57 protein-coding genes and 3 pseudogenes are annotated in these 55,696 nt (G+C 68.3%); 34 read left to right on the top strand and 26 right to left on the bottom strand.

What is annotated here, in order from left to right; translation table 11 throughout:
• Positions 1-154: 154 nt before the first annotated feature.
• From IRT45_RS25280 to IRT45_RS25270, 3 genes are read left to right on the top strand one after another with little or no spacing between them, the layout of a single operon-like run.
• A complete protein-coding gene (locus IRT45_RS25280) occupies positions 155-1,039 on the top strand; it encodes a helix-turn-helix transcriptional regulator (protein ID WP_194808365.1) in 885 nt (294 codons plus the stop codon).
• Positions 1,036-1,254 (top strand): DUF397 domain-containing protein, encoded by a 219-nt coding sequence (locus IRT45_RS25275; RefSeq protein WP_194808364.1) that lies wholly within the window; start codon positions 1,036-1,038, stop codon positions 1,252-1,254. The genes IRT45_RS25280 and IRT45_RS25275 overlap by 4 nt, the downstream gene beginning before the upstream one ends.
• Positions 1,255-1,288: 34 nt before the next feature.
• Positions 1,289-1,507, top strand: a complete 219-nt coding sequence (locus tag IRT45_RS25270) for a DUF397 domain-containing protein (protein ID WP_194808363.1) — start codon at positions 1,289-1,291, stop codon at positions 1,505-1,507.
• 322 nt (positions 1,508-1,829) lie between these two features.
• Here IRT45_RS25270 and IRT45_RS25265 read toward each other — a convergent pair whose 3' ends face one another.
• Positions 1,830-2,678, bottom strand: coding sequence for an oxygenase MpaB family protein (locus tag IRT45_RS25265; protein ID WP_194808378.1), 849 nt, complete (start codon positions 2,676-2,678; stop codon positions 1,830-1,832).
• Between the two features lie 163 nt (positions 2,679-2,841).
• On the opposite strand from IRT45_RS25265, the gene IRT45_RS25260 reads away from it, so the two are divergent.
• Both IRT45_RS25260 and IRT45_RS25255 read left to right on the top strand, forming a co-directional pair.
• Positions 2,842-4,266 carry an acyl-CoA synthetase gene (locus tag IRT45_RS25260; RefSeq protein ID WP_194808362.1) on the top strand — a complete coding sequence of 475 codons (1,425 nt, stop codon included), beginning with the start codon at positions 2,842-2,844 and terminating at the stop codon, positions 4,264-4,266.
• Between the two features lie 68 nt (positions 4,267-4,334).
• Positions 4,335-4,706: a PPOX class F420-dependent oxidoreductase gene (locus IRT45_RS25255; RefSeq protein WP_194808361.1), complete on the top strand. Its 372-nt coding sequence runs from the start codon at positions 4,335-4,337 to the stop codon at positions 4,704-4,706.
• 60 nt (positions 4,707-4,766) lie between these two features.
• Here IRT45_RS25255 and IRT45_RS25250 read toward each other — a convergent pair whose 3' ends face one another.
• The 4 genes from IRT45_RS25250 to IRT45_RS25235 all read right to left on the bottom strand — a co-directional run bounded on the left by IRT45_RS25250 (position 4,767) and on the right by IRT45_RS25235 (position 6,772).
• Entirely contained in the window at positions 4,767-5,006 is a 240-nt protein-coding gene (locus IRT45_RS25250) for a hypothetical protein (protein WP_194808360.1), read from the bottom strand.
• 3 nt (positions 5,007-5,009) lie between these two features.
• Entirely contained in the window at positions 5,010-5,315 is a 306-nt protein-coding gene (locus IRT45_RS25245) for a hypothetical protein (RefSeq protein WP_194808359.1), read from the bottom strand.
• Positions 5,316-5,539: 224 nt separating this feature from the next.
• Positions 5,540-5,869: a hypothetical protein gene (locus IRT45_RS25240; protein WP_194808358.1), complete on the bottom strand. Its 330-nt coding sequence runs from the start codon at positions 5,867-5,869 to the stop codon at positions 5,540-5,542.
• A gap of 510 nt (positions 5,870-6,379) precedes the next feature.
• A complete protein-coding gene (locus IRT45_RS25235) occupies positions 6,380-6,772 on the bottom strand; it encodes a hypothetical protein (protein WP_194808357.1) in 393 nt (130 codons plus the stop codon).
• Here IRT45_RS25235 and IRT45_RS25230 point away from each other — a divergent pair.
• The gene (locus tag IRT45_RS25230; protein WP_375540152.1) at positions 6,707-7,228 is read left to right on the top strand and encodes a DUF6879 family protein; all 522 of its coding nucleotides are present in this window, start codon (positions 6,707-6,709) and stop codon (positions 7,226-7,228) included. The genes IRT45_RS25235 and IRT45_RS25230 overlap by 66 nt on opposite strands.
• A gap of 2 nt (positions 7,229-7,230) precedes the next feature.
• Positions 7,231-8,052 carry a helix-turn-helix transcriptional regulator gene (locus IRT45_RS25225; RefSeq protein WP_228535011.1) on the top strand — a complete coding sequence of 274 codons (822 nt, stop codon included), beginning with the start codon at positions 7,231-7,233 and terminating at the stop codon, positions 8,050-8,052.
• Positions 8,053-8,189: 137 nt separating this feature from the next.
• Here the strand turns inward: IRT45_RS25225 and dapD are convergent, their stop codons facing one another.
• On the bottom strand, positions 8,190-9,143 hold the full coding sequence (dapD, locus tag IRT45_RS25220) for a 2,3,4,5-tetrahydropyridine-2,6-dicarboxylate N-succinyltransferase (protein ID WP_036504809.1): 954 nt from the start codon (positions 9,141-9,143) through the stop codon (positions 8,190-8,192).
• A 110-nt stretch (positions 9,144-9,253) separates the two neighbouring features.
• On the opposite strand from dapD, the gene dapE reads away from it, so the two are divergent.
• The 6 genes from dapE (at position 9,254) to IRT45_RS25190 (ending at position 15,402) form a co-directional block, all read left to right on the top strand.
• Positions 9,254-10,354, top strand: a complete 1,101-nt coding sequence (dapE, locus tag IRT45_RS25215; RefSeq protein ID WP_194808354.1) for a succinyl-diaminopimelate desuccinylase — start codon at positions 9,254-9,256, stop codon at positions 10,352-10,354.
• 99 nt (positions 10,355-10,453) lie between these two features.
• Positions 10,454-11,188 (top strand): TIGR00730 family Rossman fold protein, encoded by a 735-nt coding sequence (locus IRT45_RS25210; RefSeq protein ID WP_228535032.1) that lies wholly within the window; start codon positions 10,454-10,456, stop codon positions 11,186-11,188.
• Positions 11,185-11,748: a TIGR00730 family Rossman fold protein gene (locus tag IRT45_RS25205; protein WP_157104275.1), complete on the top strand. Its 564-nt coding sequence runs from the start codon at positions 11,185-11,187 to the stop codon at positions 11,746-11,748. The genes IRT45_RS25210 and IRT45_RS25205 overlap by 4 nt, the downstream gene beginning before the upstream one ends.
• A gap of 40 nt (positions 11,749-11,788) precedes the next feature.
• Positions 11,789-13,558, top strand: a complete 1,770-nt coding sequence (locus IRT45_RS25200) for a long-chain-acyl-CoA synthetase (protein ID WP_194808352.1) — start codon at positions 11,789-11,791, stop codon at positions 13,556-13,558.
• 45 nt (positions 13,559-13,603) lie between these two features.
• The gene (gene folP, locus IRT45_RS25195; RefSeq protein ID WP_194808351.1) at positions 13,604-14,482 is read left to right on the top strand and encodes a dihydropteroate synthase; all 879 of its coding nucleotides are present in this window, start codon (positions 13,604-13,606) and stop codon (positions 14,480-14,482) included.
• Positions 14,479-15,402, top strand: a complete 924-nt coding sequence (locus IRT45_RS25190; protein WP_194808350.1) for a glucosyl-3-phosphoglycerate synthase — start codon at positions 14,479-14,481, stop codon at positions 15,400-15,402. Before folP ends, IRT45_RS25190 begins: the two co-directional genes overlap by 4 nt.
• A gap of 66 nt (positions 15,403-15,468) precedes the next feature.
• Here IRT45_RS25190 and IRT45_RS25185 read toward each other — a convergent pair whose 3' ends face one another.
• The 5 genes from IRT45_RS25185 to sigE all read right to left on the bottom strand — a co-directional run bounded on the left by IRT45_RS25185 (position 15,469) and on the right by sigE (position 19,570).
• Positions 15,469-16,305 carry a hypothetical protein gene (locus IRT45_RS25185; protein ID WP_063065228.1) on the bottom strand — a complete coding sequence of 279 codons (837 nt, stop codon included), beginning with the start codon at positions 16,303-16,305 and terminating at the stop codon, positions 15,469-15,471.
• A 138-nt stretch (positions 16,306-16,443) separates the two neighbouring features.
• Entirely contained in the window at positions 16,444-16,908 is a 465-nt protein-coding gene (tatB, locus tag IRT45_RS25180; protein WP_194808349.1) for a Sec-independent protein translocase protein TatB, read from the bottom strand.
• Positions 16,909-16,917: 9 nt separating this feature from the next.
• On the bottom strand, positions 16,918-18,492 hold the full coding sequence (locus tag IRT45_RS25175; protein WP_194808348.1) for a trypsin-like peptidase domain-containing protein: 1,575 nt from the start codon (positions 18,490-18,492) through the stop codon (positions 16,918-16,920).
• The gene (locus IRT45_RS25170; RefSeq protein WP_036504793.1) at positions 18,477-18,866 is read right to left on the bottom strand and encodes a hypothetical protein; all 390 of its coding nucleotides are present in this window, start codon (positions 18,864-18,866) and stop codon (positions 18,477-18,479) included. The genes IRT45_RS25175 and IRT45_RS25170 overlap by 16 nt, the downstream gene beginning before the upstream one ends.
• A 65-nt stretch (positions 18,867-18,931) precedes the next feature.
• Positions 18,932-19,570, bottom strand: coding sequence for an RNA polymerase sigma factor SigE (gene sigE / locus IRT45_RS25165; RefSeq protein ID WP_194808377.1), 639 nt, complete (start codon positions 19,568-19,570; stop codon positions 18,932-18,934).
• A gap of 383 nt (positions 19,571-19,953) precedes the next feature.
• Between sigE and IRT45_RS25160 the strand changes: the two genes are divergently transcribed.
• The 5 genes from IRT45_RS25160 to IRT45_RS25140 all read left to right on the top strand — a co-directional run bounded on the left by IRT45_RS25160 (position 19,954) and on the right by IRT45_RS25140 (position 24,412).
• Positions 19,954-20,592 carry an O-methyltransferase gene (locus tag IRT45_RS25160; protein WP_086006960.1) on the top strand — a complete coding sequence of 213 codons (639 nt, stop codon included), beginning with the start codon at positions 19,954-19,956 and terminating at the stop codon, positions 20,590-20,592.
• A 146-nt stretch (positions 20,593-20,738) separates the two neighbouring features.
• On the top strand, positions 20,739-21,392 hold the full coding sequence (locus IRT45_RS25155; protein WP_194808347.1) for a TetR family transcriptional regulator: 654 nt from the start codon (positions 20,739-20,741) through the stop codon (positions 21,390-21,392).
• Between the two features lie 24 nt (positions 21,393-21,416).
• Positions 21,417-22,379: an ABC transporter ATP-binding protein gene (locus IRT45_RS25150; protein ID WP_194808346.1), complete on the top strand. Its 963-nt coding sequence runs from the start codon at positions 21,417-21,419 to the stop codon at positions 22,377-22,379.
• A complete protein-coding gene (locus tag IRT45_RS25145) occupies positions 22,376-24,034 on the top strand; it encodes an ABC transporter permease (RefSeq protein ID WP_194808345.1) in 1,659 nt (552 codons plus the stop codon). The genes IRT45_RS25150 and IRT45_RS25145 overlap by 4 nt, the downstream gene beginning before the upstream one ends.
• A gap of 129 nt (positions 24,035-24,163) precedes the next feature.
• A complete protein-coding gene (locus tag IRT45_RS25140; protein WP_036504790.1) occupies positions 24,164-24,412 on the top strand; it encodes a hypothetical protein in 249 nt (82 codons plus the stop codon).
• A 29-nt stretch (positions 24,413-24,441) separates the two neighbouring features.
• Here IRT45_RS25140 and glgC read toward each other — a convergent pair whose 3' ends face one another.
• Positions 24,442-25,656, bottom strand: a complete 1,215-nt coding sequence (gene glgC / locus IRT45_RS25135) for a glucose-1-phosphate adenylyltransferase (RefSeq protein WP_106957030.1) — start codon at positions 25,654-25,656, stop codon at positions 24,442-24,444.
• Between the two features lie 171 nt (positions 25,657-25,827).
• Here glgC and glgA point away from each other — a divergent pair, with 171 nt between their 5' ends.
• Positions 25,828-26,985, top strand: a complete 1,158-nt coding sequence (gene glgA / locus IRT45_RS25130; protein WP_194808376.1) for a glycogen synthase — start codon at positions 25,828-25,830, stop codon at positions 26,983-26,985.
• Here the strand turns inward: glgA and IRT45_RS25125 are convergent.
• On the bottom strand, positions 26,961-27,449 hold the full coding sequence (locus tag IRT45_RS25125; protein ID WP_194808344.1) for a DoxX family protein: 489 nt from the start codon (positions 27,447-27,449) through the stop codon (positions 26,961-26,963). The genes glgA and IRT45_RS25125 overlap by 25 nt on opposite strands.
• Before the next feature lie 103 nt (positions 27,450-27,552).
• Between IRT45_RS25125 and IRT45_RS25120 the strand changes: the two genes are divergently transcribed.
• On the top strand, positions 27,553-28,410 hold the full coding sequence (locus IRT45_RS25120; RefSeq protein ID WP_194808343.1) for a sigma-70 family RNA polymerase sigma factor: 858 nt from the start codon (positions 27,553-27,555) through the stop codon (positions 28,408-28,410).
• Positions 28,411-28,659: 249 nt separating this feature from the next.
• On the opposite strand, the gene IRT45_RS25115 is transcribed toward IRT45_RS25120, so the two are convergent.
• The 9 genes and pseudogenes from IRT45_RS25115 to IRT45_RS25075 all read right to left on the bottom strand — a co-directional run.
• Complete coding sequence (locus IRT45_RS25115; protein WP_194808342.1) at positions 28,660-29,565, bottom strand: putative RNA methyltransferase; 906 nt, start codon at positions 29,563-29,565, stop codon at positions 28,660-28,662.
• A gap of 138 nt (positions 29,566-29,703) precedes the next feature.
• A complete protein-coding gene (locus IRT45_RS25110; protein WP_064902036.1) occupies positions 29,704-29,871 on the bottom strand; it encodes a DUF3117 domain-containing protein in 168 nt (55 codons plus the stop codon).
• Positions 29,872-30,050: 179 nt separating this feature from the next.
• Positions 30,051-30,623 (bottom strand): DNA-3-methyladenine glycosylase I, encoded by a 573-nt coding sequence (locus tag IRT45_RS25105; RefSeq protein WP_305082322.1) that lies wholly within the window; start codon positions 30,621-30,623, stop codon positions 30,051-30,053.
• Positions 30,624-31,588: 965 nt separating this feature from the next.
• Positions 31,589-31,927, bottom strand: a pseudogene (locus IRT45_RS25100) (DivIVA domain-containing protein); the annotation flags it as partial.
• A 315-nt stretch (positions 31,928-32,242) separates the two neighbouring features.
• The gene (locus tag IRT45_RS25095; protein ID WP_194808341.1) at positions 32,243-33,379 is read right to left on the bottom strand and encodes an Mrp/NBP35 family ATP-binding protein; all 1,137 of its coding nucleotides are present in this window, start codon (positions 33,377-33,379) and stop codon (positions 32,243-32,245) included.
• A 66-nt stretch (positions 33,380-33,445) separates the two neighbouring features.
• Positions 33,446-34,282: a lytic murein transglycosylase gene (locus IRT45_RS25090; protein WP_194808340.1), complete on the bottom strand. Its 837-nt coding sequence runs from the start codon at positions 34,280-34,282 to the stop codon at positions 33,446-33,448.
• A 163-nt stretch (positions 34,283-34,445) separates the two neighbouring features.
• A complete protein-coding gene (locus IRT45_RS25085; RefSeq protein ID WP_228535007.1) occupies positions 34,446-35,891 on the bottom strand; it encodes a lytic transglycosylase domain-containing protein in 1,446 nt (481 codons plus the stop codon).
• A 163-nt stretch (positions 35,892-36,054) separates the two neighbouring features.
• Positions 36,055-36,663: a DUF1003 domain-containing protein gene (locus IRT45_RS25080; RefSeq protein ID WP_194808338.1), complete on the bottom strand. Its 609-nt coding sequence runs from the start codon at positions 36,661-36,663 to the stop codon at positions 36,055-36,057.
• A gap of 119 nt (positions 36,664-36,782) precedes the next feature.
• Positions 36,783-38,042: pseudogene (locus tag IRT45_RS25075) on the bottom strand (magnesium transporter MgtE N-terminal domain-containing protein); the annotation flags it as partial.
• 50 nt (positions 38,043-38,092) lie between these two features.
• Between IRT45_RS25075 and IRT45_RS25070 the strand changes: the two are divergent.
• The 5 genes and pseudogenes from IRT45_RS25070 (at position 38,093) to IRT45_RS25050 (ending at position 41,501) form a co-directional block, all read left to right on the top strand.
• Positions 38,093-39,040, top strand: a complete 948-nt coding sequence (locus IRT45_RS25070; protein ID WP_194808336.1) for a CoA ester lyase — start codon at positions 38,093-38,095, stop codon at positions 39,038-39,040.
• A gap of 162 nt (positions 39,041-39,202) precedes the next feature.
• Positions 39,203-39,704: pseudogene (locus tag IRT45_RS37145) on the top strand (MaoC family dehydratase N-terminal domain-containing protein); the annotation flags it as partial.
• 173 nt (positions 39,705-39,877) lie between these two features.
• Positions 39,878-40,273: a DUF3224 domain-containing protein gene (locus tag IRT45_RS25060; protein ID WP_194808335.1), complete on the top strand. Its 396-nt coding sequence runs from the start codon at positions 39,878-39,880 to the stop codon at positions 40,271-40,273.
• A 114-nt stretch (positions 40,274-40,387) separates the two neighbouring features.
• A complete protein-coding gene (locus IRT45_RS25055; protein ID WP_030514914.1) occupies positions 40,388-40,879 on the top strand; it encodes a general stress protein in 492 nt (163 codons plus the stop codon).
• 22 nt (positions 40,880-40,901) lie between these two features.
• Complete coding sequence (locus tag IRT45_RS25050) at positions 40,902-41,501, top strand: suppressor of fused domain protein (RefSeq protein ID WP_194808334.1); 600 nt, start codon at positions 40,902-40,904, stop codon at positions 41,499-41,501.
• A 3-nt stretch (positions 41,502-41,504) separates the two neighbouring features.
• On the opposite strand, the gene IRT45_RS25045 is transcribed toward IRT45_RS25050, so the two are convergent.
• Positions 41,505-42,587: a magnesium and cobalt transport protein CorA gene (locus tag IRT45_RS25045; protein WP_194808333.1), complete on the bottom strand. Its 1,083-nt coding sequence runs from the start codon at positions 42,585-42,587 to the stop codon at positions 41,505-41,507.
• A 32-nt stretch (positions 42,588-42,619) separates the two neighbouring features.
• Here IRT45_RS25045 and IRT45_RS25040 point away from each other — a divergent pair, with 32 nt between their 5' ends.
• From IRT45_RS25040 to IRT45_RS25025, 4 genes are all read left to right on the top strand, one after another.
• A complete protein-coding gene (locus tag IRT45_RS25040) occupies positions 42,620-43,474 on the top strand; it encodes a PHP domain-containing protein (RefSeq protein ID WP_194808332.1) in 855 nt (284 codons plus the stop codon).
• 26 nt (positions 43,475-43,500) lie between these two features.
• Complete coding sequence (locus tag IRT45_RS25035; RefSeq protein ID WP_309241146.1) at positions 43,501-43,737, top strand: hypothetical protein; 237 nt, start codon at positions 43,501-43,503, stop codon at positions 43,735-43,737.
• 51 nt (positions 43,738-43,788) lie between these two features.
• Entirely contained in the window at positions 43,789-45,381 is a 1,593-nt protein-coding gene (locus IRT45_RS25030) for an FAD-binding protein (protein WP_375540151.1), read from the top strand.
• A gap of 528 nt (positions 45,382-45,909) precedes the next feature.
• Positions 45,910-47,130 (top strand): NADP-dependent malic enzyme, encoded by a 1,221-nt coding sequence (locus tag IRT45_RS25025; protein ID WP_373281716.1) that lies wholly within the window; start codon positions 45,910-45,912, stop codon positions 47,128-47,130.
• 78 nt (positions 47,131-47,208) lie between these two features.
• Here IRT45_RS25025 and IRT45_RS25020 read toward each other — a convergent pair whose 3' ends face one another.
• The 3 genes from IRT45_RS25020 to IRT45_RS25010 all read right to left on the bottom strand — a co-directional run bounded on the left by IRT45_RS25020 (position 47,209) and on the right by IRT45_RS25010 (position 49,957).
• Entirely contained in the window at positions 47,209-47,538 is a 330-nt protein-coding gene (locus IRT45_RS25020) for a heme-binding protein (RefSeq protein WP_194808329.1), read from the bottom strand.
• Positions 47,539-47,645: 107 nt separating this feature from the next.
• Entirely contained in the window at positions 47,646-49,286 is a 1,641-nt protein-coding gene (locus tag IRT45_RS25015) for a cell wall metabolism sensor histidine kinase WalK (RefSeq protein ID WP_194808328.1), read from the bottom strand.
• Positions 49,283-49,957: a response regulator transcription factor gene (locus tag IRT45_RS25010; RefSeq protein ID WP_194808327.1), complete on the bottom strand. Its 675-nt coding sequence runs from the start codon at positions 49,955-49,957 to the stop codon at positions 49,283-49,285. The genes IRT45_RS25015 and IRT45_RS25010 overlap by 4 nt, the downstream gene beginning before the upstream one ends.
• Positions 49,958-50,425: 468 nt before the next feature.
• On the opposite strand from IRT45_RS25010, the gene IRT45_RS25005 reads away from it, so the two are divergent.
• From IRT45_RS25005 to IRT45_RS24985, 5 genes are all read left to right on the top strand, one after another.
• Positions 50,426-51,466 (top strand): glycine betaine ABC transporter substrate-binding protein, encoded by a 1,041-nt coding sequence (locus IRT45_RS25005; protein ID WP_194808326.1) that lies wholly within the window; start codon positions 50,426-50,428, stop codon positions 51,464-51,466.
• Between the two features lie 98 nt (positions 51,467-51,564).
• Complete coding sequence (locus IRT45_RS25000) at positions 51,565-52,482, top strand: DMT family transporter (protein ID WP_194808325.1); 918 nt, start codon at positions 51,565-51,567, stop codon at positions 52,480-52,482.
• Positions 52,483-52,513: 31 nt separating this feature from the next.
• Positions 52,514-54,547 (top strand): phosphatase PAP2 family protein, encoded by a 2,034-nt coding sequence (locus IRT45_RS24995; RefSeq protein ID WP_194808324.1) that lies wholly within the window; start codon positions 52,514-52,516, stop codon positions 54,545-54,547.
• Positions 54,548-54,616: 69 nt separating this feature from the next.
• Positions 54,617-55,189, top strand: a complete 573-nt coding sequence (locus IRT45_RS24990; protein ID WP_194808323.1) for a hypothetical protein — start codon at positions 54,617-54,619, stop codon at positions 55,187-55,189.
• 7 nt (positions 55,190-55,196) lie between these two features.
• Positions 55,197-55,696, top strand: a 500-nt coding sequence (locus tag IRT45_RS24985) for an MFS transporter (protein ID WP_194808322.1), incomplete at its 3' end; no start/stop codon positions are given.

Below are 55,696 nucleotides of genomic sequence, written 5' to 3'. Positions count from 1 at the left end.
GAGCGCGCACAGGACATCACGATCGAGCTGTGGGGACCGGGCGGAGATGAATTCCCCGGGGGGACTTGGGCGTATCGCCTGCACGATTCCCAAGAACCCGGGACGAGTCCGGTCCGGACCGAAGCTCCTCGAACCCGAGAAGGAGATAGTCGACATGTCAGAACCCGGCAGTACGGTACCCAGGCGGCAACTCGGCCGATACCTTCGCGACCTGCGATCACAGACCGGGATGACGCTGCACGAGGTTGCGCAGAAGGCCGAGCTCAGCGCGAGCACGGTCCAGCGCTATGAGAACGGCCGCTTCCCGGCCAAACTCCGGACCGCGGATATCCGCGAAATCTGCGCGGTGCTCGGAGCGGACGAAACCATGACTGCCGCCCTGGAAGGCCTTGCGCAGCAAGCGAATGTGCAGAACTGGTGGCACGAGTACGACGATGTGATCCCGCAGGACTTCGATGTGTACATGGGGTTGGAGGCGGCGGCGGAGCGGTTGGTGGTGTACTCGCCCGGCGCGGTGATGGGTCTGCTCCAGACTCCGGAGTACGCAGCGGTGCTGACGCGCGGAGCCTTTCCCGACGCCACACCGGAAGAGATCGGCCAGCGGGTGCACATGCGTATGCGTCGGCAGTCGCTCATCACGCGGCGTCGCGGCCCGGCCGAACTTCGGATTGTGCTGGGGGAAGCGGCTATTCGTCGCGAAGTCGGTGGACGCCGCGTGATGGCGGCCCAGCTGAAGCGGTTGGCCGACATCAGCACTATGCCGAATGTTTCATTGCGAATATTGCCGTTCTCGGTCGGCATTCCACTCGGTCAGATATACAGCCAGTTCATCGTTCTCGAGTTCGGCAACGACGCCAAGGGCAATCTGCTCGAGCCGCCGATCGTCTATCTCGAACATCCAACGGGCGACTTGTATCTCGAGAAACCGGCGGACGTGCGCCACTACACTGAGGCGTATCAGGGCATCCAGCGGGCCACCCTGGATGAGCAGGCGAGCAGGGACCTGCTTCGCCAGACAGCAAGGGAGTTCGCAAGGTGAGCGGTAAGTACGAGGTCGATCTGTCCAATGCCCAGTGGTTCACGAGCAGCCGCACTTCGGGTGGGAAAGAGTGCGTTGAGGTCGCGTTCCTGGACGGCGGTCTCGTCGGCGTGCGAGACAGCAAAGATCGCACCCGCCCGGCGCTCGTCTTCACTCCCGGCGAGTGGCGGGCGTTCATCGGCGGTGCGAAGGACGGCGAGTTCGACCAGGCATAGCGATTCCTTAGGGAGTCTGAAGGGGGTTCGGAACGTGAGCAGTAAGTACGACGTCGATCTGTCCAGCGCTCAGTGGTTCACCAGCAGCCGCACCAATGGCGGGCGGGAATGTGTTGAGGTCGCGTTCTTGGACGGCGGCTTCGTCGGGGTGCGGGACAGCAAGGACCGCACCCGGCCGCCGCTGGTCTTCACTCCCGGTGAGTGGCGGGCGTTCATCGGCGGCGCCAAGGACGGCGAGTTCGACCGGGCGTAGCGATCACAGGTCGCTGCAAGGTCTCGAGAGCCGTGGCCACATCTCGAAATGCTTGGCCACAGGTTGGCTGGCTGGCCACGATTCTCGAGGCGCCGCGCCCTCATCGCGGTGTCCGTGATCAGAGTTCTGTTGGTGGGCGGATCAGGAAGGTGCCTACGGTGCTACTACAGCTATTCGGCGCGGCATCCACCGTGCGGCGATGAGCACTCGGGTGTGGGCCGACGATATGGAATTTCCGACCTTCGACGAGATCGAAGGTTCGGTCGACGACGAGGTGACTCGTGCCGTCGTGGAGGGAACTCGGTGCCTACTTTGTGTCGCCTCACACCAGCCGCAGGCCCAAACGCCGCCGTAGGCGCATATCGAACATATACGCGTTGACCGGAAACATCTTGAGCTGCTTGGGGACTCGGTCCTCCATCGCGCCGACCGCGTGCAGTAACCGGGCCAGGCGGCGGTCGTCGGATTCGGTCCACGGCATCTCCATCTGCGCGCGTAGATTCGGCGGCAGCAACCCGGCGACCATCCAGCGGTGAAATCGCTTGAACGGCAAGCGAATCGGGGGCGGGAACATCTTCAGATCCACCAGATCATCGAAGTACTCGCGGATCGTCGGATCGATGTGGACCTCGGCGAGCTGCCGGTTCCAGTAGGCGTCGAAGGTGGCGCGGTCGGCCGGCCACATCGCCTGCGGCATCTGCAGTGTGGTCCCGAACCGGGCGGCGTGGCGGTAGAAGGCCTCGGCCTCCTGCTCCGGCATCGGGCCGTGCATCCGCTCGTAGAGGTCGCGCGATCCCCAATACAGGCAGGCCGCCACCCACAGCTGCAGCTTCGGATCGAAGGCGTTGTACTTGACCGGGCTCTGCGCGCTGGAGCGGACCTGGCGATGCTGCCAGTTCACCGCCGCGCGATAGGCGGCGCGCTCGTCGTCGCTGCCCAGCATGGCCACGGCGAGGTAGGTCAGCGTGGTGCGGGTGCGTTTGACCGGATGCAGCATCACCTTGCCGCTGTCGACGGTGCTCTCCACCACGCCGTAACCGACCGGCGCGAGCGACAGTTGCATGATGACGTTGGCGGCGGCACCGAAGAAGGCGGCCGAACCGTCCAGGTGCGCCGCGACATCGTATTCGGCGACCGGTTGCCCGGGCGACATGCGAATGGACGTGGTCATCATCGACCCCCATCTCCGCGTGAGAAGACTGCACTTCGACAGTCTCACCACCTCACTGCGCTGTCAACGGCCGCGCGACGACGAGACGAATTTGCAACGGACCGCTAGGCAGGGGGAGTGCCGACAGTATCGGTTGGTTGCGTCGGATTGATAGGTTGGCCCGATGTCCTACGGTTCGCTGCCGCTGTTGCCCTCGCTCAATCCGGCTGCCGTGTCCGCCGGCTACGACATTCCCGATGCGGTCACCATCGACGGTGAGACGCTGTCGCGCAGTGATCTGGTCGGCGCCGCGACCTCGGTGGCCGAACGCGTCGCCGGGGCCGGCCGCGTCGCGATTCTCGCCCGCCCGACCGCCACCACCGTGCTGGGAATCCTCGGCTGCCTCATCGCCGGGGTCGCCGCCGTGCCGGTGCCGCCGGATGCGGGGTCGGCCGAGCTGGACCACATCCTCGCCGATTCCGGTGCGCGGGCCTGGCTCGGTGCGGCGCCGGACAACCCCACGCTGCCGGTGATTCCGGTGCGTAAACACGCCCGCTCCTGGCACAGCCATCCCGAACCGGCCGCGAACACCACGGCTTTCATCCTCTACACCTCGGGGACCACGGGTGCGCCCAAGGGGGTCGTGCTCAGTCGCGGCGCCATCGCGGCCGGTCTCGACGCGCTGTTCGAGGTGTGGTCGTGGACCTCGAAAGATGTTCTGGTGCATGGGCTTCCGCTGTTCCACGTGCACGGGCTGATCCTCGGCGTGCTCGGGCCGCTGCGGGTGGGAAGCCCGCTCGTGCACACCGGCAAACCCACGCCCGCCGCCTATGCGGCCGCGCCCGGCACCCTGTACTTCGGCGTGCCGACGGTCTGGTCGCGAATTGCCGAAGACCCCGGTGCCGCAAAGGAATTGGCGAATGCCCGGCTGCTGGTCTCAGGCAGTGCGCCGCTGCCGGTTCCGGTCTTCGAACGGCTGCGTGAGCTGACCGGGCAGGCGCCGGTGGAGCGTTACGGCATGAGCGAAACCATGATCACTCTGTCCACGCGGGCCGACGGCGAGCGCCGGCCTGGCTGGGTCGGCCTGCCGGTGGCGGGTGTGCAGACCCGGTTGCGCGACGAGGCGGGAGCGCCGGTTCCGCATGACGGCGAGAGTATCGGCGGACTGCAGGTGCGCGGTCCCATGTTGTTCGAAGGCTATCTCGGCCGTCCGGAGGCCACCGCCGAGAGCTGGACCGAGGACGGCTGGTTCGTCACCGGCGATGTGGCGGCGATCGACGCCGAGGGATTCCATCGCATCGTCGGGCGGGAATCGGTGGATCTGATCAAATCCGGTGGGTATCGCGTCGGGGCGGGCGAGGTCGAAACCTGCCTGCTCGGCCACCCGAGTGTGGCCGAGGTCGCGGTGGTGGGGATCGAGGACGCGGATCTGGGGCAGCGCATCCGGGCCTACGTCGTGCCGCGCGCCGACACCCCGATTTCGGAGCGCGAACTGATCGATTTCGTCGCCCAGCAGCTCTCGGTGCACAAACGACCGCGCGAGGTGCTGATGGTGACCGAACTGCCGCGCAACGCGATGGGCAAGGTGCAGAAGAAACAGTTGCGCTGACACGTCGATCCGGTCCCGGGAACGTGCCGGGTTGACCTGTACCGCACTCGAGGTTCTAAGGTCGGCGCATGATCGCAACGCTGTCTGCAGCCCAGATCGAGTATCTGGCGGGCCAACGCCTGGGTCGGCTGGCCACCATCCGCCCGGACGGATCGCCGCAGAACAATCCGGTGGGTTTCCGCTACAACGAAGCGCTCGGAACCATCGATATCGCCGGCCACAACATGGGCGCCTCGCAGAAGTTCCGCAACCTCGGCAAGGAGGAGCGGGTCGCCTTCGTCGTCGACGATATCGCCTCGGTGAATCCGTGGCAGGTGCGCTGCCTCGAAATCCGCGGTGTGGCACAGTCTTTGCGGGATGTGGACACCTACCTCGAGGGCGGTTCGCGCGAGCTGATCCGCATCACCCCGCAGCGCGTGCTGGCCTTCGGCATCGACTAGGGCGCATACGCGAAACGCCCCACCTGGCCCGGGTGGGGCGCTTCGCCGCGTTCGCTCCGACTACTGACTCATTCCGGACTCGATCCGATACTGCTCCACCACATCGTCGTATTCCGCTCGACGGTCCGTGGTCATCTCATCCTCGGCATCGACACTGAGGCTCCACGGGATCGGGCACGGCGGCGCATGGTCAGGGTCCGGGCAAAGAAGTCGCTCGATCTGCGCGGCGACCTCTCGTGCTTCCGCCTGCGAGGCGATAACTCCCAGACGGATTTCCCACAGCCTTTTCTCGTCCGGCATCTGTCAGATCTCCTTGCAATGACGCTTGTAGTAGCCCTGTGGGACGCTACGATCAGCGTCCTTCTTCGCTGCAGCAACCGCGTCCGGCTTGGTCTTCCCGGACCCAGTTCCGGTGATATATCCCTGCGCTTCGCCCCCGTGCTTGACCAACTGGCACTTCACGGTAGCGGTGTAGCGAGCGATCGGATCCGCGTGGGTCACGTTCGGCGCGGTGTCCGTCGGCAACGCCGACGCGGTGGCTGACCCAGCCAATCCGGCGCCGACAGCCAGTGGCAGGGCTATGGCGACAATGAACTTCCGCACGTGCATATGACTTCCTCCCCAAAGTGACCGATTCATCCCGTTCGGCCTACATACGGTTTGGATGCGGCCCGTCCCGATTCCGGCGATGTCCTGTTCGGTCGGAGCAGCGGGTGACACGCGGCCGGGCTGCCATGCACGTAGGGCAGCGAGCAGGCTGTCCAGCAGTGCGAGACTCGCAGACCAGCTCGCTTCGACTTCTACTGACGGGCGACGTTGTGGCAGTGCGGGTTTCATGACGGTGCTGTCAACGGGTTCGGCCGGTGCCCCTCATCGGGTGCGTACGCGCCCTCCCGCTCGTAGGTATGGCCGGTCGCCAGATCGTGGATGTCGGTGATCTCGGCAAGCTCGGGTGGGACCTTGCCGCGCAGGTGCGCCATGTCGGGCACGATCAGCAGCTCGACCTCGTGCGTCCTGATGTGATCGGGCAATACCTCGGGGGCGATGAGGCTGCTGCTCTTCGTCATTCCGAGGTAGACGTATCCGAGCCGTGCCGCGACCTGCCGTGCGGCCCGATCGACATCGGTCATGGTCTCGATCAGGTCGACGCAGACGTAAGCCATTGCGCGCGAGTCGGGTTCGTCGTCTGCAGCGCAAGTTCGGCTACCGTTCATCGCTCTTCACTCCGGATGTGCATCGAACCCCCTGCAGCCTGCGAACTTTCGGGATCCGCTGAGGCCAGCAGACGATCGCTGCGTAGATCGCGATCGAAAGAAGAATGCTGCCGACCAGGAGCCAGATCACGAGCATCGCTCCGATACGTCGATACGGGTCCAGGTGACAGTGGTGGGTCGGTGTGTTCGACCGACCGAGTTTCGAGGTGCGCTCGATTCCTCGGTTATCACGGTGGCATCCTCCAGGAATCGTGGATTGACATCACCCGGCGCCGGGGCTGAGACCGTCGGTGCCGGCCGTTCGAGCACCGATGCGCCGGATCGGCGACCACCCGGCGCCGGGGTGGTTCGACCGTAAGAATCGGAATCGCCCAACCGCAAGGAATATTCTCGACTATTCTCATACAGAGCCTAGAATATAGCCCTGAAAGGCGTTAATGTTGCGTATGTACCGATCCTTCAAGAATGATTGGACCTCACATGCGAGTAACTTTCATCGGCGGCGGTAGCGGCGATGGCGGGTCTCCCCGGTTGTGGCAGCCCGACGATCAGCAGCGCATCGTGATCCAGGGGTACCGAACTGGAGAGGACGCGTGTGTCGAGATTCCGCACGAGCTGTTGAGCTTCGCCGTTCCGGGCACCCGGTTTCCGGCCTTCGAAGACACAGGTTGCGGCACTTACCTCGTCCGAGGTGATCTTGTCGATGACGCGGAAGCGTTGGAGATCATGAATATTCCGGGTCATGAGGCCGCCGTCGAGATTGCGCTCGTCCAGGGGGCTCGGTAGATGCGTCTGTACAGCCGTACCGAGCTTCCGGAACTGCTCGGACTTGCGACAATTCGTGCGTGTCACCTTGAGACGCGAGACGAATACCGCTCGGACTCCGAGCATTCCGCGATGCGGCAGTTTCTGGACGGGGAGATCGACGATCCCGGCGGCGCCTGGTTCGATCCATGGGCCCGCACCGTCACCGATCTGGTGGGCCGAGGTGTCGCCGTGCAACGTGCGCGCATCGTGTCCGTGCCGCCCACCGACTACACGCGTTACCTGATTGCGCTGACTCCGCACAACCTCGAGGCGGGCGAGGATGTGCGGTGGCTCGCCCGAGACCATGCGGATCGGGCCGACGCCGCAGCCGACGACTTTTGGCTGATCGATGACCACACCGTGGCTTACAGCGTGTTCGACGCGGACGGCTGGTGGTCTGGTGTCGCCGCAACGAGCGATGCCCAGATTGTGGGTTACGCCTGTGCTCTGTGGGATCGTGTGTGGCACAAATCCGTATCCCACGAGCATTTCCGGACGTGACTATGAGTGATGATGCCCGTCGAGCACTGGGGGCCCGCCTGCGCGAACTTCGCAAGCAGGCGGGCCTTACCGGTACCGCTCTGGCTCACGAGGCGGGATGGGCACAATCGAAGGTTCCCAAGATCGAGAACGGCCGGCAGCTTCCGTCCGACTCCGACCTGCGCACCTGGTGCCGGATTACTGATGCCGACTTAGCGCTCCCGGATCTCATCGCGACTGCCGCCAACATTCACGCCGCCTACCTCGAGTGGAAGCGAATCACCGATACCGGCCACGCCCGCCGACAGCGAGCGAGTATCGAACACGAATCCGGCACCAGGCTCATCCGTGGATACGGTCCGCTGATCCCCTCTGGCCTGTTGCAGACCCGAGCGTACGCGGAGATCATTCTGCGACGCTGCATCGACTTCGTCGGCAGTCCCGATGATTTGAGCGAGGCGCTCGAGGCTCGCATGCAGCGGCAGAAGATCCTGACCGAGGGCGCACATCAATTCCACTATCTGATCGGTGAACCCGCGCTGTATACCGGAGTCGGAGACGACGCGGTCCGACTCGATCAGTTACGGCATCTTCTCGAGCTGATGGAACTGTCCAGACTCGTCGTGGGCATCGTTCCCACCGGTGCCGAGTTCGTCTATACGACAACGAACTTCGTCATTCACGACCGTCGGACAGTGTTGGTGGAAACAATTGCCGCGGAGCTCACCATCACTCAGCCACGAGAACTCGCCTACTACGAGAAGGCTTGGACGGCCCTGCAAACCCAGGCGATCTACGGCGACCGAGCACGCGCCACCATCGCCCGCGCCATGAACCGGAGTTGAGCCGCGTGGCTATCGTCCGACCTGGCTCGCCGAGCGCCCTGTCTGCTGATGCCACAGCCCGAGGACGGTGACGTGCCGACGGCGTCGCCGGTACGTCACCTGCTCAACCCGGGCGACAAGGGAGGTTTCGCGTCGGATCAGTTCGCGTGTAGGGCCGCGTTGAGTTCGATGCCGGTGCCCTTGCGGGCGACCACCTCGACGCTGCCGGTCAGCGAGTTGCGGCGGAACAGCAGATTCGACTGTCCGGACAGTTCGGCGGCCTTGATCGTGCGGCCGTCCGGCAGGGCGACCTTGGTGCCCGCCGTGACGTAGAGGCCGGCCTCGACGACGCAATCGTCGCCCAGCGAGATGCCCAGGCCGGCGTTGGCGCCGAGCAGGCAGCGCTCGCCGATCGAGATGACCTGCTTACCGCCACCGGACAGGGTGCCCATGATGGACGCGCCGCCGCCGACATCGGAACCGTCGCCGACCACCACACCGGCCGAGATACGGCCCTCGACCATGGAGGCGCCGAGTGTGCCGGCGTTGAAGTTCACGAAACCCTCGTGCATGACCGTGGTGCCCTCGGCCAGATGCGCGCCCAGCCGCACCCGGTCCGCGTCGGCGATACGGACGCCGGCGGGCAGCACATAGTCGACCATGCGGGGGAATTTGTCGACGCCGTAGACGGTGACCGGACCGCGGGCGCGCAACTTCGCGCGCACCAGCTCGAAGTCCTCGACCGCGCACGGACCGTGATTGGTCCACACCACGTTGGCCAGCAGTCCGAACTGTCCCTCCAGGCTGAGTCCGTGCGGCCGGACCAGACGGTGGGAGAGCAGGTGCAGGCGCAAATATTCGTCGTGGGTGTCGATCGGCGGCGCCGACAGGTCCGCGATCGTGGTGCGCACCGCGACGACCTCGACCCGGCGGGCCTCGTCGGGGCCGACCAGATCGGCGAAGCGTGCGTATTCGGCGTCGGCCGGGCTCAGCCGCGTGGTCTCGGACGTCTCGAACGTGCCCAGTTCCGGATATGGGTACCAGGTGTCGAGGACCGTCCCGTTCGCGGTCACCGTCGCCAAGCCGACTGCGGATGCTCCCTGTGTGCTCACGGCACTCGAGCCTACTGGGTGCAGATCGCGAGGTGGTGGGCTACCTGTTGCCGCCCCGGCCGAGCCGCTCGGCCCGGTCGTGAGACCGGCGAACAATTAGGCTGGTTCGGGTGACCATCGATCTGCGCGCCGACCCGATCTCGATCACCGCGACCCTCGTCGACATTCCGAGCGTCTCCCGCGACGAGGCGGCGATCACCGACACCGTCGCCTGGGCGCTGCGCGAGCAGACCGAGGGGTTCGAGGTGCTGCGGCACGGCAACACCGTGCTGGCTCGCACCAATCGTGGACTGCCGCACCGGGTGATCATGGCCGGTCACCTGGACACCGTCCCGATCGCCGACAACGTGCCGGGCCGGTTCGAGACGATCGACGGTGAGGAAGTGCTGTTCGGCTGCGGCAGCGTGGACATGAAGTCCGGCGACGCGGTGTTCCTGCATCTGGCCGCCACCGTCGCCGATCCGGTCTGCGATCTGACCCTGATCTTCTACGACTGCGAGGAGATCGCCGCCGAATACAACGGTCTCGGCCGCGTCGAACGCGAACTGCCGGAATGGCTGGACGGCGATCTGGCCATTCTCGGCGAACCGTCGGGCGCGTGGATCGAGGCGGGCTGTCAGGGCACGCTGCGGGTCCGCCTCGGTCTGGGCGGCACCCGTGCCCACACCGCGCGAGCGTGGCTGGGCGACAACGCCATTCACAAGCTCGCGCCCGTCCTGCAGCGGCTGCGCGACTATGTGCCGCGCGAGGTGGACATCGACGGTTGCGTGTATCGCGAGGGGCTTTCCGCGGTGAAGATCGAGGGCGGCGTGGCCGGCAATGTGGTGCCCGACGAGGCCGAGGTGCTGGTGAACTTCCGGTTCGCGCCCGATCGCACCCTCGACGAGGCGACCGAGCATGTGCGCGAGGTGTTCGACGGACTGGATGTGAGCTTCGAGCGGACCGACGGTGCGCCCGGCGCGCTGCCGGGATTGTCGGCTCCGGCCGCGAAGAACCTGGTGGAGCGCGTCCATTCCCACGGCGGTGGCGGGGTGCGCGCGAAATACGGCTGGACCGATGTGTCGCGATTCGCCGCGCGCGGCATTCCGGCGGTCAATTTCGGGCCCGGCGACCCCAATCTGGCGCACAAGGTGGACGAGCGAGTACCCACCCGCCAGATCACCGTCGTCACCGAGATCCTGCGCAACTACCTGACCGGTCACAAGGGCTGAACCGGTAGGTTCGGTCCCATGTCCACCGCGCCCGAGCCCGCACCGACCAGATCGCCGAAGTCCTCTCCCAAATCGACGCCGAAGTTCAGGGGCCCGATCATGTTGCGCCGGGCGCGCAAACAGGGCACCGGCACCACCGACCAGCATCTGCTCGACGGCCGCGGACCCACCGACTGGGTGCACACCGACCCCTGGCGGGTGCTCCGGATTCAGAGCGAATTCGTCGAGGGATTCGGCGCGCTCGCCGAAATACCCAGGGCCGTAGCGGTTTTCGGCTCCGCGCGCACGCCGGTGGACACGCCCGAATACGACGCGGCGCGGGCCATCGGCGCCGCCCTGGCCGAGGCCGGTTTCGCCGTGATCACCGGTGGCGGCCCCGGAGTGATGGAGGCGGCCAACCGCGGCGCCTGCGAGGCGGGCGGCTACTCCGTGGGCCTGGGCATCGAACTGCCGATGGAACAGGGACTCAACGAGTGGGTCGACCTCGGCATCAACTTCCGCTACTTCTTCGCCCGCAAGACGATGTTCGTCAAGTACTCCCAGGCGTTCATCTGCCTGCCCGGCGGCTTCGGCACACTGGACGAACTGTTCGAGGCGCTCACCCTGGTCCAGACCCACAAGATCACCCGCTTCCCGGTCATCCTGTTCGGCAGCCGGTACTGGGCGGGACTGGTCGACTGGCTGCGCGATTCGCCGAGCGGCTCGGGCAAGATCTCGTCCGGTGATCTCGAACTGCTGCACGTCACCGACAGCGTGGAGGAACTGGTCGACATCGTGCTGCAGGCCGCCGCGCGCCGCGGCGAGGAATCCACCGGGACGGAGGATCAGTGGTGAGCGGGCAGCCGTTCGCGGTGTGTGTCTACTGTTCGGCCAGCGCCGCGGATCCGGACGCGTTGCGCCTGGCCGCCGAGGTGGGCAGTGAAATCGCCCGGCGCGGTTGGCAACTGGTGTCCGGCGGCGGGCATGTGTCGATGATGGGGGCGGTGGCGGTGGCCGCGCGCGCCGGAGGCGCCCGCACCACGGGTGTGATTCCCAAACGTCTCGTACATCAGGAAGTCGCCGATGTGGACAGCGACGAGCTGATCGTCACCGACACCATGCGCGAACGCAAACAGATCATGGAGGATCGCGCCGACGCCTTCCTGACCCTGCCGGGCGGAATCGGCACGCTGGAGGAATTCTTCGAGGCGTGGACCGGCGGATATCTGGGACTGCACGGCAAACCGCTGGTGGTGCTCGATCCGAACGGTCACTACCGCGGGCTGTTCGCCTGGCTGGACGAGCTGAGCGCGGCCGGGTTCATCGGGCGGCCCGCACTGGATCGGATTACCGTGACCGCGGATGTGGCATCCGCGTTCCGAGCCCTGACCGCGCCGCGCATCGACACCGCCTGAGCGCGTCGACACCGCCTGACCGGAATCGTTGGAGGAGAATGTGACCGCCGAGGCCCGAAACACGATCAGTCTCTGGGATCTGGCACGCAGGCTGCCCGCCATGGCGGTGGAGACGCCGGGCATGCTGCGCGGCGCCACCGGCATGCTGGTGCGCGCGGACGACAAATCCTCGGTGGGTCTGTACTTCCAGAAGGCGGCGCGCCGGTATCCGAATCGGCCGTTCCTGCGCTTCGAGGGCCGCGAATACACCTACGGCGAGGCCAATACCGAGGTGAACTGCTTCGCCGAGGTGCTGGCACAGCGCGGTGTGCGCCGCGGCGATGTGGTGGGCGTGCTGATGACCAACCGCCCCGAGACGCTGTTCGTGGTGCTGGCGACGGTGAAGCTGGGCGCGACGGTCGGGCTGCTCAATCACAATCAGCGCGAACAGGTTCTGGCGCACAGCTTCGGCCTGCTGAACAGCACGGTCAACGTGATCGGCGAGGAATGTGAGGAGGCGCTGCGCTCACTGCCCGAGCCGCCGCCGAATCTGCTGTATACGCAGGAATTGCAGGAGCTGGCGCGCGCGGCCGATCCGGCGGATCCGGCGGTGTGCGCGGACGTCCGCGCCCGGGAACGCGCCTTCCTGATCTTCACCTCCGGCACCACCGGGCTGCCCAAGGCCAGCGTGATGACCCATCTGCGCTGGACGAAGAGTATGGCCGGACTGGGCGGTCTGGGCATCCGCCTGCGCGGCGGCGACACCATGTACTGCTGTCTGCCGCTGTATCACAACAACGCGCTGACGGTCGCGCTCGGCGCGGTGCTCGGCTCGCGGGCGACGCTGGCGCTGGGCCGCAAATTCTCGGTGTCGAATTTCTGGAACGAGGTCGTCGCGACCAGGTCGACGGCGTTCATCTACATCGGCGAGCTGTGCCGGTACCTGCTCAATCAGCCGGAATCGCCTCGCGAACACGAACATTCGGTGCGGCTGGCGGTCGGCAACGGCCTGCGCCCGGAGCTGTGGGACGAATTCCGGCGGCGCTTCGGCATCGGCCGGGTGGTGGAGTTCTACGGCGCCAGTGAGGGGAATATCGCCTTCATCAACGCCTTCGGCGTGGACCGCACCGCCGGATTCGGGCCGCTGCCCTACGCCGTGGTGGAATTCGACGAGGAAACCGGTAAGGCGCGGCGATACCCGGACGGGCGACTGCGCAAGGTCGCCTCCGGTGGTGTGGGCCTGCTGCTGGCGAAGGTCACCGACCGATCCCCGTTCGACGGCTACACCGACAAATCCGCGACCGAATCGAAGTTGGTGCGCAACGCGTTCGACGAGGGCGACTGCTGGTTCGACACCGGAGATCTCGTGCGCGACCAGCATTGGCGCCACATCGCCTTCGTCGACCGCCTCGGCGACACGTTCCGCTGGAAGGGCGAGAACGTCGCGACCACCGAAGTAGAGGGCGCCTTCGACGGCGCGCCCGGTATCACCGAGGCGGTCGTGTACGGCGTGGACGTACCCGGAGCCGACGGTAAGGCGGGGATGGCCGCGGTAACTCTCGACGCCGATGCCGCCTTCGACGGCTCCGCGCTGGCCGCCCGGCTCTACGACCGCCTGCCCGGGTACGCGGTGCCGCTGTTCGTCCGCGTGGTGCCCGAACTGGAGACCACCTCGACCTTCAAGAGCCGCAAGGTGGATCTGCGCAAGCAGGGCTTCACCTCCGACGACTCGACCGCGATCTATGTGCTGAAGGGCCGCGACCAGGGATATGTGCCCTTCTACCCGAGCTATCCGGACGAGGTGGCGGCCGGTACCGCGCCCCGAGGGTAGGTCGTGTCGGAGGGCGCCGAGGGCCCGGCAATTAGACTCACTTCCATGAGTTCTGCGTCACCGCTGTCCACCCTGTGCGGTAAGCCGGTGGCGACGGATCGGGCGCTGGTGATGGCGATCGTCAACCGAACCCCCGATTCCTTCTACGACCGGGGTGCCACCTTCTCCGACGACGCCGCGATGGCCGCGGTGGCCCGCGCCGTCTCCGAGGGGGCGGACCTGGTCGACATCGGCGGCGTGAAGGCCGGGCCGGGGGACGAGGTCGACGCCGCGGAGGAAGCCCGGCGGGTGGTGCCGTTCGTGGCGGCCATCCGGGCCCGCTATCCCGACCTGTTGATCAGTGTGGACACTTGGCGCAGCGAGGTCGCCCGGGCGGCGGTGGCCGAGGGCGCGGATCTGATCAACGACACCTGGGCCGGCGCGGATCCGCAGCTCGCGGGCGTGGCCGCCGAACTGGGCGTGGGGATCGTGTGCAGCCACACCGGCGGCGCCCGGCCGCGCACCCGGCCGCATCGGGTCCGCTACGCCGATGTGGTGTCCGAGGTCACCGATACACTGGTCGGCGCTGCCGAGGCGGCGCGCGCGGCGGGGGTCGCCGCGGATGCGATCCTCATCGATCCGACCCACGATTTCGGGAAAAACACCTACCACGGGCTCGAACTGTTGCGGGCCGTGGACATTCTTGTAAATACCGGATGGCCTGTCTTGATGGCGCTGAGCAATAAGGATTTCATCGGAGAGACTCTTGGTGTCGGACTTTCCGAGCGATTGGAGGGGACATTGGCGGCAACCGCGTGGGCGGCCGCGGCCGGCGCCCGGGTCTTCCGAGTTCACGAGGTCGCCGCAACCCGGCGAGTAGTGGACATGATCGCGGCGATTCAGGGCATCCGGCCCCCCGCACGAACCTTGCGAGGTCTGGTATGACGTTCGATTGGACTGCCACGAATACGTGGGACCGACCACAGTGGGCGATCGACGAATTGGTCGACGCGAAGGACGGGCGCACCGTGTCGGTGGTGCTGCCCGCATTGAACGAGGAACGCACGGTCGCCGATGTGGTGGCCAGTATCCGGCCGCTGCTCGGCACGCTGGTCGATGAATTGGTGGTGCTGGATTCCGGCTCGGTGGACGCGACGGCCGAGCGGGCCCGCGCGGCCGGGGCGCAGGTGGTCACCCGAGAGCAGGCCGTGCCCGAACTCGAGCCGGTGCCCGGCAAGGGCGAGGTGTTGTGGCGCTCGCTGGCCGCGACCTCCGGTGACCTGGTGGCGTTCGTCGATTCGGATCTGATCGATCCGGATCCGATGTTCGTGCCGAAACTGCTGGGTCCACTGCTGACCGTGGACGGTATGCACCTGGTGAAGGCCTACTACCGGCGTCCGCTGCGCCAGGGCGCGGCGGTGGAGCAGCACGGTGGTGGCCGGGTGACCGAACTGGTGGCGCGACCGCTGCTGGCGGCATTGCGCCCGGATCTGTCGAAGGTGTTGCAGCCCTTGGGCGGTGAGTACGCGGGGACGCGGGAACTGCTGACCGCGGTGCCGTTCGCGCCGGGCTACGGCGTGGAGATCGGCCTGCTGCTGGACACTTTCGACCTGCTCGGCCTCTCGGCGATCGGCCAGGTGAATCTGGGCGTGCGCACACATCGCAATCGTCCGCTGTCGGATCTGGGTGTGATGAGCCGGCAGATTCTCGGAACCGTGCTGGGGCGCAGCGGAATTCGCGACTCCGGCGCGGCATTGACGCAATTCCCGCTGGTCGGTGAGGAATTCACCGCGCTGAGCACGGATGTGGATCTGGCGGATCGGCCGCCGATGAACACCCTGCGTCCCACCGAAGTCGCCGCCTGATCCTCTGCGAGCCGGAAACACGCTACGAGCCGTAAACCCCGCCGGAGCGAAGCGGAGGCAGAGATTTCACCGTTCGTGGCGGTAGATCGGCGTGAGCAGATCCACCTCGATCGGTTCGCCGGTGTGGCGGTCGTAGCGGACGCCGATCACCGCCGAGAAGGCCCGGGTGTCGGCGCGCTCGTGCAGGGTCGCCAGCCGGGTGCCGAGAAGCCGTATCGCGCCGAGTGATCCGGGCGGATGCAGTCCGTCGATGACCAGAATGGTCCCGCGCCCGTCCGGGCGGGGCAGGCGCGCCAGATAGGCGATGTCGAAGGGTTCGGTGCCGCCCGGCCGGTAGATCCGCCGTGCGGCCCGGTCCTCGATCGCGCGGCGCACTCGCCCGGCCCGCGCGAGGGTCCGGCGCAGCCGCGGGTCGGCGGAGACCAGATAGCGCAGACTGGGCGACAATTCGGGCCCGCCGAGCACGATCAGGCCCTCACGGTCGAGATCGACCGGGCGCCCGGGGAGGAACCGTTCGACCGTGACGGTGAATCCGAGTTGCCGCAACAGTTCCGCCAGCCGGTGCGGCGCGGCGGCATCCGGCGCGCCGATCAGCGGCGTGGCGCGGGTGACCGCGCGGAGATCGGGCGTCAGCACGGTGAGTGGGCCGTGCCCGAAGAACAACCCTTCCGGTACCGGCCCCTGGGTGCTGACCTGGTGAATCCGGGCGCGTGAAAGTCCCGCTGCCGCACCGATCCTGGCGAAGGTCCAGCCCTCGGCATGCAGCTCTCTGATCACCGCTCGGCGGATGCGGGTGAGCTCGTTGATGGTCTGCTGGGCCGCCGCGACCCCTTCGGTGGCAGCCTTGAGACGTTCGACCTTGTCTTCGATCGCGAACACCCGTGCCACCTCGTCGGCTGACATGTGCGAAGTCTAGATAGCTCGACAGCCGGATGTGTCTAGTCGGGTTGACGAATCCGCCGCACGCGGCGAATCAATCGAGCACACCGGGCATTTGGGCCGGACCGGGCGGTCCGTAACGGCACTATCAGTGCTTTTCGATCAGGTGGCGTCGAAATCGATCGGCGGTTTCTCGTTGCGGTCGAGCGGTTTCGGCGGTTCGGGCACCGAATAATTGGGTGGGGTCACAGAATTCGGTGTGCCGGTCTGTGAGGACGCGGAGTTGCTTGACGAGCCGTTACCCGGATTCGCACCGCCGAACGTGCCGGTGAACAGCGAATCGTCACCGTCGAAGAGGTGCTTGGTGACCATCGACCGCGGCGTCATCCCGCGCAGACCTTCGAGTGGTTTGCGCAGTTCGTTGAGCTCTTCCAGAGGTTTGCGCAGTTCGTCGAGCTCGGGTCCGAGATCGTTGCGCAGCTGGCTGGTGGCTCCGGAGGCGTAGTCGCGGACCTGACGCAGACTCTGCGCGGTCCAGCGAATCGCCCCCGGAAGCCGCTCCGGGCCGAGAATCACCAGCGCGGCGACCACCAGGATCACCATCTCGGGCCAGCCGATATTGAACATAAGACCAGGCTACTGGGGTGCTTGCGGGGCGTTCTTATCGGATTCCAGCGTCACCGGCACATCGACCTGGCGGCCGTCGCGGATCAATTGGAAATTCACCGTCTCCCCGATCTGATGGGACTGCACGGCGACGGTGAGTTCGGCCGGTTCGGTGACCTGCCGATCGCCCACCTTCACGATGACGTCGCCCTCGGCGATACCGGCCTTGGCGGCCGGGCTGTTGCCGACCACATCCGCCACCGCGGCGCCGCTCATGACGTCGTTCTCGACCTGCTTGGTCTTCGCGCTCACCCCGAGCCACGGGTGGTACATCACACCGTCGCGGATCAGGGTCTGCGACACCCGCTGCACCAGATCCACCGGAATCGCGAAGCCGAGGCCGACCGATCCGCCGCTCTCGCTGCGGATGGCGGTGTTGATCCCGATCAACCGGCCCTCGCCGTCGACCAGGGCGCCGCCGGAGTTGCCGTGGTTGATCGCGGCGTCGGTCTGCACGGCGTCGAAGGCGCCCGCGGTGTCGTCGCCGGCCTCCGGGCTCTCCTGGATGGCGCGGTGCAACGCGCTGACGATGCCGGAGGTGACGGTCTTGCTCAGGCCCAGCGGCGAGCCGATGGCCAGCACGTCGTCGCCGACCTGCACCTCGCTCGACTTGCCGAGCCGGGCGACCGTGAGGTTCTTGACGTCGACCTTCAGCACGGCGAGGTCGGTCTTCGGGTCGCGGCCGACCAGCTGGGCCGGGGCCCGGGTGCCGTCGGAGAAGGTGGCCTGGATCTTGGCCCGCCCGGATTTGTCCTGCGCCGCCATCGAGATGACATGATTGTTGGTGACGATGTAGCCGTTGCCGTCGATGACCACGCCCGAACCGAGGGCGCCGTTGTCGCCGACGGTCTCGCGGATCGAGACGACCGAGGGCAGCACCGCGTCGGCCACCTTGGCGACCTGGCTGTGCGGTTTGTCGGTGTTGCTCTCCTGCTGCAGCGCGATCTTGCGCGAGGTCAGCGCTCCGGTGTTCTCGGCGGTGAACCGGCCGACGAGGCCGCCGAGCACACCGATGATCAATGCGGCCACACCCAGGATCGCCAGTGCCTTGGGCGCGACCTTGCCGCCGAACAGCACCTCGCGGGCGCCGAGTTTGACGCCCGGCGGCAGCGGCTGCGGCGCGGGGGTGTGGATGGCGGGATCGCCGAGCCGGGCCGCGGCCGCGGGATCGCGCCACGGATCGACCGGTGCGCTCGTATCGGGCGTGTCGGCCCCGGCCTCGGGATCGCGCTGCAGAAGTTCGTCGGAACCCGCGGGCCGTCCGAAGGCCTCGGCCAGCACCGCGTCCGGCGGGCGATTGACCAACTCGGGAGTGTCGTGGCGCGGCGCGGGCGCGGCCTGGGCATGTGGTGCGAAAGATCCGGCCTGCCCCTCCGGGCGGCGGAAAGCGCGGGCGGTGTGTTTATCGATATCCGGGCGGTACACCGGGCGCGGCCCCAGCACGGGCGCGTCCGACGGCCTCAGGTTCCCCCTGGCCGCCGAATCCGATGAAGCGGACGGCGTCGATTCGGTGGTCACGTTCGCAAACTCTACTTGCGCCACCATCCCGTCCACCGCCTGCTCTCGAATCCCATTTCTCGATTCGAGGAGGAGGCGAAACGGAACGAATCCGCCCGCAGGCCGAGGAAACTCGCGCCACGCGACATATCGTCGGTGCTACTACCGGTGAGGTCGGCCAACGGAATTCGGCTCAGCGTGTCCTGCAGGTCCGTCGGCGCGGAAATCTGCATCTGTGCCGCCCGGCGCAGTGCCACCCGCGCCTGCTGTTGCGCCTCGACCTCGGCGGCGCATTCGGGGCAGCGGGACAGATGTTCGGCCGCGCGCAGATAGGCGTTCATTCTCAGCTCGCCGTCGACATACGCGACGACGGCCTCATTGGCCAGGTGTTCGGTGGGGGCGAATCGACCCTCGCCGGTCATACGGATGCACACCCTTCCGACGGATTGCAGCTTCGCCGGGCACGGCCGCGGCGCTGCACCGCTGTTTACCCGACTTTCTCCTCAGCGGCGAACCGCTGCTGAGCACCATTATGCGCAAGGTATTCCCGCAACGCCTGACGGCCGCGGTGGATACGGCTGCGCACGGTACCCAACTTCACCCCGAGGGTAGCGCCGATCTCCTCGTAGGACAGACCCTCGATATCGCACAGCACGACGGCCGCGCGGAATTCCGGCGCCAGCGCGTCGAGCGCCCGCTGCAGATCCGGATCCAGCCGGGCGTCGTGATAGACCTGCTCGGGTCCGGGACCTTCGGACGGCACCCGGTCGTAGTCCTCGGGCAACGCCTCCATCCGGATGCGGTTGCGCCGGCGGACCATGTCCAGGAACAGATTCGTGGTGATCCGGTGCAGCCAGCCCTCGAACGTGCCGGGCTGATAGTTCTGCAACGAACGGAAGACGCGGATGAACGTCTCCTGGGTAAGATCCTCCGCGTCCTGCGGGTCACCGGTCAGGCGGTAGGCCAGCCGGTACACCCGGTCGGCGTGCTCGCGGACCAGTTCGTCCCAGGACGGCATCATGGTGCGGTCGCCGGTGGCGTCGAAGGCGGCGGTACCGCTCAGCGCGTCGTCGTCCGCGGCATCGCCCGCGACGGCTTCGGTATCGTCGAAGCCGTCGCCGTCGATGACGTCGGCCCCGGCTTCGGTACGGACATCGCTACGAGCCGCACCGGGCAGCTCGTAATCGGCCGAGACGCCGATCGGCAGACTCGACTCGGGCAGGGTGGCGTACTCGCGCGCCGCATCGACCTTGTGGATGGGGTGACCTCCTACTCGGGACCGTGGAAGGCGCACGACGACTGGTGGTCGTCGCGTACCGGGTACAACCCCGAACCTGAGTCCGGTGTTCCCGGGCGCCGTCCGGCGGTCGGCCGGCCCTTGCTTGGTCATTACTCTGGCGGTTCCCGATGTGCCGGTGGTATGGGGAGGCTGAGGGACACCTGAGAAAAACACCGGCCGTCGTCGCGCCCCTGGACTGCCACGCCGTTAGCCTCATATTCGTGAGCCACATCCCAGCGGCATCGGCCCTGCAGCGCAACCTCGCCTACGTGGAGGAATCCGTGGTCGAGGACGAGATCCTCATCGCCGCGCGGGAGCGGGCCACCGAACTGGGCGCGGCGCCGGTGCCGCCGTCGGTGGGAGCGCTGCTCAGCATGTACGCCCAGCTGCTCGGCGCGCGGGCGGTGGTCGAGGTCGGCACCGGCGCCGGCATCAGCGGCCTGTGGTTGCTCGACGGCATGCGCGAGGACGGCACGCTGACCACGATCGACTCCGAGCCGGAACATCAGCGCGCGGCCAAGGACGCCTTCCGGGCGGCAGATATCGCCCCCGCGCGCACCCGGCTGATCAACGGCCGTGCTCTGGACGTGCTGCCCCGGCTGGCCGACGGCGCCTACGACCTGGTGTTCATCGATGCGGCCCCGCTGGAACATCCGCAGTACGTCGAGCAGGCCGTACGTTTGCTGCGCGAGGGTGGGGCGGTGCTGATGTACAACGCGCTGCTGGGTGGGCGGGTGCCCGATCCGGCACAGCGCGACGCCGCGACCCAGGCGGTGCGGGCGGCGACCCGGGCCGTGGCCGAGGATCCGGACCTGACCAGCGTGCTGATCCCGGTCGGCGACGGCCTGCTCTGCGCCTCCCGCGGCTGATCACCGCTCCGATCACCCGGCGGCTCGATCCCGCCGCTGCCGAAATTAGCTCGCAGGACGCTGTCTACCTGCGCATTCGATTGCCGAAATTCGCTCGGTGCCAACTCTTGCGTGCGGATTGAACGAGTGTTTAGTATATTGAACATGTGTTTAAGGGAGCAGCCGTACCGGAAGGATCCGCCTCGGATCTGAGCACGCCCGCCCGGATCCGGGACGCGGCGATCGTCGTCTTCGGAGAAGAGGGATTCGGGGTCGGGGTGCGGGCCATCGCCAAGGCGGCGGGGGTTTCGCCCGGACTCGTCAATCACCACTTCGGTTCCAAGGACGGCCTGCGCGAGGCGTGTGACGAGCACGTACGTGCCGTCATTCGTGCCGCGAAGACAGAATATGTTCAACAGCCCTCGCCCAACGCGACTCTGCAGGCGCTCGCCGAAATCGAGGAGTTCGCGGCCTACATTGCCTACCTGATGCGCAGTTTTCAGGCCGGTGGAACGCTGATGACCTCGCTGTTCGATCAGATGCGCGCGGATGTGGAGTCCTATCTCGAGGTCGGAATCGCGGTCGGCACGCTACGGCGGCCCCGGGACGTCTCGGCGACGGCAAATTACATGGCGGTGCACAACGGCGGCGGATTCTTCTTCTATCTGCAGCTCTATGCCGCCCGCCACGAAGGAAAGCTCGACTTTCGACAAGCATTACGCGAGTACGCCGACCAGATGGTGCTGCCGGCGCTGGAGGTCAACACCCACGGACTGTTCGCCGACTCGTCGGTGCTGGACTCGTTGCTCGCCGAAATGTGAAACCTTATCTCACAAGGAGATTCGATGACATCGGCAATCGAGGTCCGGAAGCTGCACAAGCACTTCGGATCGGTACGCGCCCTGGACGGCCTCGACCTCGAGGTCGTCGAGGGCGAGGTGCACGGCTTCCTCGGGCCCAACGGGGCCGGCAAGTCGACCACCATCCGCATTCTGCTCGGCATCCTCGCACGCACCTCGGGACAGGCGCGGGTGCTCGGGCGCGACCCGTGGACCGATGCGGTCGACCTGCACCGCGATATCGCCTACGTCCCCGGCGATGTCACGCTGTGGCCGTCGCTGTCGGGCGGGGAGACGATCGATCTGCTCGGGCGGATGCGCGGCGGAATCGATACCGGGCGCCGCGCCGAGATGATCGAGCGCTTCGAACTCGATCCGCGCAAGAAGGCCCGCACCTACTCCAAGGGCAACCGGCAGAAGGTCGCGCTCGTCTCCGCCTTCTCCTCGAACGCGCGCCTGCTGCTGCTCGACGAACCGACCTCGGGCCTGGATCCGTTGATGGAACAGGTTTTTCGCGAGTGCGCGCGGGAGGCGGCCGAGCGCGGCGCCACCGTGCTGCTGTCGAGCCACATCCTTTCCGAGGTGGAGGCGCTGTGTGATCGGGTCACGATCATCCGCGCCGGCAAGACCGTGGAGAGCGGCACTCTGGCCGAGATGCGCCATCTCAGCCACACGGCGATCACGGCCGAACTCGTCGGCGACCCGGGCGACATCGGCGCCATCGCGGGTGTCGAGGACGTCACGGTCGAGGACCACACGCTGCGCTGCCAGGTCGACAGCGAACATCTCGGGGAACTGATCCGCGTGCTCGGCGACGCCGGCGTGCGCAGCCTGGTCAGTCAGCCGCCGACACTGGAAGAGCTGTTCCTGCGCCACTATTCGCTCGACGGCGACGCGCCGGACGAGGCCCGCCGACCCGCACACACCGCCGCGCGGGGCGAGCAGGCATTGAGCGAGGCGACGAAATGACCACCGCGACCCTCGACCGCCCATCCGGCGGATTCGCCGAATCGTTCGCTCGCGCCTCGGATTTCACCGGCACCGGGCAGCTGTTGCGCCTGTATCTGCGGCGGGACCGCATCGTGCTGCCGCTGTGGGTGCTGCTGCTGTCGGTGCCGCTGGGCAGCGTCTACGTCTCCAGCGTGAAGAATCTGTACTCGTCGCCGGCCGATCTGCAGAATTTCGCGCACACCATCCTGTCCAGCCCGGCGCAGCTGGCGTTGTACGGCCCGATCTACAACACCAGCATCGGTGCGGCCGGCGTGTGGAAAGCGGGGGCGTTCTACACCCTGATCGGCATCGCCACCATCCTCACCGTCATCCGGCACACGCGCGCCGAGGAGGAGACCGGACGCGAGGAGCTGCTCGCCTCGACCCGGGTGGGCCGCTTCGCCGCCCTGACCGCCACCCTGCTGCTGACCTGCGGCGCCTGCGTGGTGGTCGGAATCGTCGCGACGCTGAGCATCGCCTCGGCGGGGGTGCCGTTCAACGGCTCGCTGGCCTTCGGCGCGGCGCTGGCGGCTTCGGGCATCGTCTTCGCGGCGGTGGCCGCGGTCGCCGCGCAGCTGAGCGCGAGCGCGCGCCTGGCCCGCGGCATCGCGCTGGCGGTACTCGCGGTGACCTTCACCCTGCGCGCCGTCGGTGACGCGCGCGCCGGAGACGGACCCACCGACATCCTGACCTGGTTGTCCCCGCAGGGCTGGTCGCTGCAGGTCCGTCCCTTCGCGGGAGATCGCTGGTGGGTGCTGCTGCTGCACGCGGTGACCACCGTGGTGTCGATCGCGGTCGCCTATACGCTGCTGCGGCGGCGCGACCTGGGGGCCGGCCTGATCGCCGACCGGCCCGGTCCCACGGCGGGATCGGCACTGTTGAGCGGGCCGTTCGGCCTGGCCTGGCGATTGCAGCGCGGCACCCTGGTGGCATGGACGGTCGGGCTCGCGCTCTACGGCCTGATCATCGGCAGCGTGGTCCACGGCATCGGCGACGAGATCGGCTCCAGCCAGACCGTTCGCGACATCATCGCCCGGCTCGGCGGTTCGCAAGGGGTGGAACAGGCCTTCCTGAACACCGCCTTCTCGATGGTCGGACTGGGCGCGGCGGCCTTCTCGATCTCGGCCGCGCTGCGGATGTACGCGGAGGAGAGCGACGATCGCGCCGAAACCGTCCTCACCGGCGCCGTCGGCCGAATCCGCTGGGCCGCAAGTCATCTGATCTTCGCCTTCGGCGGTCCGGTGGCGGCGCTGTTCGTCTCCGGCCTGATCGGCGGCCTGTCCTACGGGATCGCCGCATCGGATATGGGCGGCAAGTTCCCGCAGGCGCTGGAAGCGGCGATGATCCAGATTCCCGCGGTATGGGTGTTCACCGCGATCACCGTGCTGCTGTTCGGACTGCTGCCGCGCTGGACGCCGGTGGCGTGGGGAGTGTTCACCGCGGGCCTGGCGATCTATCTGCTCGGTTCGATCTCCGGTATGCCGCAATGGGTTCTGGATCTCAACCCCTACGGTCATCTGCCGAAACTGCCGGCGGAGGATTTCCGCGCGGTGCCGGTGATCGTGCTGCTGGTGCTCGCGGCGGTGATCACCGCGGTCGGACTCGTGGGCTGGCGCCGACGCGATCTGCGCTGATCCACAGGGTATTTCGCCGCCCGGTCGCTCCCGTTCCGGAGCGCCGGGCGGCCTTTCCCGTGGCCGGGATCACCCGGCAGCCGATACCATTGGCACAGTGGGTAATTCGGCGGTACCGGGAGGCGGGGAGTGTACGAGCGCGGAATCCTGATCGAGGTCGCGCCGCGCGGGTGGCTGGTCCTGGCTCTCGTCAGCCTCGGCGCGGCGGTCTTCGTGGCGCTCTTGGTGATGTTGCTGGTCAGTGACGACAAATTCGACGATCCGGCGAGATATCCGAGAGTGCCGCACGGCACCTGTGCACCGTTCTGCTACACGCCGGAGAGTCCGGGCGTCACCGAACCGGCTCCGCCGCCGCAGTATCCGATGCCGGGCCGCTGAGGCGGTTCGGCGTTTCCGAAATCGGCGGGTCAGACCCAGACGCCCTTGCCGACGGTGACCACGCCGCCGTTGCTCACCGCGAACCGCTCGCGGTCGCGGTCCAGATCGACGCCGATGATCTCGCCCTCGCCGACCATCACGTTCTTGTCGAGGATCGCGCGCCGCACGACCGCGCCGCGGCCGATCCGCACCCCGGGCATCAGCACACTGCCCTCCACGGTCGCCCCGTCCTCGATGAACACATTCGAACTCAGCACCGAATTGCGCACCGTCGCCGCGGACAGGATGCTGCCCGCCCCCACGATCGACTCCTGGGCCAGCCCGCCCTGTGCGAATTTCGCCGGGGCCAGATTCTCCGCCGTGCCGCGGATGGGCCAGTGCTTGTTGTAGAGATTGAAGATCGGATGCACCGAGACCAGGTCCATATGCGCCGCGTAGAAGGCGTCGATGGTGCCGACGTCGCGCCAGTAGCCGCGGTCGCGGTCGGTGGAGCCCGGCACGTCGTTGCGCGCGAAATCGTAGACACCGGCCTGCCCCTGGGAGACCAGCGCCGGAATGATGTCACCACCCATGTCGTGATCGGAATCGACATCGTCGGCATCGGCGCGAATCGCGTCGACCAGCACCTTGGTGGTGAAGACGTAATTGCCCATGGAGGCGAAGGTCATATTCGGATCGTCGGGCGTGCCGGGCGGATGGACCGGCTTCTCCAGAAATTGCGTGATGCGGCCCGATTCATCGGAATCGATACAGCCGAACGCGCCCGCCTCACTGCGTGGCACCCGGATTCCGGCCACGGTCACCCCCGCGCCGGAATCGATGTGATGGGCCACCATCTGTTCGGGATCCATGCGATAGACGTGGTCGGCGCCGAACACCACGATGTAGTCGGGGTCCTCGTCGTAGATCAGATTCAGCGATTGCATGATCGCGTCGGCACTGCCGGTGTACCAGCGCGGCCCCAGCCGCTGCTGGGCGGGGACCGGAGTGATGTATTCGCCGCCGAAGCCGGACAGCCGCCAGGTCTGGGAGATGTGCCGGTCCAGGGAATGCGATTTGTACTGGGTCAGCACACAGATGCGCAGGTAACCGGCATTGACGAGATTGGAGAGGACGAAGTCGATCAGCCGGTAGGCGCCCCCGAACGGGACCGCCGGCTTGGCGCGGTCCTTGGTGAGGGGAAAGAGTCGTTTGCCCTCACCACCGGCTAGCACTACCCCGAGTACGTGCGGCTGGCTCCTCACGGAATTCAACCTACCGTCCCAGGCCACGGCGTGTCCGATGCCGGTTCACTCCGGCGTGGCCGGGCAGGTGTGGTGAGGCGAGGGCGCACCGATTAGGTTGGACCGGTGAGTTTCGCGGATGGCGACCGCGAGCCGATATCGCTTGCCGACCCCGACCGGCTCCGGGTCGCGATGTTGACCCGCGAATATCCCCCCGAGGTGTACGGCGGGGCAGGCGTGCACGTGACCGAACTGGTCCCGCACCTGCGCCGGCTGTGCGAGGTGACGGTGCACTGTATGGGCGCCGAACGCGCCGAGGCGGTGGTGCACCAGCCCGACCCGATGCTGTACGCGGCCAACTCCGCCCTGCAGATGATGTCGGCGCAGCTGCGCATGGCCGATGCCGTCGGCGCCGTCGACGTGGTGCACTCCCACACCTGGTACACCGGGCTGGGCGGGCATCTGGCCGCGAGTCTCTACGGCATCCCGCACGTGCTGACCGCGCATTCGCTGGAACCGCGCCGGCCGTGGAAGGCCGAACAGCTGGGCGGGGGCTACCGGCTGTCGTCGTGGTCGGAACGGACCGCGATGGAGAATGCCGATGCGGTGATCGCGGTCAGCGAGGGTATGCGCCGCGACGTCCTCGACGCCTACCCCACCGTCGACCCCGCGCGAGTGCACGTCGTGCACAACGGGATCGATACCCGGGCCTGGTTCCCGGGGGGACCGATGCCCGAGGCCCGTGATGTGCTCGCCGAACTGGGAGTGCGCGACGATGCGCCGATCGCGGCGTTCGTCGGCCGCATCACCCGGCAGAAGGGAGTCGCCCATCTGCTCGCCGCGGCCCGCGATATCGACCCCGGGATTCAGCTGGTGCTGTGCGCGGGCGCCCCGGATACCCCGCAGTTGGAGGCGGAGGCGGCCGCGGCGGTGCGCGAACTCGCCGCGACGCGCGGCGGGGTGTTCTGGGTCCGCGATATGTTGCCGACCGAGCAGGTGCGCCAGATCCTTTCCGCCGCAAGCGTTTTCATCTGCCCCTCGGTGTACGAGCCGCTCGGGATCGTGAATTTGGAGGCGATGGCCTGCGGCACCGCGGTGGTCGCCTCGGACGTCGGCGGAATTCCGGAGGTGGTCGCCGACGGACAGACCGGGCGGCTGGCCCATTACGACCCGCAGACGCCCCGCGACTTCGAACGAGACCTCGCCGACCTGGTCAACGACCTCGCCGGTGACGCCGAGACCGCGGCACGATTCGGGGCGGCCGGGCGGGCGCGCGCGACGGCCGAATTCAGCTGGGCGAAGGTGGCCGCCCGCACCACCGATCTCTACGACCGCATCCGCAAGGGCTGACGGCCGGGCAGGCAACGGTCGGCGGGCCGCAGCGCCCACGAGGTGACGGTCAGCAGGGTCATGGCGCTCAGCACCGCCACTTCCGCGCGCGCGTAGCCGGTGACCAGATGTGAGGCGATCGCGCCCGTGTAGACGAAAAACGTTCCGGCATAAGCCCATTCCTTGAACAGTGGGAGCCGGGGAGCGGCCAGCACGACCGCGGCCGGGACCTTCCACGCGCCGAGCAACACCAGGAAATAGCGCGGATATCCGAGGTGGGTGACCACATCGGTCACGAACGGGATGCGGGCGAGATCCCAGACGCCACCCACCCCCGCCTCCGCGACGATGGCGGCGGTGGCGACCCGATAGGCGACGGTGCGGTAGCGGCCGGCGGCAACGGACGCCGATTCGCGATGGAAGAAGCGTCCGGTGCCGGTCGACGTGGCCGTACGGACCGGCTGAGAGCGGGAAAGACTGCGCATGGCTGCCTCCTGGCTGATTATGGTGAGTGGTCGCACGTGATATGGCTCCACTTGATATGGCTCCACCTGATATGGCGGAGCGCGTGGCGAGGATGTGACCGGCGTGAGCGAGCGCGAACAGGCCCTGCAACGGCTGCACGACCAGCGGCCGCGCCTGCGGGCGCTCGCACACCACATCCTCGGCTCGGCGGTCGATGCGGAGGACGCCGTTCAGGAGACCTGGCTGCGCGTGCATCGCAGCCCGCCCCGCGCGGTCGGCAACATCGATGCCTGGCTCACCACCGCCGTGGCGCACACCTGCCTGGATCTGTTGCGCGCCAGGCGGTCTCGGCCGGAGTATCCGAGCGGCACCCGACTGCCGGATCCGCTGCTCGTCGCCGATGGTCCGGCGGCGCCGGAAGAGCAAGCGCTGCTTGCGGATTCGGTGGGTCTGGCGATGCAGAGGGTGCTGTCGGAGCTGGACCCGGCCGAACGTATTGCCTTCGTCCTGCACGACATCTTCGCGGTGCCGTTCGATCACATCGCCGCGCTGTTGGACCGAACCGCCACCGCCGCACGCCAATTGGCCAGTCGCGCGCGGCGTCGGCTGCGCGCCGAGCCGATGCCCGAGGGTGACCTCGCCGACCAGCGCGCGGTGGTGGACGCATTCTTCGCGGCCGCCCGCCGTGGCGACTTCGAGGCTCTGGTGACGCAGCTGGCTCCGGAGATCGTGCTGCGCGCCGACGCCGGTGCGGGAGGTGGCTGGGAAATTCACGGCCCGCGCGACACCGCCACCCGCGCTCTACTGTTCGCCCGGCCGTCGTCGAATGTGCGGCCGGTGCTGGTGAACGGCGCCGCCGGTGCGGTGATCATGTTCGACGGGCAGCCCGGAGTGCTGATCGCGTTCACGGTGACGAACGAACGCATCGCGGAGATCTACGTCTATGCCGACCGGGAGCGCGTGGCGGGCTTCTTCAGGTGACCCCGGTGGACCGCCGATGCGCCGCTGTTCGAGGCTGGGAACGTATGTGCTCGTCCCGCGTTTGCCGACCATGCCTCGGGCCTGTCCTTATGAATACCGTGGAGAACGGGCTGGGGGATGGCGCTGCAGCTCGCCGAGTGGGTGGGCATCCGGCGGATGTCCGTCGGCGGAAGCGATCAGCGGTCATAGACCGCGACTGTGGCCGAGGCGATGGCGGGGCCTTCTTCGGGTGACCAGCGTGAACGCCGGTCAGCGGCGGTAGGTCGTGACCGTGACCGAGGCGGTAACCGGCATGGCTTCGGGGAGGAGGTCGGCTATCGAAGCTTCGCGGGATCCGGCGGCGTGGTGAGCCGACGGACCCATGCCGACCACATTCGCGATCGCGTCGTGATCCAGAGTCATCGAGTATTCGACCGAGACCCGCCGGATCTGCCGGAATGCGCTGGAGAGGGCATCGGTCAGGCGTTCGTCCTTGTCCGTCTGCACACCCACCATGCCCAGTGGGGCGATGAGTTCGCCCAGGTGCCGCGGGGTGGGGGTGACGACGACGAAGGTGCCGCCGGGGCGCAGCACCCGCGCGACCTCGGCCGGATTGCGTGGGGCGAATACGCACAGCACTCGGTCGAGCGCATGGTCCCGGATCGGCAGCCCGCGCCAGACGTCGGCGAGGATCGACGCCGCGCGGGGATGGGCGCGGGCGGCCCGGCGCGCTGCCGGTTTCGAGACGTCGAGTGCGATGCCGTGCGCGGCGGGAGCCGCCTCCAGTCCGGCCGCCAGGTAGTACCCGGTGCCGGCGCCGATCTCGAGAATCGTGCCGGTCGGCGTGCCGTCCGCCACGGCCTCGGCCGTCGCGCGCGCGATCGAGTCGAAATGGCCCGCGCTCTGGAACCGGGCCCGGGCATCCAGCATGTCCGCGGTATCGCCGGTCATCTTGGTCGCGGCGCCGGTCAGCAGGCTGACGTAGCCCTGTTTGGCGAGATCGAAGCTGTGGCCGGACTCGCACACCAGGCGCCGATCCCGGAGCACGACACCCGCGCGGCATTCGGGGCAGGCCACCGCGGATGCGATCGCGGCCAGGGGCGTGGCGTGGACTGTGGGCGTCCTCGGCGGGGGGCCGGGTGTCGCCTTCCGCGTCTCGCCGTCCGGACCGTTCATGTGATCCGGCGTGCGGATACGGCCGACCGGTCGAGGACGCCGCGACGGGCGCAGATCCGGCCGGTGACCCGGCCGGATCTGAGCGCGCGGGTTCGCGCCGGCAATTTCATCACCGGTGTATTTCGTTGGGTCGAGCGGCTAGCTGGTCACCGCGGTGAGCTCTTTACCGAGAGCTGCCGCTTCCTCCGGCGTGAGCTCGACGACCAAACGCCCGCCACCCTCGAGTGGAACCCGCATGACGATTCCACGCCCTTCCTTGGTTGCCTCGAGGGGACCGTCCCCGGTGCGGGGCTTCATGGCCGCCATCCTCTGCTCCCTCCAGATCCGCGCGGTCTGCTGCGCACTTCTCGGAACTAATGTGTTGTCACCAACAGGCAGCCGCCGGACGCGACAGGCGTGTCCGGTGGGCTGCACCACGCCTATTCTTCCTTATCAGCGAACCGGCCGGGTACCTGAGTTCGAAAACCGACCGGCGTGGCGCGCGATCAACGCCGCAGATCGACCCAGCAATCGGCCAGATGGTCATCGACCATTCCGGTCGCCTGCATCAATGCGTAGGCCGTGGTAGGGCCGACGAACCGGAACCCTCGCTTCTTGAGTTCTCTTGCGAGAGCTACGGATTCGGGTGTGACGGCGGGCACGTCGGAGAGCGCGCGCGGACGCGGGCGAGCCGGCGGCGCGAAGGACCAGAGCAGCTCGTCCAGCCCCGGGCTCAGGTCCAGCGCAACCCGGGCATTGGCGACACACGCGAGGATTTTGGCGCGATTGCGCACGATGCCTGGATCGGCCAGCAGCCGTTCCACGTCGTCGTCGCCGAATTCGGCCACCCGCTCGATGGTGAATTCGGCGAACGCCGCCCGGAACGCCGGCCGCTTGCGCAGAATCGTGATCCACGACAGCCCCGACTGGAATGCCTCGAGGCACATCCGCTCGAACAGCGCATCGTCCCCGTGCAGCGGCCGGCCCCACTCGGTGTCGTGATAATCCCGGTAGAGCTGCGACGACTGCGACCAGCCGCAGCGCACCTTCCCGTCGTCCATTACCGCCTCGACGCTCATCGGAGTCCTCCGGCGGGCGAAGGGGGATCGCCCGGCAATGGCGGTGGCGCCCACCCGGTGGCGGGCGCCTCCGTCGCCGGCGTGAATCCGGTGTTCTGCTGTGCTCCCGAGGCGGCGATGTAACCGGTGGTTCCGGCCGCTTTCGGTTCGGCCGTGGGCTCCGATCCGGGCCGGTGTTCGGTTGCCGAACCGGGCGGCGCCACGGCGTCATTCTCGGCGGTTCGCTGTTGCACGGATCCCGGAGCCGGTGTCGCGGTCTGCGCGGCGGCATCAGCCGGTGACGCGACACCACCGGTCGATGAAGTGGCACTGCCGGCCGGTGAAGTGGCACTGCCGAGTGTGCCGTGGGCCTGACCGATGTTGCCCGGCTCACCGACGGTTGTTCCGGTCGGTGCGGGAGTGCCGGGGCCTGGGACATTCGGGGTGGCGCCGGTGGCCGGTGCGTATCCGTTCGCCGGATAGCCGGCCACCGGGAAGGCGGTGCCGGTCGGCGTCCCCGATCCGGCGGGGAGGTTGCCGAAACCACCGCCGGGGGCGAAGCCCGGCCCGGCGGTGAGGCCGGCCCCGGGAGTGAAGCCTGTGCCGGGAGTGCGGCCCGCCCCGGGAGTGAAGCCTGTGCCGAATCCATCGACCGGGCCGGTGGACGTCGGACCGGTCGGCCCACCCGGATCGGCTGGACCGCCGACAGCGGTGCTGCCCGGTCCCGTCGGAGCGGCGAACGCCGGGCTACTCGGACCAGCCGACGCCGGTCCGCCCAGGCCGTTGGGGCTCGCGCCGCCGTGACCGCCGAAGGTGGTGCCGCCGACAGCCGGGGTGCCCGGTCCAGCCGAGGCCGGTCCGCCGAGGCTGGTGGGAGTCGCGCTGCCGGGACCGGCGAAGGTGGCGCCGCCGAAGAAGGTTCCGGTGCTGAAGGTGGTGGTCGTGCCGTTGGCGGCCGGAGGAGTGTCGGTGGGAGGCGGTGTGCCTACCGTATTCGGTTGCGGCGGTGAGGTTTCCGGCCCGCCGGCCGCGGAGGGAGTGGCTACACGGCTACGCTCGAGCTGAAGTTCCAGCTCGTCGATCCGGGCGGCCAATCTGCTCAGCGCCCAGTCGACCTCGCCGGCCTTGTACCCCCGGAAGACCTGCTGGAATCGCAACGCGCGCACATCCGAGCCGCGAATTCCCGCGGCGGGCAGCACCGTCACCGTCGTGCCCTCCGGCAGCGGACCCAATTCCTCCCCGCGCCCGAACACCGCACTGGCCACCAGGAACAGCAACGCGGCCACCAAGCCGACGATGAGCACGTACAACAGCAGCGTGAGCATAGGTCGAGCTTAGGTGGCGACGCCGACAGCGAGCCCGGCAGCTGTGGCGAGCCGGTGTGATCAATGTCGAGGACCGGATCGAGGTGAATCATCGCCGAGCGGACCGTCCCCGACCAGACGTGGTCGGGCTGTGGGGTGAGGACACCGCCCGGCCGATGGTGGTGATGATGATGGTCGCTTCGATCGCCCTGGCCGGAGGCGTACACCGCTCTCACCCGCGCGGGCTCGCCGCGAGCAGTGGCGTGGCAGGCGTCCGGAGCGCACTGAGCGAGGTCGCCGCGTGGCGGTTGGGGGACCGCCTTGCGGCGAACCGACTTACAGGTGCCGGGTCGTGTCGATGCCCAGCGACATGCCCGCCAGCCCACGGCGGCGCACCGCCAACTTGTCGGCGATGCCCTGAAGCGCTTGTGCCGCAGGGTTTTCCGGATCGTTCAGCACGATCGGGGTGCCCTCGTCGCCGGCCTCGCGCAGTTCCTGGGTGATCGGGATCTGCCCGAGTAGCGGCACCTCGGCGCCGACCGCACGGGAGAGCCGGTCGGCGACGGCCTGGCCGCCGCCCGACCCGTAGAGCTCCATGCGGGAACCGTCGGGCAGGTCCAGCCACGACATGTTCTCCACGACACCGGCGATGCGCTGACGGGTCTGCAGGGCGATGGCCCCGGCCCGTTCGGCGACCTCGGCGGCGGCCGGCTGCGGCGTGGTCACGACCAGGATCTCGGCATTCGGAATGAGCTGAGCGATGGAGATCGCGACGTCACCGGTGCCGGGCGGCAGGTCCAGCAGCAGCACGTCGAGATCGCCCCAGAACACGTCGGCCAGGAACTGCTGCAGCGCGCGGTGCAGCATCGGGCCGCGCCACACCACCGGGGTGTTGCCCTGGGTGAACATGGCGATCGAGATGACCTTCACGTCGTGCGCGACCGGCGGCATGATCATCCGCTCGACCTGGGTGGGCCGCTGGTCGGTGCCGAGCATGCGCGGCACGGAATGGCCGTAGATGTCGGCGTCCAGCACACCGACCGACAGACCGCGCGCGGCGAGCGCGGCCGCGAGATTGACGGTGACGCTCGACTTTCCGACGCCGCCCTTACCGGAGGCGACCGCGTACACGCGGGTCAGCGACCCCGGCTGGGCGAACGGGATCACCGGGTCGGCGGAGTCGCCGCGCAGCTGCTTGCGCAGTTCGGTGCGCTGCTCGTCGCTCATCACGTCGAGGTCGACGGTCACGGCACCGACGCCGGCCACATCGGCTACCGCCTTGGTGACCATCTCGGTGAGCTTGGTGCGCAGCGGGCAGGCCGCGGTCGTCAGATAGATCTCGACGTGGACACTGCTGTCGTCGCGGACCGAGACGCTCTTGACCATGCCGAGTTCGGTGATCGGCTTGCGGATCTCCGGGTCGTCCACCTTCGCGAGCGCGCCCCGCACATCCGTTTCCGTAACCACTGGCATAGCGGTGAGTCTAGCGACCGTAGCGACGGGGCCGTTCGGGGCAGCCTGGGCCGGCCACCGCCCGGCTCAGATTCGCGGCAGCTGGCTGGGCTTGGGCGCCACACCCGTCCGGTACGCGACCTCCCACGCCATCACATTGGCGACGTAGGCCATCGAGTTGTTGTAGCGCATGATCGCCTTGGACTGCTGCGACAGATCCGTCATGTCCAGTCCGCCCGAGCAGAGGTAGTTGCCCGCGGTCAGGGCGGCGTCGAACAGGTTCTGCGGATCGGCGATGCCGTCGCCGTCACCGTCTCCGGCGAATTTGCGCCACGTCTCGGGCAGGAACTGCATCGGGCCGACCGCGCGGGTGAAGCCCTGCATACCGCCGTCGAGATCGTCACCGGTCGCGTGCACCACATTGTTGCCCGACAGGCTGCCGTCGAGGACGGGGCCGTAGATCGGGTCGAGCGCGACGCCCTTGGAATCGGCCTTGCCGTAGGCGTGATGCGATTCGACCTGTCCGATACCGGCCAGCACCGACCACGGCATATGGCAGTCCGGCTCCTCCTGAGCCAGAATCCGTTCCGCGTTCTGGTAGGCCGCGTAGGCGATGCCCGGCATACCGTTCGGTCCCGGCGGCAGATCGGCGGCCACCCGGCCGTTCGGCTGCGCAACGGTTTTCACGATCGGCGGGCCGGGATGCTTTGCGGCGCGCATCATTTCGTCCGGCGCGGCCTGCTGGTCGGCGACCTGCTGAGCATCCGGAGTGTGTTGCGGCAGAGCCACAGCGGTGAATTCGCCGGTGTTGACCTCGGCGGCGGAGGCGCCGACGGCCACGAGTCCCGCGGGGACGAGGCCGGTCAGAGCGATAACGGATCCGCGCCGGACAGGTGTAGCCGGCTGCTTACGGTGACGTCCCACGATGTGGTGACCCTCCAATGCTCGCTGTGAGCTTTTCGTGACACAACGAGATCAGATTACCGCATCCGAGACCTTTTCGTTACTGCTTCGTGACCGCCTGTGCCGTTTACGCCGAAACCCCCGCCTCAGCGGGGGTTTCGGATCGAACGAGGGTGCCGGGCGACTACTGCGGCGGCGCCGGCGGACCCGGCAGTACGGGCAGCGGGACGACGATTCCGAACGGCAGCGTGATCCCCGGCTGCTGTGTCGGGCTCGGTGGCGCAGCCGGTGCGGGCGCGGCCGCTTCCGGGCCGGGTTCCGGTGTCTGAGAGGGCGTTTGCGACTGCGGCTCGGGTGCGGCCGGTGCCGGTGCGCCGTTCGGCTGTGCCGGTGCGCCGGGCTGAGCGCCGGGCGCCGGCTGGCCCTGCGGCTGCGTGCACGTCGGCGCGGCCGGCTTCGGTGCGCTCGGATCGGCCGGGGCCGCATTCGGATTCGCCGGCGCGTTCGGGTCGGCGGGCTTGCCCTCGGCGGCCTGGGGATCGAGCGGGCGCACCGGGTCGCCCGGCGCCCAGCGCTGGGTCTGGGCGGGTGCGGCCGGTCGGGCCGGTTGCCCGGGTTGCGGCATCGGCGCCGGCACCGCGGCCGGATCGCACGGATTCGGCTTCGGTGGCGGGCAGAAGATGCCGCACGGAATCGGAGGCAGCCCCGGGATATTGATCATCACCTGCGTCGGCTGCTGCGGTGTCGGCACGGTGGTGGTGGCCTGCGAGGGCGGCTCGGTGGTGGTCGGAATGTTGCCGTTGGCGGCGAGGATGTCCGGACCCGCGGGCGGGGCCTGCATCGTGCCCGGCGGAATCAGATCGGGCGAGATCTGCACCTGGGTCGGGGCGCCGCCGGTCTTGTAGGCGTTGGCCCAGCTCAGCACGTTGGCCGCATAGGCCGTCGAGTTGTTGTAGCGCAGCACCGCGCGCAGTTCCTGCTGCGGGTCACGCAGATTCAGCCCTCCCGAGCACAGGTACTTGCCGGCGGCCAGTGACGCGTCGAAGACGTTGTTCGGATCCGCGACACCGTCGCCGTTACCGTCGGACGCGTACAGCGACCAGGTGCCGGGCAGGAACTGCATCGGGCCGACCGCCCGCACGAAATTGCCGTCGGCGGCCTTGATGACCTCGTTACCCGGCAGTGTGCCGTCCAGCGAGGGTCCATAGATGGTGCCGATGGTCGTGCCCGCGGCGTCGGTGCGGCCGTGGCCGGCGTGATTGGACTCGATGCGCCCGATCCCGGCGAGCAGGCTCCAGTTCAGACCGCAGTTCGGCTCCGAGGACTGCAGTGTCAGTTCGGCATTGCGATACGCGGCGAGCACGATCTCCGGAATACCGAAGGCTCCGCTACCGCCCGGCAACGCGATGTCCTGCAGCGGAACGGTACCGCCGAACAACGGCGCCCCATCCGCGGGCGCCGTCATAGCTCTGAGTTTGCGAGGGGGTTCGGGAGCGGCGGGCACCAGCCCTACCGCTTCGGCGTCGGAGTTGCCGGCGTCGGTGGGGGAGCTCGCCGCCGCGAGGCGCGCCTCGGTCGTCTTCGGCGCGCTGGTTCGCGCGGTCGTGTGCGCCGCCGAACCCGTAGCCATCAAACCCGCAACCACCAGCGCCGATACGGTAATCGGTCCAGATATTCGCATCGGCACAACCAATCCCCTCGTAGTCGTTGAGCGACCTGATACGCGCGGGGCCGCCACGGACAACGTGATCCAGGTTACCTGCCAGTCAGCACGTTGTTATCGATAATTGCGGTCAGCTGCCATCTATTTGAGGCGAAATCGGTACTCGACCCCTCTTCCTATCGGTACTTTTCTTGGATTTGGCGGTCTCTACAGCATCTTCGTCGTCCAGCGGCGCGTGTAGGTGGAGCCGCGCCAGAGCATCCTTGATGTCTTCCAGCTCGCGGCGCAGATAGTCGCGAGTGGCCACCTCGCCCACCGCGATTCGCAGCGCCGCCAGCTCCCGGGCCAGGAATTCGGTGTCGGCCTTGGTCTGTGCCGCGCGGCGGCGATCCTCCTCGAGAGATACCTTGTCGCGGTTGTCCTGCCGGTTCTGGGCCAGCAGGATCAGGGGTGCGGCGTAGGCGGCCTGGGTGGAGAAGGCCAGGTTCAGCAGGATGAACGGATACGGATCCCACTGCAGGCTCACCGCGAAGACATTGAGCGCGATCCACACGACGACCACGACCGTCTGCAACAGCAGATAACGACCGGTCCCCAGGAATCGGGCCACCGTCTCGCTGCCCCGCGCCACCGCCTCGGCGTCGATCTCGAAGCGGAACCGCGATTCGACCGGAGTCTCCAAGCGGGCCCGGGCGACCGGCTTGTCCGAACGGGCTGCGCGTTCGCTGCGCTCACTCATGCTTTCGCCCTTCCGGCCGCCGCGTTACCCGTGGCCGCTTTGCCCGTCTCCGCTTTGCCCGTCTCCGCCGCGCGCGCCGCGGCCGCGATCGAATGAATCGTGCTCGCCGGTTCGGAGGCGTCCTCGTCCTGTTCGCGCCAGTCCTCGGGCAGCAGATGGTCGAGTACGTCGTCGACGCTCACCGCGCCGAGCAGGTGATTCTCCGCGTCCACCACCGGCCCGCAGACCAGGTTGTAGGTCGCGAAATAACGGGTGACCGCGGTCAGCGCGGCATCGGGATGCAGCTGGGTGAGGTCGCTGTCGACCAGCCCACCCACCAGCGTCGCCGGCGGTTCCCGCAGCAGCGCCTGGGTGTGCACACAGCCCAGATAGCGGCCGGTCGGCGTCGCGGTCGGCGGGCGGACCACGAACACCATCGACGCCAGCGCCGGAGTCAGATCGGGGTCGCGGATGCGGGCCAGCGCCTCCGCGACGGTCGCCGCGGGGGTGAGCACCACGGGGCGGGGCGTCATCATGCCGCCCGCGGTGTAGGGCGAATATTCGAGCAGGCGCCGCACCGGCTCGGATTCCTCGGGATCCATCAGTGCCAGCAGCGCCTCGGCCTCGCCCGTCGGCAGTTCGCCGAGCAGGTCGGCGGCGTCGTCGGGATCCATCGCCTCGAGCAGATCGGCCGCCCGTTCGACGCCCAGATTCTGCAGCACGTCGACCTGGTCGTTCTCCGGAAGTTCCTGCACCACGTCGGCGAGACGTTCGTCGTCGAGAGCCCGGGCCAGTTCGATCCGGCGCTTCTCGGGCAGCTCGCGCAGCAGATGCGCCACATCGGCCGGGCGCAGGCCCTCGAATTGGCCGAGCAACTGGGTGACGTCCTGACCGGGCAGATTCAATTCGTGCTGGGTCAGCCCGCGCACATCCGTCCACTCGACCACGTGCACCTCGCGGCGCCGGCCCAGGCGCCGATGTCCGCGCACCGCCACTCGCGAGAGCACCCAGTCGCGGGTGCGGCTCTGTTCGATGCCCAGGTCGACGACGAAGACGTCCACCCCTTCGAGGTCCGGGAGTTCGGGATCGACCACGCGCACCTTGGAGTCGAGCACCTGCGCCAACGCCAGCATTTCGCCGGGCCGCTGTTCGAAGCGGCGCAGGCTCACGGTGCCGGTGTTGAGGTTGATCGAGTTCGGCTCGATCGCGTTGACCCGGAGCATCGGGACGAAAATACGTTTGCGCGTGGGTAATTCGACCAACAGTCCCAGCACCCGGGGTTGCTGGCGGTCGTAGCGGATGGAGATGACCACGTCCCGCAGACGGCCGATAGACTCGCCGTCCGGACCCAGTACCACCAGGCCCGCCAGCCTGGCGGCGAAAACTTTCGTTGCTGCCATAAGTGCAAGGCTATGTGGTGCCGCCCCGCGAGACGATTCAGGAGCCGCCCATGTCAACGCGTCGTTCGGTACTCGCCGTACCCGGCAGTAATCTTCGGATGATCGACAAGGCCAAAGGTTTGCCCGCCGATGAGATCTTTCTGGATCTCGAGGATGCGGTCGCCCCGCCCGCCAAGGCCGCCGCGCGCGCCAATATCGTCGCCGCGCTGAACTCGCCCGGCTGGGGCGATCAGATCAAGGTCGTACGGGTCAACGACTGGACGACGGAATGGACCTACGCCGACGTCATCTCGGTGGTCGAGGGCGCCGGCCGCGACCTGGACGCGATTCTGCTGCCGAAGGTGATCGACGGCGCCCAGGTGCGTGCGCTCGATCTGCTGCTGACCCAGCTGGAGAAGGCCAACGGCCTCGAGGTCGGCCGCATCGGCATCGAACCGCAGATCGAGAACGCGCAGGGGCTGCGCAACATCGACGAGATCGCCACCGCCAGTCCGCGGGTGCAGACCCTGGTCTTCGGGCCCGCCGACTTCATGGCCAGCATCAATATGCGCACCCTGGTGGTCGGTGAACAGCCCGAGGGCTACGAACCCGGCGACGCCTACCACCACATTCTGATGACCATCCTGCTCGCCGCCCGGGCGCACGGCCTGCAGGCGATCGACGGTCCCTATCTGCAGATCCGCGACCTCGACGGCTTCCGCCGCGCCGCATCCCGCACCGCGGCCCTCGGATTCGACGGCAAATGGGTCCTGCACCCCACCCAGGTCGAGGCGTGTAACGAGATCTTCAGCCCCCGGCAGGCCGACTACGACCGCGCCGAGGAGATCCTGGACGCCTACGCCTACCACACCTCGACCGCCGGCGGCGCTCGCGGCGCGGTGATGCTCGGCGACGAGATGATCGACGAGGCCAGCGCGAAGATGGCGCAGGTCGTCGCGGAGAAGGGGCGGGCGGCCGGAATGGCGCGCACCACGAGTTTCGTACCGCCGCAGGCGTAACGACAACTCACAATCGGTTGCCCCGTTACTCGTGAAACCTCTTGAACGGCGGGCGAATCCGGCCCTCGGTGGTTCCGGCGTGCTTAGGCTCCGCCGCCGAGCGTTGAGGAGTGTGGCTTGTCCGAGGCAACCGTGGACCAGGCAACCGTGGACCAGGCGAGCGTGGACCAGGCGAGCGCGGGCGAGGCGACCGCGGATGCGGCGGCCTACACGCGGTCGCTGCTGGGATATGCCTACCGTGCCGAGGACTACTACGAGGTCGGGCGGGAGAAGATCCGCGAGTACGCCCGCGCCGTACAGGATTACGGGTCGGTGCACGCGGGAGGCCGACGCGGCGGAGTACGGCTACGGCGCGGTGGTCGCGCCGCCGACCTTCCTGTCGATTCCCGCGATGCTGGCCAATCGCCGGCTGTTCGAACGCGTCATCACGGGCTACGACGTGTACGTGCAGACCGATCAGGTCTTCGAGTTCCATCGGCCGGTGGTGGCCGGCGACGCCTCGTGAGCGATGTCGAGGTCAGCGCGGTGCGCGCCATCGCCGGCAAGGATCTGATCACCGTCACCAACACCTTCACCGATCCGTTCGACGAGGTCGTCCATGTGATGCACACGACCGCTCGGTGTCACCGGGGAGGACATCGACTCGGGTATCGCGGGCGCGATACCGCGGTCGTCGTCATCGTCGCGAAGTCGGCCGGTCGCAAGATCTTCGGCCTCGCCACCGCGGAGGTCCGCCTGGGGTAGCCGGGTTTTCGCAGGTCGGTTGCCGGCGGCCGCCGCTCGTCCGGCACGGCGGGTAGGTTGCCACGTCGAACCGGCGACAGCGAGGAGCGGCATATGACCAGCCAGGAAACCGAACGCGCGATCGAAGCGACGTTCGAGATCGTCGAATTCGACGAAATCGCCTACGACGAACCCGCCGCGGGGCCGAAACTGACCCGGGTCACCATTCGCAAGCGCTACCACGGCGAGATCGAGGGAACCGGTGTGGTGCACGTCCTGACCGCCCAGGGCGAGGCGGGCGGAGGTTACGTCGCCTCGGAACGAGTCGAGGGAACGCTCGACGGTCGCACCGGCACCTTCGTGATTCAGCATGGCGGCCTGGCGGACGGAACGGACCTGAGCAGTTTCGGATCCATCGTTCCGGGGTCGGGCACGGGAGAACTCGCCGGAATTCGCGGTCGTGCCCACGAAGCTCAGCGTGAGGTGCTCACCCTCGCGTACACGCTGTGACCGCAGCGGCACGAATTCCGGCGGCCCGTCGCGCCGGTAAAATCGGACACGCGGTGCGCCGTTGAGTCGGCGCATCCAGCCGCGACGGCGATATCGACCTAGGATGCGAGAGTTATGACCAATCCGTTGGGTAGTCCGAATCGCAATCGGCCCGGCTTGCCGACGCCGCCGTCGGGGTGGCCGGTCGCCTCCTATCCGACCTACGCCGAGGCACAGCGGGCGGTCGACTATCTGGCCGACAACCAGTTCCCGGTGGAGAACATGACCATCGTGGGTGTCGACCTGATGCAGGTCGAACGAGTGCTGGGCCGGCTCACGTGGGGCAAAGTCATTGGCGGCGGTATGGTTTCGGGCGCCTGGCTGGGCCTGTTCCTGGGGTTGCTGCTGAGCCTGTTCACCACGGGCGGAGTGATCGGGCCGCTGGTGGTCGGCCTGGTCGGCGGCATCATCTTCGGGCTCATCTCGGCGGTGATCCCGTACGCCGCCACCCGCGGCACCCGCGACTTCGCCTCCACCATGCAGTTGGTCGCCGGACGCTACGACGTGCTGTGCGATCCGAAGGTCGCCGAACAGGCGCGGGATATGCTGGCGCGCCTGGCGCTGTAGGGCTCTGGCACGCTCTAGGGCTATGGAACTCGATCAGGTGCGGTCCGCGGTACTGACGCATTTCGGCATTCCCCGGACGGGGTCGGGATTCGACGGCACGCGCTTCGACTCCGCGTCGGTGACCTTCCTCGGCCTGGAACCGATCGACATCCTGCGCATCCCCGACGGCGAATTCGTGCACTACGTCACCCTCGGTGGCTCCCGGCATCCGATGACCGATTCCGCGGCGGCCCTGGCCGACCCCGTGCGCGGCCCGCGCGCCGAATTGGTGCTGACGCTGCGCGGCGGCGCCGGCGCCCAGGCGGGGCTGCCGCGCGGACTCGGTGTGCTGATCGCCGCTCCGGCGGTGGAAGGCGTTGTGCTGCAACCGGATGCGCTGCTCGACCTGGGAGAGCCGTTGTGGCACAACGCCCCCTTCACCGCGGTGCTACTGGGTGAGGCGGATATCGCCGAGGTCCCCCTGCCGGAGCCCGCCGATCCGGTGCGATTCCTGTCGGTCGCGCCGATCACCGCTACCGAGGCGGCGTGGGTGCGAGTGCGCGGCGCCGCGGCGCTGCGGGACGCGTGGACCGAAGCGGCGATCGACATCCGGGATCCGCACCGGGCCGCCGCGAATCTGTAATCCTCACAACCATTTGTTGCGCCGCAGCGCGACGAACAGCGCGCCGCAGATGACCAGGATCACGACCCACACCATCCCGTAGCCGTAGGTCCACGACAGCTCCGGCATATGGGTGAAATTCATGCCGTAGATCCCGGCGATCATGGTGGGCACCGCGGCCATCGCGGCCCAGGCCGAGATCTTGCGCATATCGGTGTTCTGCTGGACGCTGACCTTCGCCAGCGCCGCGTTGATCAGCGCGCTGAGCGCCTCGTCGAAATCGCTGATCCGTTCGGCGACCGCGGTGTGGTGGTCGGCGACGTCCCGAAGGTAGCGGCGGATCTCCTTCGGCATCGGCAGTTCCGAACTGCGGCTGAGCACCTGCAGCGGCAGCGCCAGCGGGTTGACCGCCCGGCGCAACTCCACCACCTCGCGCTTGAGCTGATAGATGGCCTCGATGGTGAGCCGGCTGCGCGGGGTGAAGACCTCTTCCTCCATCCCCTCCACATCGTCTTCGACCGACTGGGTCACCAGCAGATACGAATCCACCACGTGGTCGGCGACGGCGTGCAGGACCGCCTCCGGTCCCAGCGCGAGGCGTTCGGGATGCTTCTCCATCTCCTCGCGGACCACCTTGAGCGCGGTGTGCTCGCCGTGCCGGACGGTGACCACGAAATTCGCGCCCACGAAGATCATGATCTCGCCGGTCTGCACGATCTCGCTGACCGAATTGGGGTCGTGTTCGAGGTATTTCACGGTGCGCAATACCAGGAACAGGGTGTCGTCGTAACGTTCGAGTTTGGGGCGCTGATGTGCGTGCACGGCATCTTCGACCGCGAGTTCGTGCAGGCCGAAGATCTCGGCCACCTCGGCCATCTGGTCCGCGTCGGGAGCGTGCATACCCACCCAGACGTAGCCGTCACCGCGCTCGCGTACCTGCGCCAGCGCGGCCGCCGGGGTCACATGCCCGGACTGCCGATGGCCGTCGATATAGATGCCGCAGTCGACGATCGCGCGGGCGGTGGGAACCGGGATCCGGGGCAGCTGCGGCCCGCGCCGCGACCTCCCGGAGCCACGGAACGGGGGAAACGGCGGTATCGAGGGCACGTCCCGGATGCTAGTTGGGCAAGATGGAACGCGTGCGCATCGACCTCCACACCCATTCGACCGCATCCGACGGCACCGATTCTCCCGGCGATCTGATGCGCGCGGCCGCCGCGGCGGGGCTGGACGTGGTGGCGATCACCGATCACGACACCACCTCCGGTTGGGACGAGGCGGTCGCCGCGCTGCCGGCGGGGCTGCGCCTGGTGCGCGGGATGGAGATGTCCTGCGTCGGCATGGGAGAGGACGGCTGGCCGGTGCCGGTGCATCTGCTGGCCTATCTGTTCGACCCGGCCGATGCCGCCTTCGCCGCCGAACGTGAGCGGTTACGCACCGAACGGGTGTCGCGGGTGCGTGCGATGGCCGATCTCATGGTGGCCGACGGCCTGCCGATCGATCCGGACGCGGTCCTCGCGGCCGCGGGCCCGGCGGCGGGACGGCCCCATCTGGCGCGAGCGCTCGTCGAGGCCGGTGTGGTCCCGACGGTCGGCGCGGCCTTCGAGGATCTGCTCGCACCCCGCGGCCGCTACTACGTCGAGAAGGCCGACACCCCGTTGCGGCAGGCGGTGAAGATGGTGGCGGCGGCCGGTGGCGTGACCGTGGTCGCGCACGCGCGTGCCCGCACCCGCGGGCGGCTGCTGGCGATCGACGACATCCGCGATCTGGCCGGGCACGGGCTGGGTGGACTCGAGATCGATCACCCCGATCACACTCCGGCCGACCGGGCGGTGCTGCGCGAACTGGCACGCGAACTGGACCTCATCGGCACCGGATCCTCGGACTATCACGGCGCCGACAAACCGGTGGGTCTGGGTGAATGCACCACGGACGCAGAACAATTCGAGCGTCTGGCCGAGAAGGCGAGCGGGGTCGCGGTGATCGCCTCGTGAGAGTCGTGCGGGCGCTCAGCGGAACCGTGGCCGCCGGACTGGTGGTGCTCGCCGCGGTCGTCCTCGTCGCGGCGGTCCTCGGGGTGCGGCGCGGATTTCCGGGACCGGGTGCGAGCAGTGTCGGCTGGCATATCGGAATGGCGGTGCTTGCACTCGGCGCGCAAATTTTTTCCGACCGACGTCGGGGAATTCCGGCGTTTTTCGGATCGCTGGTCGTCTTTGTGGCGGCGGGTTACCTATTGGTTACGCAATGGTGGAATTAGATTCCGCGTAACAGTTGCGGCCGGATGAATTGTGGCCGAATATTTTCCTTTGTGAGCGTGCGTAGCCGGTCCACTATCCGCGCGGAATCCGAGATCGCGGCGGAGGCGTCCGCCGATGTGCTCGTGGTGGGCGGCGGTCCGGCGGGCGCCTGGGCGGCGTTGACGGCGGCGACGGCCGGAGCGCGGGTGATCCTGGTCGACAAGGGCCGCTGCGGGGAATGCGGTCCGACGTCGAAAGGCGTTGTCGCACTGTGGGATATCCCGCCGGGGCCGGATCGGGAGCGGGCTCTGGTGCGGAGTCTGTCGCACGGCGGCGACCTCGGTGACCCGGAGTGGATGGACCGGGTGCTCGGCGAAACGCATCACCGCATCGCCCATCTGCTGCGCTGGGGATACCGGCAGGCCGGAGACGGGCTCGCGACGCGCGTCCATCTCGAGGGCCGGCGGTATCTGGCCGCGCTGCGACGCACCCTGTTCCGGTTGGGTGTGCAGGTCGTCGACCATCATCCGGCGCTGTATCTGCTGGTCGATGGCGACGGTGTGGTGTGCGGGGCCGGTGGGCTGGCCGGCGACGACCGCTACCGCGGCTGGACGATCCGCGCGGGCGCGGTGGTGCTCGCGACGGGTGGCTGCGCATTCCTGGCCGGCGGCGCCGGAACCGATGTCGACACCGGTGAGGGACTGCTGATGGCGGTGGAGGCGGGCACCGAACTGTCGGGGATGGAGTTCTCCGGCGCGTACGGTCTCGCCACGATGAGCGATCTGCGCGAGCCCCGGTTCGCCGACCTGTACGACGAATCGGGGGCTCGCATCGGCGGTGACGACTTCACCGCCCGGTCCACGGCCCTCGCCGCGCTGGCGCAGGGACAGGCGGTCTACGCCGATATTCCGCCGGGGCCCGCGGTCCGGTACGGCCCGGCGTCGGCGGCGCCCGCGGGAACCACGGCGGTGTCCGCGACCGCCGGAGCCGGTGCCTCGTCGGTAGATCCTCGGTCCGGCCGGGTGCGGCTGCGTCCGGTCCTGCAAGGTACCGTGCGTGGTTCGGGCGGGGTGAGGCTGATCGGATTCGATTGCGCCACAACGGTTCCCGGACTGTATGCCGCGGGCGACGTGGCCTCGCGGGAACCGATCACCGGCGCTGTCGGCGGCTTCGACGGGCACGGTGGCGGGTGGGCGATCTCGTCCGGGATGTGGGCCGGATCGGGCGCGGCGCGGTTCGCTCGCCGTCGCGGCCGGATCGGGGACGCGCGGCCGGTTCCCGGGGCCGGGCTGAATCATCACCCCGGGGCCGATGCGCGCGCCGACATCGACCCCCGTGCGGTGATCGGGCTGGTGCAGGAACATACGCTGCCGCTGCGGCGCAGCTACTGGCGCAGTGCGGGCAGTCTGCGCGACAGCATCGCCGAACTCGACGCGATGTGGCCGGTCACCGAATACGGACTCGGCGGCATCGGCCCCGACCAGGTCCGGGCCCGGCAGGCCGCGGCTTTGCTGGCGGTGGCCCGCTGGACGAAATACAGCGCCCTGGCCCGCACCGAAACCCGGGGCCTGCATCGGCGCACCGATCATCCCGGCCCGGCCCGAGACTGGCGCCGCCGCCTGCTCACCGGCGGCGTGAACGAGATCTGGGTGCGCCCGGCGTGACATGCCGGATGGGCGCCATGAGCTCACACCGGCGTTCCGGGTCCCGGTGGGACTGTTCACCGCTGCTTCCCAGCACGGGCGAGTTTCCCCTTACGCGCAGGTAATTCGGCGGCCCTACCCTCGGAAGATGGCAGTAGACACCCGGCCTCGGGCCGGCCCCGGATCCGAGCGGACAGTGCCCCGGTCGAGGAGCGATTTTGCAACTCCCTGTTCGTACTGGCAGAATGTTGCGGATTCCCGGCCGACGCCACCGCCCGGTCCGGGACGGTTGGTGACCTTCGGTTCGTGACGCACGGCTCCGATCCGCGGATCACCCCGCAGCCTTGCCCGGACCACCCGTCCGGATCTCGCTCGACGGATCGTGCGCGGCCAGATCGCAAAGAAGCAAGCCCGCAAAGGCGCAAACGATTGTGCGCGACCGCGTGAACGCCCGGTCGGCGCATATCGTTCGAATTTCGAAGACCTTCAATACGAAAACCCGGCGGTAACCGTGAGCCGGTTCAGCCCGGACCGAGCAGGAGTGAAATCGTGTCATCTGTGACTGACGCACCGAATGCCACTACAGCGAGCCGTGAAACCGATACGACCGATCTGTCCGCTATCACGCACGAGGAAATTTTCGCCGGCCATCTCGGTGGCAAACTTTCGGTGGAATTGTCCTCACCCCTGGAGACCCAGCGGGATCTGTCCATCGCGTACACGCCGGGCGTCGCGCAGGTGAGTCGCGCCATCCACAAGGACGAGGCGCTGGCCAAGCGCTACACGTGGACCGACCGCCTGGTGGTCGTGGTGAGCGACGGCACCGCGGTGCTCGGCCTGGGTGATATCGGCCCGCGGGCGTCGCTGCCGGTCATGGAGGGCAAGGCCGCGCTGTTCAAGAAGTTCGCCGGGCTGGACTCGATTCCGATCGTGCTCGACACCAAGGATGTCGACGAGATCGTGGAGACCCTGGTGCGCCTGCGGCCGAGCTTCGGCGCGGTGAACCTCGAGGACATCTCCGCCCCGCGCTGCTTCGAGATCGAGAAGCGCGTCGTGGAGGCGCTGGACTGCCCGGTCATGCACGACGACCAGCACGGCACCGCCATCGTGGTGCTGGCGGCGCTCAACGGTGCGGCCAAGGTGCAGGGCCGCGATATCGCCGACCTGAAGGTGGTCGTCTCCGGCGCCGGCGCCGCGGGTGTGGCCTGCTCCAACATCCTGCTGGCCGCCGGAGTCTCGGATGTGGTGGTGCTCGACTCGAAGGGCATCGTCAGCCGGGACCGCGCGGACCTCAACGAGGTGAAGGCCGATCTGGCCGCGCGCACCAACCCGCGTGGCATCACCGGCGGTGCGGCCGAGGCGCTGGCCGGGGCGGATGTGTTCCTGGGCCTGTCGGCCGGGACCATCGCCGAGGAATTGATCGCCTCGATGGCCCCGGAGTCGATCGTGTTCGCCATGTCGAACCCGGACCCGGAGATCCACCCGGAGGTCGCGCACCGCTACGCCGCCATCGTGGCGACCGGCCGCAGCGACTTCCCGAACCAGATCAACAACGTGCTCGCCTTCCCGGGCGTGTTCAAGGGTGCGCTGGATGCCGGTGCGCGCCGGATCACCGAGGGCATGAAGGTCGCGGCCGCCAACGCCATCTTCGGTGTCGTGGCCGACGAGCTCTCGGTCGACAAGATCATCCCCAGCCCGCTCGACCCTCGGGTCGCGCCGGCGGTCGCCGAGGCCGTGGCCGCCGCCGCGCGTGCGGAAGGTGTTGCGTAACACCGGATTCCAACACAACGAGGGCGCCCCGGGAACTCCCGGGGCGCCCTCGCCGTCTTCGGAGCCGATGCGCGGCCGCTACTTCTTGTGGCAGGACTTGTGGTACTCGATCATCGGCTGCCGCACCCCGCGGAAATCCTTCAGCTCCTGCTGGTGGCCCTGGCGGTAGGCCTGCATCTCGGCCTTGCGCTGATCTTTCGGCATACCTTTCACCTTGGCCAGTTCGGCGGCCAGATCCGGATGGCTCGCCAGGAATGCGGCGACCTGGGGAGCGGTCTGGGCCTGAACCTGGGCGCGTGCCTGCGGGCTGCACTGCGGGACGTCGGCCGAGGCGGCGCCGGGCACGGCGACGGCCAGGGCGGCGATTCCGGCGGTGCCGGCCAGCAGGGCGGCGACAGTGCGCTTCATACCGGTAACTCCATTCGTCACGGGATCATGTCGGATCCGAATCTGCGCGCCGAATCTGAAAGGACCCTGAAAACGCCGAGTGGGCATACGCGATCTTCAGCCGATCCTCAGGCGGGGGACGGGCCTTCCGGCGACCCGGGACCGGCGTCCGGGGCGGGCAGCGTCAGTACGAATACCGCCCCCGATGTCCCCGGTGGCGGCTCGACGCAGCGCAGGTCGCCGCCGTGGGCACGGGCGATCCCGCGGGCGATGGCCAACCCCATCCCGGCTCCGTCGCGGCGGCGGTCCCGGCTCGTGTCCAACCGGACCAGGCGCCCGAAGATGTGTTCGCGCTGGGCGGCCGGTACACCGGGACCGGTGTCGGTGACGCGGATCTCGGCCCGGACTTCGCCGGTACCTGTGCTCGGCGCCGCGTTCGGGGTGGCCGCCTCCGATGGGGTGGTGTCCGGGTCGCGGGCGGGACCGGGCCGGTCGGCGGGTGTAGCCGGGGTCGGCGTCGGCTCGGTGGGCAGCGAGCCGACGCTGTCGCCGAGCGTTTTCACAGTGAGCGAGACCGCGCCGCCAGGGGGAGTGGCCTGACATGCATTGGCGAGCAGGTTCACCAGGATCTGGGCCACGCGTTCGGGATCGGCGAGGGCGAGCATGGTGTGGCCGGTGAGCCGGAAGTCGATGTCGGGGTGCAGGATTCGCATGCGGTCGACCTGGGCGTGCGCGAGTTCGTACAGGTCGACCGATTGCCGATACAGGGTGAGCCCGGCGTCGATGCGGGCCATGTCGAGCAGATCCTCGACCAGGCGCCCGGCGCGCTGGGCTTCGCGGACCAGCAGCAGATACATGCGTTCGCGCTCTTCGGGCCCGGTGTCGGCGGGCTGGTGCAGGACCGCTTCGGCCATGGCCTTGATCCCGGCGATGGGCGTGCGCAGTTCGTGCGCGGCGTCGCCGACGAAGGCGCGCATCTGCTGTTCGGAGGCCCGTGCCCGGGCTTCGGCGCCCTCCAGCGCATCCAGCATCTCGTCGAAAGCGCTCGCCGTGCGGCCCAATTCGGTATCCGTGCGAGTGGGGGAGAGGCGACGGCCGCGGCCACCGCGAGCGATCTCGCGGGCCAGCCGGGTCATCGAATCCAGGGGCGCCAGCGCGTGACGCAATCCCACCCACAGCGCGGCCGTGATGGCGACGATGGCGGTGGCGGTCACCCCGATCAGGACGAGGCCGAGTCGTGACCGCAGCGCGGTCAACAGCGGGGTGTCGACCTGCAGCGTGAGCCGGGCGCGGTCCACTGTGCCGCCGCCGCCGAGGGTGACGGTCCTGGTCCGGGGGCTGCCGTCCCCGGCGCGCCGGGGCGAGAGGCTGCCGTAGACACTGCCGTCGGCGAGGACCAGCCGGGCTCGCACCGAGCGATTGTCCACACGAGCGATCAACTCCGCGGGCGGGGTGTTCTGCTGCGCGAGTTGCCGGGCCAGCTGGACCCGGTCGGTGAGTACCGTATTCGCGCTGCGCGCCACCACGATCCCGAACAGACTGTGCACAGCCAGCGCCACCACGATCAGGGCGAGCCCGGAAATGACCGCGGCGGTGAGGGTCACCCGGCGCCGCAGCGAAATCGTCGGCAGTGCAGGCGTTGCGGGTTCCACTGCCGGGGGCGCGGAGGCGTGGTCCCGAACCGGTGCGGGTCCGAGCGTGTTCGACTCTCCGGAGTGGTCCGGAGTGCCGGGTGGGGTGGGCGCGGTGTGTGCCGGGTCGGCGCTCATCGCGGATTCGCCCGTAACGCGTAGCCCATGCCGCGCACCGTGTGCAGCAGGCGCGGGCCGTGTTCCTCCAGTTTGCGGCGTACCGCGCTGACGTAGACCTCGACCAGATTCGGGTCGTAGTCCTCGTAACCCCAGACCGCGGTGAGGATTTGGGTCTTCGTGACGACTCGGTCGCGGTGCGCGGCGAGGTAGGCGAGGAGTTTGAATTCGGTGGCGGTGAGACCGATCGGCTCGCCGCCGCGCAGCACCACGCCGGAATCGGTTTCCAGCACCAGATCGGCGATGGTGATGCGGCTGTGCATACGTCCCATCCGCCGCAGCAGCGCCTCGATCCGTGCCATCAGTTCGGCCAGGTCGAACGGTTTCACCACATAGTCGTCGGAACCGGAGCGCAGGCCGCGCACCCGGTCCTCCACACCGTCGCGCGCGGTCAGCATCACCACACCGGCGCCGCTGCGGGCGCGCACCACATCGAGCAGGCCGAAACCGTCGCGACCCGGCAGCATCACGTCGAGGACGACGACATCGGGACGAAACCGCTCCAGATCGGACTCCAGCCGATCGCCGTGTTCGCGGGCCAGGACCTCGTGCCCGGCGGCGTGTACGGCCGCCGCGACCGCCGTGCGAATGGCGTCGGCGTCTTCGATCAGGAGAATGCGTCCCGGCTGCACCCGCACATTATTCGTCGCCGCGCCTGAGACCTCGCTGAATACTGCTCGAGAGTCCGGTGCGCGGTCCCACCCGTGAGAGCCGCTACTTGTCGGTGGGCCGACGTAGAATCATCAGTATCGAATTAGCGGAACAGGTTGGTGTACTTGGGAATTCGTCGATTCATCGAATGGATGGCGGGGCGTCGCGCCGGCGGCGACGGCATGTCGGAAATGCGGCAGCGGAGCAGGCGAGCGGCACGCGAAATCGCCGCACTGCGCCGCGCGAACGAACGTTCGCGACCGCGCGAGGGCAACCCGTACGGAGATGCGGGCACTCGGGGAATCCAAGGTTGAAACCGGCGGCCGCGGTCGTCGCAGGGCGGGTGTGGATCGGACGCCCGGATGCGGCCCACCTACGATTCCTGTGCCGGGGCGCCCCTCGGCCGCCGGATGTGGTTGTCGCTGACTATCGGGAGTGGGTGTCGCCGGATGGGATTGGCCGGATCGGTGCGAGTGACGGCCCGGGTACTGGTCGCCGTCACCGCCGCCACGGTGGCGGTGGCATGTGCCACCAGTGACGGTGAGTCGACGATCATCGTCGGCGCCGGTGATTCGGCGCAGTCGGAGGTCGTCGCCGAAATCTATGCTCAGGCGCTCGCACGCACCGGCACGCGGACGACGGTGAAAAAGCATCTCGGACAGCGCGCGGACTATCTGGCGGCCCTGGACTCGGGCACGATCACGCTGGTCGGCGACACCAGTGGTGATCTGCTGACCACCTTCGACTCCTCGTCCTCGGCGACCGCGCCGGATCGGGCGACGGCCGCGAGCGTCGCAGCACATCACGAGCCCGGCCCGCCGATCGACATGACCGCGGGGACGCCGATGACGTTCGAGGCGCGCTCCATCGGCTCGGTCGCCGACGATCTGAGCCGGGCCGTTCCGGAGGGTCTGGCGGTGTCCGATTTCGCCGACGCCACCGATCTGCGGCCGCAGCTCGCACTCGGCGCCGCCGCGGCCGCACGCTATCCGGCCAATGCCGCCGACCTCGCACCGCATTGCGGTGAGCTGACCGTGGGCATCGCCGGCGGGCGCGAACTCGACCCGCTCCGGACGCCGCCGGACCCGCAGCGCGACGTGGTGACGCCGCTGCGCACGGTCTACGGCTGCGATATCACCCGCCACGTCGACTTTCCCGGTGACGGCGAACTGCGGAAGGCACTGCGCGACGGAACCGTCGACGCGGGCGTGTTCACCTCGGCCGTCGCACTGCTGCCGGACGGCCCCGGTGACACGGCCGTCGGCACCGACGCGGCCGTCGTCACCGATCCGGCGTACGCCTTCCGCGCCCAGAACGTCGTCCCGCTGCTGCGTCAGGGCGCCTTGGACCAGCGGCAGATCAAGAAACTCAACTACGTAGCCGGGGAGCTCACCACGGCCGACCTCGCGACCATGGTCCGACGCGTCCGTGACGAACACGCCTCGGCGGCCGACCTCGCCCGCATGTGGCTCGACGAACACGCCCTCTGAGCACCCCGCTCGTCCGTCGTTTCCGCCCGTCGTCCATGATCAGGTTCGATACGGATTCGGGCGTACAGTGCGAATAGATCACCTGAGCGGGGGTCCGCATGGTCCTGGTCATCGCGTTGGGAGTGCTGGCCGCATTCTTGTTCGCCGCGGCCGGTTATCTGCAACAGCGCGCGGCACGCACCGTGGTCGCCGAGCAACCCCGGGCGGCCCGGGTCTTCGGTATGACCACACTTATGCAGCGCCTGCTGCGCAGTGGCACCTGGCTGCGCGGCTGGATCACCAATCTCGCGGGTTTCTTCACCCAGGCGGTCGCACTGCATCTGGGCTCGGTGGCCGCCGTGCAGCCGCTCATGTCGACACAGCTGCTGTTCGCGGTCCCGCTCGAGGCATTCGGACGCCGGCGTCGCCCGCGTGGCCGCGACATCTGGTTCGCGCTGCTGGTCTGCGCCGGCCTGGGCGTGCTGTTCGGCGTCGGCGGTGTGGCGCCGCTGGCGGGCGATCCGGATCGTGGCCGGGTGCTGCTGGCCACCTTCTCCGCCGCGGGGCTGGTGGCGCTGCTGGCCCTGATCAGCATCCGCTGCCCGATCTGGGTGGCCGCGAACCTCGTGGCGGTGGCCGCCGGCGTCTGTTTCGCGATGAGCGCCGTCTTCATGAAGTTGACCACCGAGGATCTGGTCTATCGCGGCGTCCCCGCGACCGCCACCGACTGGCCCGGCTATCTGCTCGCCGTCTCCACGCTCAGCGGGCTGGTGCTGGAACAGACCGCCTTCGCCGCCGGGCCGCTGCCCTGGGCGATCGCGGCCATGAGCGTGACGAATCCGATCGTCAGTTACGTGGTCGGCGTGCTCGCCTTCAAGGTCGAGTTGCCGCACACTCCCGGGGCGCTGGCCGGAGTCGCGGTAGCCGGGGCGCTGATCGCGGCCGGGATCGGCGGACTCGCGCATTCGCCGCTGGCCCGCGCCTTCTATGCCGGTAACAAGGAGATAACCGACGAATCACCCAGCCTGATGTCGTAAAAGCTTGCGACGCATGTGTTATGACGGTTGTGTGGGCAATCCGTCGCGTCCGGTGTTGTGGCGGGACTGTGTGGCCGGGCTCGCGGTCTTCGGGCTGTACCTGGCGGTCGATGCCCTGCACACCCCGGCCCGCCGTGAACTGGCCGACCGCAACGCCCACCGCATCTTCGATCTCGAACAGTGGCTCGCGATCGACGTCGAGCGCCCGCTCAACCGCTGGCTGGAGTCACAGGCGCTGCTCGCGACGCTGGCCAACTACGAATACGCCTTCACCTACATCGTCAGTGCGTTCGCGCTGCTGTTCTGGCTGTATTTCCGCCGCCGCGCCGAATACGCCCGCGCCCGCGACTCGTTCCTGCTGCTGAACATCCTGGCCATCGCGTGCTTCGCGCTCTTCCCGGTCACCCCTCCGCGACTGCTGCCCGAACTGGGCTTCACCGATACCGTCGTCGCCGGCCACACCTGGGGCTCCTGGGGTTCGTCACTGGTGTCGGGGGCGAATCAGCTCGCGGCCGTCCCGTCGCTGCACGTCGGCTGGGCGCTGTGGGTGAGTGTGGTGCTGGCCCGGGTCTCCGGCGGGTGGATCGTGCAGGTGCTCAGCGCGCTGCACGTCGGGCTGACCACCTACGTGATCGTCGCGACCGCCAACCACTTCGTCCTCGACGCGGTGATCGCGGTGGCCTTCGTCGCGGTGAGTATCCAGCTGGTCGACCGCTGGTACGCGCGACCGCCGGTGGTGCCGCCCGCCGACGCCTTCTTCCTGCACATCGAGAAGGCCGGTATTCCGCAGCAGGTGGGCGGCATGGTCGTGTTCCGGCCGCGGGCCGACGGCGGACCCGATCTCGCCGCGGTGCGGGAACTGGTCCAGGGCGAGCTGGCACATCTGCCGCGATTCCAGCAGCGTCTGGACCTGCCGGGCCGGTGGCGCCGGGCACGCTGGGTGGACAGTCCGGTCGACTGGGACTGGCACGTCACCGAGCGCACGATCCCCGGCACCGATCCGGATGGCCTCGGCGAACCGGAGGGTCGAGAGGCGGGGGCGGGGGCGGCCATGACACCGGCCGCCGTGGCGCGGCGGGTGGACGGAATCAGCCGGGTGGTCACGGATCTCGCCGCCGAGGTGCTGTCCAAGGATCGGCCGCTGTGGCGACTCGTCCTGGTGCGCGACCCGGAGGCGGGCGCGATCGGTGTGGTCCTGCTGCTGCATCACGTGGTCGCCGACGGTATCGGCACGGTGGTGCAGGCCCTGCGCCTGCTGCGACCGACCATCGATCTGCCGGTGGCCGAGCGCAAGCCGCCGAGCTGGGGGACCACCGTCGCCGGCACCGCGGCCGGTCTGGCCCAGTTGGCCGCCGATGCCCAGCCGAAGGGAACGCTGCCCGACGACTGTGTGCGACGCGTGTTCACCGTCTGTTCGCTGGACCTGGAAACCGTTCGGGCCGTGGCCCGTTCGCATCGCGCCCGGGTGACCGACGTACTGCTGAGCGTCACCGTCACGGCGCTGCAGCGTCTGCGCCCCGATCTGGGGGAGCGGTTGCGCGGGCAGATCCGGGTGGCGGTGCCGTTGATGGTGCGCGATCCCACGTCGGGGGCGGAGGGCAATTCGACCGCCGCCGTGATGATCGACATTCCGCTGACGGCGGCGACGCCGGCGCAGCGTCTTTCCGAGATCCGCACCCGCAGCGACCGGCTGCATTCCGGAACCCGCGCCCTCGCCTCGCATGTCGTGATGGATCGGGTGCTCAGGCTGCTCCCCGAACCGGCCGTCGGGGCCTTCGCGCGGTCGGTGTACGGCGGGCGGTTCTTCCACGCCATCGTCTCCAACATGGCCGGTCCCGAACTGGCCATGACCTTCGCGAATATGCCGATCACCCAGGTGTTTCCGATCCTGCCCTCGGCTCCGGGAGTTCCGCTGGTCGCGGGGGTGCTGAGCTGGAACGGCGCATTGGGGATCGGGCTCTCGGTGGATCCGGCGCTGCTCGACGCGCGGGCGGTCGCCGCCGAGTTGCCCGACGTCCTGGCCGAACTCGCCGATACCACGTTCGTGTCCGATAAGCGTCCGTAGCCCGGTTCCGGCGAGTAGTCTTCGAGCGAGTTGATCACCGAGCCTACCGTCACCGAGGGAGGCCGCCTCATGTTCGATCGCGCAATAGTGGCGAAAATGCTTGCGGCATGCGCACTTACCGCGATGGTGACCGCCGCTGCCGCCTGCGGCAGTGATGATTCCGGTAGCAAATCCGCCGAATCGCCGAGTAGCGGCACGCCGACGGTGACCCAGGCGGTGACTCGGAACTTCGAGCGCTTCTTCGACGGATCCACCTCCGCGGACGAGAAGGTCGCGCTGCTGGAGAACGGGCCCGCGTTCGCCCCGGCGATCGAGGCGCAGGCCGATTCGCCGATGGCCAAATCCGCGTCTGCCAAGGTCACGAATGTCGCCAGCACCAGCACCGACCACGCCGACGTCACCTTCGACGTGCTGTTCAACGGCACACCGGCGCTGTCGGGTCAGCAGGGGGGCGCGGTGCAGATCGAGGGCACCTGGAAGGTGACGGCCGCGACCTTCTGCGCACTGCTCACGCTGGAGGGCGCGGCACCGCCGGTCTGCGGTACGGCCGCGGGTACCCCGAGTCCGGGTGCGCCGCCGGCTTCGGGCGCCACTCCCGCGGCTCCCGGTCACCCCACCATTCAGCCCGCGCCGACCAGCTGAGGTCGCGATGACGTCGTCGGACGCGTCGGACCGCCGCGGTGCCGGATCGCATCGCCCGCTGCGCCGCGACGACTCGGCCGCACGGGGCTCCGGGGCGGAGGCCGGATCCGAATCCGCCGCGCCGGGTCCGGATCCCGCCGTGTGTGCGCGTGCCGAGACCGCGTCGGCGAGCGGTGCGGTCGGCGGGGCCCCGGTGGATCCTATTGCGGCGCAACCGGTGCCGCCCGGCGCGAAGCGTCCCTATGTGGCGCTCGCGGTGGTCACGGCGGTCCTGTTCGTCACCTTCCTCGACACCACGATCGTCAGCGTGGTCCTCGGTGATATCCAGTCCGACGTCCATGCCGGTGTGGTGTCGCTGCAATGGGTGGTGAACGCCTACACCCTGGTGTTCGCGAGTTTGATGCTCACCGCCGGCACTCTCGGCGACCGGTGGGGCCGCAAACGCGTCATGGTCGGCGGGCTGGTGGTGTTCGCCATCGGCTCGGTGTTGTCCGCGGTGGCCGGAAG

The sequence above is a fragment of the Nocardia sp. BSTN01 genome, from assembly GCF_015354405.1.
In the GTDB taxonomy this organism is placed as follows: domain Bacteria; phylum Actinomycetota; class Actinomycetes; order Mycobacteriales; family Mycobacteriaceae; genus Nocardia.
Note: the sequence above shows the minus strand (reverse complement) of the source record. Positions and strands in the feature narration are given on the sequence as shown.

What these genes read in the sequence shown, in the direction of transcription:
- IRT45_RS25145 (WP_194808345.1), top strand. Translation starts at nt 22,376, where the DNA reads ATGACCACCGCGACCCTCGACCGCCCATCCGGCGGATTCGCCGAATCG.
- IRT45_RS25095 (WP_194808341.1), bottom strand. Translation starts at nt 33,379, where the DNA reads ATGCCAGTGGTTACGGAAACGGATGTGCGGGGCGCGCTCGCGAAGGTG.
- IRT45_RS25260 (WP_194808362.1), top strand. Translation starts at nt 2,842, where the DNA reads ATGTCCTACGGTTCGCTGCCGCTGTTGCCCTCGCTCAATCCGGCTGCC.
- IRT45_RS25175 (WP_194808348.1), bottom strand. Translation starts at nt 18,492, where the DNA reads ATGGTGGCGCAAGTAGAGTTTGCGAACGTGACCACCGAATCGACGCCG.
- IRT45_RS25170 (WP_036504793.1), bottom strand. Translation starts at nt 18,866, where the DNA reads ATGACCGGCGAGGGTCGATTCGCCCCCACCGAACACCTGGCCAATGAG.
- IRT45_RS25050 (WP_194808334.1), top strand. Translation starts at nt 40,902, where the DNA reads ATGGAACTCGATCAGGTGCGGTCCGCGGTACTGACGCATTTCGGCATT.
- IRT45_RS25255 (WP_194808361.1), top strand. Translation starts at nt 4,335, where the DNA reads ATGATCGCAACGCTGTCTGCAGCCCAGATCGAGTATCTGGCGGGCCAA.
- IRT45_RS25230 (WP_375540152.1), top strand. Translation starts at nt 6,707, where the DNA reads ATGCGTCTGTACAGCCGTACCGAGCTTCCGGAACTGCTCGGACTTGCG.
- IRT45_RS25020 (WP_194808329.1), bottom strand. Translation starts at nt 47,538, where the DNA reads ATGAAGCGCACTGTCGCCGCCCTGCTGGCCGGCACCGCCGGAATCGCC.
- IRT45_RS25225 (WP_228535011.1), top strand. Translation starts at nt 7,231, where the DNA reads ATGAGTGATGATGCCCGTCGAGCACTGGGGGCCCGCCTGCGCGAACTT.
- IRT45_RS25000 (WP_194808325.1), top strand. Translation starts at nt 51,565, where the DNA reads ATGGTCCTGGTCATCGCGTTGGGAGTGCTGGCCGCATTCTTGTTCGCC.
- IRT45_RS25005 (WP_194808326.1), top strand. Translation starts at nt 50,426, where the DNA reads ATGGGATTGGCCGGATCGGTGCGAGTGACGGCCCGGGTACTGGTCGCC.
- IRT45_RS24990 (WP_194808323.1), top strand. Translation starts at nt 54,617, where the DNA reads ATGTTCGATCGCGCAATAGTGGCGAAAATGCTTGCGGCATGCGCACTT.
- folP (WP_194808351.1), top strand. Translation starts at nt 13,604, where the DNA reads ATGAGTTCTGCGTCACCGCTGTCCACCCTGTGCGGTAAGCCGGTGGCG.
- IRT45_RS25110 (WP_064902036.1), bottom strand. Translation starts at nt 29,871, where the DNA reads ATGGCGGCCATGAAGCCCCGCACCGGGGACGGTCCCCTCGAGGCAACC.
- IRT45_RS25210 (WP_228535032.1), top strand. Translation starts at nt 10,454, where the DNA reads ATGTTGCGCCGGGCGCGCAAACAGGGCACCGGCACCACCGACCAGCAT.
- IRT45_RS25150 (WP_194808346.1), top strand. Translation starts at nt 21,417, where the DNA reads ATGACATCGGCAATCGAGGTCCGGAAGCTGCACAAGCACTTCGGATCG.
- IRT45_RS25245 (WP_194808359.1), bottom strand. Translation starts at nt 5,315, where the DNA reads ATGCACGTGCGGAAGTTCATTGTCGCCATAGCCCTGCCACTGGCTGTC.
- IRT45_RS25105 (WP_305082322.1), bottom strand. Translation starts at nt 30,623, where the DNA reads ATGAGCGTCGAGGCGGTAATGGACGACGGGAAGGTGCGCTGCGGCTGG.
- IRT45_RS25240 (WP_194808358.1), bottom strand. Translation starts at nt 5,869, where the DNA reads ATGGCTTACGTCTGCGTCGACCTGATCGAGACCATGACCGATGTCGAT.
- IRT45_RS25070 (WP_194808336.1), top strand. Translation starts at nt 38,093, where the DNA reads ATGTCAACGCGTCGTTCGGTACTCGCCGTACCCGGCAGTAATCTTCGG.
- tatB (WP_194808349.1), bottom strand. Translation starts at nt 16,908, where the DNA reads ATGTTCAATATCGGCTGGCCCGAGATGGTGATCCTGGTGGTCGCCGCG.
- IRT45_RS25265 (WP_194808378.1), bottom strand. Translation starts at nt 2,678, where the DNA reads ATGACCACGTCCATTCGCATGTCGCCCGGGCAACCGGTCGCCGAATAC.
- IRT45_RS25125 (WP_194808344.1), bottom strand. Translation starts at nt 27,449, where the DNA reads ATGCGCAGTCTTTCCCGCTCTCAGCCGGTCCGTACGGCCACGTCGACC.
- IRT45_RS25080 (WP_194808338.1), bottom strand. Translation starts at nt 36,663, where the DNA reads ATGAGTGAGCGCAGCGAACGCGCAGCCCGTTCGGACAAGCCGGTCGCC.
- IRT45_RS25280 (WP_194808365.1), top strand. Translation starts at nt 155, where the DNA reads ATGTCAGAACCCGGCAGTACGGTACCCAGGCGGCAACTCGGCCGATAC.
- IRT45_RS25185 (WP_063065228.1), bottom strand. Translation starts at nt 16,305, where the DNA reads ATGTCAGCCGACGAGGTGGCACGGGTGTTCGCGATCGAAGACAAGGTC.
- IRT45_RS25015 (WP_194808328.1), bottom strand. Translation starts at nt 49,286, where the DNA reads ATGAGCGCCGACCCGGCACACACCGCGCCCACCCCACCCGGCACTCCG.
- IRT45_RS25115 (WP_194808342.1), bottom strand. Translation starts at nt 29,565, where the DNA reads ATGAACGGTCCGGACGGCGAGACGCGGAAGGCGACACCCGGCCCCCCG.
- IRT45_RS25250 (WP_194808360.1), bottom strand. Translation starts at nt 5,006, where the DNA reads ATGCCGGACGAGAAAAGGCTGTGGGAAATCCGTCTGGGAGTTATCGCC.
- IRT45_RS25055 (WP_030514914.1), top strand. Translation starts at nt 40,388, where the DNA reads ATGACCAATCCGTTGGGTAGTCCGAATCGCAATCGGCCCGGCTTGCCG.
- glgA (WP_194808376.1), top strand. Translation starts at nt 25,828, where the DNA reads ATGTTGACCCGCGAATATCCCCCCGAGGTGTACGGCGGGGCAGGCGTG.
- IRT45_RS25060 (WP_194808335.1), top strand. Translation starts at nt 39,878, where the DNA reads ATGACCAGCCAGGAAACCGAACGCGCGATCGAAGCGACGTTCGAGATC.
- IRT45_RS25190 (WP_194808350.1), top strand. Translation starts at nt 14,479, where the DNA reads ATGACGTTCGATTGGACTGCCACGAATACGTGGGACCGACCACAGTGG.
- IRT45_RS25085 (WP_228535007.1), bottom strand. Translation starts at nt 35,891, where the DNA reads ATGGCTACGGGTTCGGCGGCGCACACGACCGCGCGAACCAGCGCGCCG.